Origin of the sequence: Bradyrhizobium sp. 141, assembly GCF_023074055.1 — a bacterium.
Classification (GTDB): Bacteria; Pseudomonadota; Alphaproteobacteria; order Rhizobiales; family Xanthobacteraceae; genus Bradyrhizobium.
Window position 1 is genome coordinate 168438 of the sequence record NZ_JADPKR010000002.1, and the last position, 56615, is coordinate 225052.

Here is a 56615-nt window from a genome sequence, read left to right on the forward strand (position 1 = left end):
CGGCCTCGGCCTGTCGATCTCCAAGCAGATCGTCGACGCGCATGGCGGACGCATCTGGGCCGAGAACCGCGCAGGGCCACCGGATGACGAGGGCGTTCCGACGGTATCAGGCGCGCGCTTCATAGTGAGGCTGCCGGCGCTATGAGCCAAGGCAGCTCGAACAAAGGCGGGCCCAGCGTTCACGCCTCCGCGGTCAAGGTCGGGCCGCTGGCGGTGCTGATCCGCGGGCCTTCGGGCTCCGGCAAATCGCGTCTTGCCTTTGATTTGATCATGGCGGGCCGTGCCGGGGTGGTGGAAACGGCCGTTCTGGTCGGGGATGACCGTGTCCATCTGGCGACAGTCGGCGATGAAATTGAAGTCCGCCCGGCGCCTCGCCTGGCGGGCCTGATCGAGGTCCGGGGCCTGGGGATCCGCCGCTGCGACTTCGTGGAGCATGCGACCGTCGGTCTCGTGGTCGATCTGGACGCGGCCGACGCAGAACGCCTGCCGCCAGCCGAATCCCTGAAAACAAGCATTTTCGGTGTCAAAATACCGCGAATCCCGGTGGCCCGCGACTATTCGCCACTCCCCTTGGTTGTCGCGGCCTTGACCACTACCAAGAGTTCATCTTCCGTTAAGCCTTCAGGCGATTGTTTGAAGGGAAATGGTAACCATATCACCCCCACTATCGCGACCGAATAGACCGGCGCAGCTCCCCTCATACATCCGTATAGATTCAGGGAGATACGCAACATCCCCTCTTGCGCGAGGGCTCTGGATGGTCAAAGTGGCGCGTTCGTGCGGTGCACCAAAAGCGCCCGCGAGGAGTTTTCCGATGATTGGTCTAGTACTTGTGACCCACGGGCGCCTTGCCGACGAATTCAAGGCAGCGCTTGAACATGTCATGGGGCCACAAAAGCAAATCGAAGCGATCACGATCGGTGCCGAAGACGATTCCGATCTCTGTCGAAGCGACATTATCGAGGCGGTTAACCGCGTCGATTCCGGCGACGGCGTTGCGATCCTCACCGACATGTTCGGCGGCACGCCGTCGAACCTCGCAATATCCTGCATGAGCCGGCCCAAGGTCGAGGTGCTCGCGGGCATCAACCTTCCCATGCTGGTGAAGCTCGCCAAGGTGCGCGAAGAGCGTCCGCTGCCCGACGCGATCGCGATGGCCCAGGAAGCAGGCCGCAAATACGTCACCATCGCCAGCCGCGTGCTCGCCGGCAAATGAGCGAGGAGGCGCCACAAGCGGGGACAGGCGTGCCCGCAGGCGCGATCTCCAAGGACCTCCTGATCATCAACAAGCGCGGCCTGCATGCGCGCGCCTCGGCAAAATTCGTCCAGGCGGTGGAGCGCTTCGACGCGCAGGTCTGGGTGACGCGCGGCGGCGAGACCGTCGGCGGCACCTCGATCATGGGCCTGATGATGCTCGCCGCGGGGCCGGGCACGACGATCACGGTAGCCGCCGCCGGCACCGACGCCGAAGCCGCGCTCGCGGCGATCACCGAGCTCGTTGAAAGCAAGTTCAACGAGGAAGGGGTTTAGGCGGCTTCGTCAATGAAGCTGCCGTAGGGTGAGCAAAGGCGCAACGCGCCGTGCCCACCATCTCTCTCATCGTGTGGCGAAAATTGGTGGGCACGCTTCGCTTTGCCCCCCTACGGCACTTCACTCACTTCGCCGGCGGCGCGATGTAGACGTTCCAGCTCATCGCCGGGCCGGCCTTGCCGTGGGTGAAGCGGCGCGTCGTCATCACCATGCGCTCGGCGTTCGGCGCGACGTCCGAGATCCACTTCTCGAACGCGGGCAACCGGCCGTCGGTCGGATCGAACACGCCGATGAAGCCGTATCTCTTGACGTCGTCGAGCGAGGTCAGCCCGGAGGCCCAGGCCTCGTTCGGCGTGAACGGGCTGGGATGATCGGGGCTGTAGAACACCATCGGCTGGATCGTTTCCATCGTCCCGGCGACGACGGCCCAGCGTGAGGCGAAGCGCGCGTGCCAGGCCTGGGTCAATTCGCGCGCCAGATCCGAGCGCGCGCCATAGGTCGCGGTGTTGCCGGCATTGGCCGCCATCTCGCGCGCGGCAATCCAGGGCGAAGCTATGAGCGTCGCGGCGCTGAGCACGAACCAGATCGCGACGATGTTGAACAGGCTCGCGCTCTGCACGCGCAATGCGGGGATCGCGACCAGCGCCAAGGGCACCAGGAAGAACAGCGAGATGCCCCAATCGGTCTTCATGTAGATGCTGAAGACGAGCGCGCCGAGCGGCGGGCCGAACGCGACGATGATCTGGATCGCCCACACGTTCAGCGCCTGATAAAAATTGACGCCCGCATTGGCGCCGCGCGCCCAGGCGCGCGTGACGATGCGCAATGGCGCGCGCACGAGCAGCGTCAGCCACGGCGGCACCAGCGCCATGGCCAGTCCAGCCAGCGCGACTGGCAGTGCCAGCAGCCCGAAATTGTGCACGAAGTAGCCGGCGACGAGCTGATGCACCTGGCTCGCGTCCTGGAGGCTGTAGGTGTCGCCGGCATAGGTCAGCGGCACGAAATGCGCATCCGCCAGCCAGACGATGTGCGGGATCATTGCCAGCACCATCGTCGCAATCGCGACCCATGGCGCCGGCGACGACAGGAAGCGCAAGCGCTCCGGATGGATCAGCGCGGCAAGGCCGATGGCGCCGATCATGGTCAGCACCCAATATTTGGTCATCAGCGCCAGCGCGCCGGCAAGCCCGAGCAAGACTCCGGATTGCCAGCTCCGCTTCTCGAACGCATTGAGATAAGCGAGCACGAGCAGCGGCAGCGTCACCAGCTGAAGCAGGTCCGGGTTGTACTTGAAACCTTTGAAATTGAAGATCGGGTAGAGCGCGACCATCACCACGACCAGGAACGCGCGGCGCGCATCCACCACGCGCAAGGCAACCAGCCAGCAGATCACCATGCCGACGCCGACGGTCGCCATCGCCAGCGCATAGGTGGCCCAGTCCGCCGCGGGGAACACTGTGAACCAGAGGCCGGCGACCCAGCCTGACAGCGGCGGATGCTTGCCGTAGCCCCAGAGGAATTTTTGGCCCCAGCCATAGGCTTCTGCGACGTCCATGTGAACGTCCTGCGCCGCCTTGAGATTGATCAGGATGAAGGTCCAGAGCACCGCATGCAGGATGGCGAGCTGGATCACCAGCCACAATCTCGCCTCAGGGCGGACCGCGCCGGCAACCAGCCAGGCCCGGAAGCGGTTAAAGCTCAGGCGGGACTTCGTGCGCGCTCGGGCGGAGGGGATCGAGGTGGTCGACATGGGCGCTTGCGTAGCGCGTTTCGCCCCGCCGTGGAATCAGCTTGGCGTGAACAAAGGCCCTGAAAATACAGCAATATGGTTGCCGCACGGGGATGTGAGTGGTATCCCGCGCCCATGACGACCGTCCCCATTTCGAACATCCGCAATTTCTCCATCGTCGCCCATATCGACCATGGCAAATCGACGCTGGCCGATCGTCTGATCCAGATGACGGGCGGCCTCTCCGACCGCGAAATGGCGGGCAAGGAGCAGGTGCTCGATTCCATGGACATCGAGCGCGAGCGCGGCATCACCATCAAGGCGCAGACGGTGCGCCTCGCCTACCGCGCCAAGGACGGCAAGGACTACATCTTCAACCTGATGGATACGCCCGGCCATGTCGACTTCGCCTACGAAGTCTCGCGGTCGCTGGCGGCCTGCGAGGGTTCCCTGCTGGTGGTCGACGCCAGCCAGGGCGTCGAGGCGCAGACGCTGGCCAACGTCTACCAGGCGCTCGACAACAATCACGAGATCGTCCCGGTCCTGAACAAGGTCGACCTTCCCGCCGCCGAGCCCGAGAAGATCAAGCAGCAGATCGAGGACGTCATCGGCATCGACGCCTCCGACGCGGTAATGATCTCGGCCAAGACCGGCCTCGGCGTCCCCGATGTGCTCGAAGCCATCGTCACCCGCCTGCCGCCGCCGAAGGGCGACCGCAATGCGACGCTGAAGGCGCTGCTGGTCGACAGCTGGTACGACGTCTATCTCGGCGTCGTCGTTCTCATTCGCGTCGTCGACGGCGTCATGAAGAAGGGCAGCCGCGTCCGCATGATGGGCACGGGCGCAGCCTACGACGTCGAGCGCGTCGGCTTCTTCACGCCGAAGATGACACAGGTCGACGAGCTCGGCCCCGGCGAGATCGGCTTCATCACCGCCGCGATCAAGGAAGTCGCCGACACCCGCGTCGGCGACACCATCACCGACGACAGGAAGCCGGTCACCGAAATGCTGCCGGGCTTCAAGCCCGCCATCCCCGTGGTGTTCTGCGGCCTGTTCCCGGTCGATGCCGACGATTTCGAAACGCTGCGCGGCGCCATGGGCAAGCTGCGCCTCAACGACGCCAGCTTCTCGTTCGAGATGGAAACCTCGGCCGCACTCGGCTTCGGCTTCCGCTGCGGCTTCCTCGGACTTCTGCACCTCGAGATCATCCAGGAGCGGCTGTCGCGCGAGTTCGACCTCAATCTGATCGCGACCGCCCCGAGCGTCATCTACAAGATGAAGCTCACCGACGACACCGAGATCGAGATCCACAATCCCGTCGACATGCCCGACGTGGTGAAGATCGCCGAGATCCAGGAGCCCTGGATCGAGGCGACGATCCTCACGCCCGACGAATATCTCGGCAGCGTGCTGAAGCTGTGCCAGGACCGCCGCGGCGCGCAGAAGGAGCTGACCTATGTCGGCGCCCGCGCGATGGTGAAATACGATCTGCCGCTGAACGAGGTGGTGTTCGATTTCTACGACCGCCTGAAATCGGTTTCCAAGGGCTACGCCTCGTTCGACTATCATCTGACCGATTACAAGCCGGCCGACCTCGTCAAGATGCAGATCCTCGTCAACAACGAGCCGGTCGACGCGCTCTCGATGCTGGTCCACCGCACCCGTGCCGAGGGCCGCGGCCGTGCCATGGTCGAGAAGATGAAGGAGCTGATCCCGCCGCACATGTTCCAGATCCCGATCCAGGCAGCGATCGGCGGCAAGGTGATCGCCCGCGAGACGGTCCGCGCATTGCGCAAGGACGTCACCGCAAAATGCTACGGCGGCGACATCACGCGTAAGCGCAAGCTTCTGGAGAAGCAGAAGGAAGGCAAGAAGAAGATGCGGCAGTTCGGCAAGGTCGACATCCCGCAGGAAGCTTTCATTGCCGCGCTGAAGGTGGACAGCTGAGGGATCTAAGGCCGCCTGACGAATACCTCAACCGCTGTCATGCCCGGGCTCGTCCCGGGCATCTACGTTCTTGGTATCCGGCAAAGTCGTGGATGGCCGGATCAAAGCCCGGCCATGACGACAAAAGCGTATCCTGTTTTCGAAGAGGCCGGTTTGAGCCTTTCGAGGCCGAACAGCTAAATCCCGAAAAACAACCCCACGCACAGTAGCCGACAGCTTGTTTGCATTTGCGTTTTCGATTTTTGCGAATCTGGTTTGACCCGTCGGGCAAAACAGTGGCATGACGCCATCATCGCAGCGTGTGGCACACCGTCATTCCGGGGCTCGCGAAGCGAGAACCCGGAATCCATCAAGCAGCAAGCGAAGCGGTGAAATGGATCCTCAGATGCGCAATTGCGCATCATAGCTCGCGCCAAGTGGCCCGCCCCGGAATGACGACAGTCACCTGGCCCCCTCACCTAACAAAATCATCATCGCCTCACGCAATCGCGCCCAGCCGCCAGCCTTGCCCTCAGCCGCCCGATAGGCCACGATCCCCACCGCGCCCCATCAACAAAACCAAGAGCGCCGAGGAAACGCATGAGCAAGCCATCGAGCTTCGATTATGGCTGGGTCGTTGTCGCCGCGGGTGCGCTGATGACTTGTGTCGGGTTCGGCACGATGCTGTCGCTGGCGGTGTTCCTGCAGCCGATCTCGGAAGCGATGGGCTGGTCGCGCGCCGGCGTGTCGGCGGCGGCGACGCTGGATTTTCTTTGCATGGGCGTTGCCGCGTTCTTGTGGGGCACGCTGTCGGACCGCTTCGGCACCCGCATCGTGGTGCTCTCGGGAAGCCTGCTGCTGGGGCTCGGCCTCGTCACCGCGAGCCAGGCAACGAGCCTGTGGCAATTTCAGCTCTTCTTCGGCGTGCTGATCGGCATTGCCGCCGGCAGCTTCTATGCACCGATGATGGCGCTCGCGAGCGCGTGGATCGAGAAGAACAGGAGCCTCGCGGTGGCGCTGGTCTCCGCCGGCATGGGCGTGTCGCCGGTGACGATCGCGCCGACCGCAAGCTGGCTGATCACCGCCTATGACTGGCGCACCGCGATGCTGGTGATCGGCATTGCCGCGTGGGTGCTGCTGATCCCCGCCTGCTTCCTGGTGCGTCCGGCGCCGGCGGCAGCAGGCAACACGAATGCGGACGCCGCACCGAACGTGGAGCTGACCGCGGCGCAGGCGCTGCGCACGCCGCAATTCATCGCGCTGGCGGCGGCGCATTTTGCCTGCTGCGCCGCGCATTCCGGCCCGATCTTCCACATGGTGTCCTATGCGATGGTGTGCGGCATCGCCCCGCTCACGGCGGTGACGGTCTACAGCGTCGCCGGCGTCTCAGGCCTCGGCGGGCGCCTGCTGCTGGGCACGCTCGCCGATCGCATCGGTGCAAAGCCCGTGCTGGTCGGCGGCCTGTTCGTGCAGGCGATGTGCATCGCGACTTATCTTGCGGTGGCCCGGCTCGGCGAATTCTATGCGCTCTCGGTCGTGTTCGGTCTCGCCTATGGCGGGGTGATGCCGCTCTATGCGGTGCTGGTCCGCGAATTCTTCGGCGCGCGCATCATGGGCACTGTGTTCGGCGCAGTCTCGGCCTTCGCCAGCCTCGGCATGGCGCTCGGTCCGTGGGCCGGCGGGCTCGTGTTCGACAATTTCCAGCAATACACGTGGCTGCACGCCGGCTCCTTCGCGATCGGGCTCGCCGCAGTCGCGGTGGCGCTGAGCTTTCCGACCCGACGCAGGCAACCGCTCGACCTCGGCCGCGCCGCGGCCTGACGCGGCAAGGGCGACTTCCGAGCGCGTGGAGCGACCATGGAATGTACGATCCGATCTGCGCGCGCGAACGATACCAGCGAGATAAGCGCGGTCATCCTGCGTGCGCTGCGCGAAACGAACGCGAAGGACTATACGGACGAGATCATCGAAAGGGTCGAGCGCAGTTTCAGCCCGGACGCCGTGCTGCAACTGATCGGCAAACGCACCGTTTTCGTCGCCACCATTGGCAGCCGCGTCGTTGGAACGGCAAGTCTTGACGGAAGCGTGGTCCGGACGGTTTTCGTAGCCCCCGACGTTCAGGCGCGCGGCATCGGCAAGCGGCTGATGGCCGAGATCGAGCGCACGGCGCGCGAGCGTAACATCGCTTCGCTGACCGTCCCTTCGTCGGTCACCGCGGAGGCTTTCTACGCCCGGCTTGGATTCGTTGCGGTGCGCGACAGTTACCATGGTGACGAGCGCACGATCATCATGGAGCGATTGCTCGACGAGCCCTCGCCATAGTCCGTAGCCCGGATGGAGCGAAGCGCAATCCGGGGTCATCGCCGCGGTTTCCAAAGTCCCCGGATTTTGTTTCGCTCCATCCGGGCTACGTCGGCGCGCAAGATCTGAGATCATGACGGGCGGACCAGGCGGCGCGATGTGATCTTGATCCTCCTTGCCAAATAGACCACCATCCCGTCCCTCACCGCTCACGGCAGAATGGGCGAGGAAACGCTATATGAATGCAACTTCCGGGGTTGGCTTGGTCGAACGTGCGCGCGCCATTGCGCCGCTGATCGCGCGCGAAGCCGACGAGATCGAGCGGACGCGGCGGCTCACGCCTGTCGTCGTGAACGCCCTCATCGACAACGGGCTCTATCGCGCCCTCCTCCCGCAGAGCCTCGGCGGCACTGAAGCTCCGATCGACGTCTTCATGCAGATGCTGGAGGAGATCGCGAAGGCGGACGCCTCGACCGCCTGGTGTCTCGGCCAGTGCAGCGTCTGCGCGATGATTGCGGCCTCGCTCGACCACGATACCGCCCACGAGATCTTCAACACGCCGCCCGGCATTCTCGCCTGGGGCGCGATCGCGCATGAGGCACGCAGCGCCGTGGGCGGCTATCGCGTCACCGCGCGCTGGGATTTTGCCTCGGGCTCGCGGCAGGCGAGCTGGCTGGGGGCGCATGTGCGCATCATCAATGGCGACGGCATGCCGCGGACAAACGCCGACGGCTCGCCGGAGGTGCGGACCATCCTGTTTCCGGCCGCGCGCGCGGTGCTGCACGACGTCTGGCAGGCGATCGGGCTCGCCGGCACCGGCACGGATTCGTACGAAGTGAGCGACCTCTTCATCCCCGAGCGTTTTACGGCGTTCCGCGACGTGCCATCGGCGTTGCAGGAGAAGGGCCCGCTCTACAAGATCGGCACCGGCTCGACCTTCAGCCTCGGCTTTGCCGCGGTCTCGCTCGGCGTGGCGCGCGCCACGCTGGATGCCGCCATTGCGTTGGCACGTGGAAAGCACCAATCGCTCGCCGCCAGCGCGATGCGCGACAACCAATCGGTCCAGGGCCTGATCGGCCGCACCGAGGGGGATTTGCGCGCCGCGCGCGCCTATCTCTATGCGACCGCGCATACGATGTGGCGCGAACTCTGCGCGACCGGCGAATTCAGCGCGGCGCATCGCAGCGCGGTCCGCCTGGCCGCGACCTGGACCATCCATCAATCGGCGAAGGTGGTCGACACCGCCTATCATATGGCCGGTGCGACGGCGGTGTTCCGCAGCAACCCGTTCGAGCGGCGGTTTCGCGACATGCATGCGATCGCCCAGCAGATCCAGGCGCGCGATACGCATTACGAGGATGTGGGGAAGGCGATTTTGGCGGGGGGCTGACCGCTTCCACGCTGACGGTGCGCTCCCTCCCCCGCTTGCGGGGGAGGGCTGGGGAGAGGGTGTCTCCGCAATCGAGACCCCCCAGAGGAAAGAACCCTCACCCGACGCTTCGCGTCGACCTCTCCCGCAAGCGGGAGAGGTCGACCGAGAGAGCCGCGCGTCCCTTACGTTGGGAGATACTTGCGAAACGCGAAGAAATGGCTCCGAAGGAGCGCGATGCTCACGCCACCAGCACGGCGTCCTCATCGCCGTCAATCCCGCGCTGTGCCGCGAGCAGGCTGACGATCTCCGCATTCGGCCGGGCCTTGCTGAACAGAAAGCCCTGGCCTTCGTCGCAGCCCTCGGTGCGGAGGCAGCTGAGCTCGGCTTCTGTCTCGACGCCTTCGGCGGTGATGGTGACCCCGAGGCCTTTGCCGAGGCTGACGATGGAGCGGATGATGGCCTGGGCCTCGCGGTTGGCGCCGAGATCGCGCACGAAGGACTGGTCGATCTTGATCTTGTCGAAGGGGAAGCTGCGTAAGTAGCTGAGGCTGGAATAGCCGGTGCCGAAATCGTCCATCGAGATGCGTACCCCGAGCGCGCGCAGCGCGTGCAGGGTCGCCAGCACCTGCGCGCTCTTTTCCAGCAGCAGCGTCTCGGTGATCTCGAGCTCGAGCCGCCGCGGCGGCAGGCCGGAATGCTTCAGCGCGTCGGTGACGATCGAGAGCAGATTGCCACTGCGAAACTGGAGCGGCGACAGATTGACGGCGACGCGGACGTCGTCCGGCCAGGCCGCGGCATCCAGGCACGCCCGGCGCAGCATCAAGCCGCCGAGCGGGTTGATGAGACCCGTGTCCTCGGCAACCGGAATAAACTCGGCCGGCGAGACCATGCCGCGCTCCGCATGCGGCCAGCGCACCAGCGCCTCGAAGCCGGTGATGCGGCCGCTCTGGAGGTCGATCAACGGCTGATAATAGGGACGGAGCACGTCGTTCTGGATGGCGTCGCGCAGCTCGACCTCGATCTTGCGGCGGCTCTGCGCCTTGGCATCGAGCGCCGCCTCGAAGAAGGCGAAGGTGCCGCGCGCGTCGAGCTTGGCGCGTGACAGCGCCATGTCGGCGCTCTTGAGCAGCTTCTCGGACTCATCACCGTCGCCCGGCGCCATGGCGATGCCGATGGAGGCGCCGATCACCACGGAATGGCCGTCGAGCAGATAGGGATCAGCGATGGCTTCGAGCAGCCGCTTGGCCAGCATCACCGCGTCTTCGGGCCGCGCCAGACCGCTTTGCACGATCGCGAACTCGTCGGAATTGAGCCGCGCCAGCGCGTCTTCCTCACGCAAGGTGGAACGCAGCCGCTTGGCGACGCCCCGCAGCAGCTTGTCGCCGACCGCGTGTCCCAGCGTGTCGTTGACCGACTTGAAACTGTCGAGCCCGAGGATGAGCAGCGCGGCCTTGTCGGTGCTGCGCCGCGTGTGCAGCAGCATCTCGTCCATCTGCTGGCGCAAGAGATTGCGGTTGGGCAGGCCGGTCAGCCCGTCATGCTGGGCCATGAAGGCGAGCCGCGCCTCGGCGCGCTTGCGCTCGGTGATGTCCATCAGCGCGAGCAGCACCGCCGGTCGCTCGGCATAGGTCAGTTCGCGCGAATAGATCGCAAGGTCGATCAGCGCGCCGTCGGCCTTGACGTGCTTCCAGGTGCGCCCGGCCTGCTCCTCGCCCGAGGGACCGGCGGTCCAGGGCGGCTCGCGGTCAAAGGCCTGCAAGGAGCGGATCTTCAATTGCTCGAACTCGGCGCGGCTGTAACCGTAATGCGCGACCGCGGCGTCGTTGACGCCGAGGATGCGCTCGTCATCCAGGGCGCAGACGATCATGGGCACGGGATTGCCGTCGAACAGCAGGCGGAACGAAGCCTCGCGCTGCTTCAATTCAGTGATGTCGACGCGCAGGCCGACGACGCCGCCGTCATCGGTCAAGCGCTCGTCGATCAGGATGACGCGGCCGTCCGACAGCTTCTGCTCGTGCCGCGCGGCAGGTTGATAGAGCTTTTGCAGCCGCTCGGCGATCCACTCGTCTTCGTGGCCGATGGCTTCGGGATAATCACCGCGGGTGACGCCGATGCGCAGCGTGTCTTCGAGACGCGCGCCTTCTTCGAACAGATCGGCGGTCTTGCGGTAGATCTCGGCGTATTTCTTGTTCCAAAGCACGTAACGGCCGTCGGCATCGAGAAACACGATGCCCTGCGGCAGGATGTCGATGGCCTGGCGCAGGCGCTCATGGGATTTGCGCGCTTCCGCGATCGCGGCTTCCGCCTCGGCGCGGCTGCGCATGACTTCGTCGCGGTCCGAACGGGTTCGCAACGCGCGCGCCAAGCGCGGCTTGCGTGGCAATTGGCCGGCCCAGGCAAGCACGCTTCTGTTTCGTTTTCTTGTTTTTCGAGACCCCAAACCCAACTTCACTCGTCCCAATCGCGCCCAGTGGGGCGCAAGTTTTGGGGCAAGTGTCTGAAAGAAAGGTAATCTTGGGTGACCGCGCCCGCCGGGGCAGCGCCTTGCGAACACCGAGAGCCCAGCTCTCGTGCCTGTTTGCGCGGCGCAAGCGGGCCGAGTGGCGCGCCAGACCTGTGGCCTCGTCGCAATCGGGCAGAGAGATGGCGCAAAAACGCGCCCTCTCCATGAATCAATTCCGCCCGCGCGTCCGATTGCATACGGCATCGAGATGAACCGCGTTCCGCGCACGAATTTTAGTCAATGCAGGATACGGTTATCGTACTGTTAAGAATCGGGCTGGCCCGCGACAAGACGACGACGTTCGGACGACCTCATTGGACATGGGGATCGTCATCCCGGGCGCAGCTTACGCTGAGGCAACGGCTGTCAAGACGCCGTGAGTTCTCGGCTGGGCGAAAGCCTCATTCTTAACGCCGGCGCGGTGTTGGGCTATAAGGGCTGCGCATGAGTCCCCGCCACATCGCCCCTCTCCTGCTTGTCATAACGCTCCTGGCCGCCGGCGGCGCGCTGGCGCAGGACAAGGGCAGCGTCAGCCCGAAGCCGCTGCCGCCGCTCGCCAATCCCAACGATCCGGATCTCGCCGCCAAGGAGCTGTTCGCGCGAAAGCTGCTGCCGTCGAAGGGGTCGGCCCACGTCATCGGCTCCTACGCCAAGGGCTGCATCGGCGGCGCGGATCAGATGCCGGTCAACGGCGACCATTGGCAGGTGATGCGGCTGTCGCGCAATCGCAGCTACGGTCACCCCGAGATGATCGCGCTGATCAAGCGGCTCGCGGCCAGGGCGCACAAGAACGCGGGATGGCCGGGCATCCTGGTCGGCGACATCGCCCAGCCGCGCGGCGGCCCGGCGCTGTCAGGCCACGCCAGCCACCAGATCGGCCTCGATGCCGACATCTGGCTGACGCCGATGCCGGACCGCCGCCTCTCGCGCGAGGAGCGCGAAGACATGTCGGCGGTGATGATGGTGCGACCCGACCGGCTCGACATCGATCCAAAAGTGTTCACACCTGGCCATGTGCTGGTGCTGCGCGATGCGGCGCGGGAGCCGGCGGTGCAGCGCATCTTCGTCAACGCCGCGATCAAGAAGGCGCTGTGCCGCGAGGCCAAGGGCGACCGCGCGTGGCTGTCGAAGATCCGCCCCTGGTGGGGCCACGATTACCACTTCCACATCCGCATGCATTGCCCGGCTGGCGCCGGGGAATGCGAGGGTCAGCCGTCGCAATCCGAGGACGAAGGCTGCAAGCCCGCCGATCTCGCCTATTGGTTCTCCGACGCCGTGCTGCACCCCAAGCCGCCGCCGGAGCCGCCAAAGCCGAAGCCGCCGATGACGCTGGCGCAGATGCCGGCGGCCTGCAAGGCGGTGCTGCATGCGGCGGATGCGAAGCCGTAGTGTGTGTGTGGGCATACTGTCGCCACCCCACCGCCGTCGTCCCGGACAAGCGTCAGCGCAGATCCGGGACGACAGTGGTGATTGCGGCGCGCTTGTCCGGGATGACGAACCAGGTTTGACCTAGCGGCCCGGCCTGCTATCTTCGCCAGCAGCGATATCCCTGCCGGCCGTAAGCCGCAGCCGGGCCCCGTGGAACAGCGCTTCCGCCCGTCGCGACCTGACCCGCCAACGCCAGATCTGCGCGTGCTTCCTGCGCGCGAGCTCGCACGGAGCGCTCCTCATGATTCGTATTGCCGGACTTGTCGCCGCCTTCGTCGCCCTCGCAAACGCGAGCCTTTCGCCCGCGGCCGCCGAGGACAAGACCATCACCGTGTTCGCCGCGGCGTCGATGAAGAACGCGCTCGACGAGGTCGACGCGGCCTACACCGCCAGGACCGGCGTCAAGTTCTCGGTCAGCTATGCCGCAAGCTCGGTGCTGGCGAGGCAGATCGAGCAGGGCGCGCCGGCAGACGTGTTCGTCTCGGCCGACACCGACTGGATGGACTACGCGACAGCCAAGAAGACCATCAACGAGCCTTCCAGGGTCAATCTGCTCGGCAACAGCATCGTGCTGATCGCGCCGAAGGACTCGGAGATCAACAACGTGACCATCGCGCAAGGCTTCGACCTCGCCAAGCTCGCCGGCGACGGCAAGATCGCCACCGGCGACGTCAAGTCGGTGCCAGCGGGCAAGTATGCCAAGGCGGCCCTCGAAAAGCTCGGGGCGTGGCAGGCCGCCGAGCCGAAATTCGCCATGGCCGAGAGCGTGCGCGCGGCGCTGACGCTGGTGGCGCGCGGCGAGGCCAAGCTCGGCATCGTCTACGCCACCGACGCCAAGGTCGAGCCCGGCGTCAAGATCGTCGGCACCTTCCCGGCGGATTCGCATCCCGCGATCATCTATCCCGTCGCCGCGACCACGACCGCGAAGGGCGAGACCATGGACTATCTCGCATTCCTGCGCTCCTCGGCCGCCAAGACCATTTTGGAAAAATACGGCTTCAGGTTCCTGATCAGCCCCACGACGTGATATCTCCGGCTTGATGTCCGAGATTTCTCCCGCCGAATGGACCGCGATCCTGCTCTCGCTCAGGGTCGCGATCATCGCAACGCTGGTGGCGACGCCATTCGGCATCGCGCTGGCGTGGCTGCTGGCGCGGCGTGATTTCTGGGGCAAGTCGCTGCTCGACGCCATCGTGCATCTGCCGCTGGTGCTGCCGCCTGTCGTCACCGGCTATCTGCTGTTGTTGACGTTCGGCCGCCGCGGCCTCGTCGGCGGCTTCCTCGCCGACCATCTCGGCATCGTGTTCTCGTTCCGCTGGACCGGCGCGGCGCTCGCCTGCGGCGTGATGTCGTTTCCGCTGCTGGTGCGGCCGATGCGGCTGTCGATCGAGGCGATCGACCGCCGGCTCGAGCAGGCCGCCGAGACGCTCGGCGCCGCGCCCTGGAAAGTGTTCTTCACGGTGACGCTGCCGCTGGCGCTGCCCGGCGTGCTCGCCGGCATGGTGCTCGGCTTTGCCAAGGCGATCGGCGAGTTCGGCGCCACCATCACCTTCGTCTCCAACATTCCCGGCGAGACCCAGACGATTTCGTCCGCGATCTACTCGCTGATCCAGACGCCGGACGGCGACGCCGCCGCGGGCCGGCTGGTGATCGTCTCGATCGTGCTCGCATTGGGCGCCCTGATCGCGGCCGAATGGTTCGCCCGCCGCGCCACCGCGCGATTGCACGGGAACTGATCATGCTGCAGGTCGACATCGAAAAGCAGCTCGGCGAGTTCTCGCTGTCCGCGACCTTCACCGGCGAGGGCCGCGTCATCGGCCTGTTCGGCGCCTCCGGCGCCGGCAAGACCTCGCTGGTGAATATGATCGCAGGGCTGCTGCGGCCCGACCGCGGCACCATCGTGATCGACGGCGAAACCGTCGACGACACCGCCGCCGGCCTCCACGTCCCGACCTGGCGCCGCCGCATCGGCTATGTATTTCAGGACGCGCGGCTGTTCCCGCATCTCGACGTCGCGCAGAATCTCGACTACGGCCGGCAGATGAACCGCCTCGCGCCCGATCCTGCCCAGCACAAGCGCGTCATCGACCTGCTCGACATCGGCGCCCTGCAGGGTCGCCGGCCCGGAAAGCTCTCCGGCGGCGAGCGCCAGCGTGTCGCGCTCGGTCGCGCGCTGCTGTCGAAACCGCGCCTCTTGCTGCTTGACGAGCCGCTCGGCGCGCTCGACGAAGGCCGCAAGCTCGAGATCCTGCCCTATCTGGTGCGGCTGCGCGACGAGGCCAATGTGCCGATGGTCTATGTCAGCCACGACGCCGCCGAGCTGCGCCAGCTCGCGACGCAGATCGTGATGCTGAAGCAGGGTCGGGTGACGAGCTTTGGCGGGGTGAAGGTGCTGGCGTAGCAACTCCGTCGTCGTCCTTGCGATGGCTTTCGTAGGGTGGGCAAAGGCGCCCTTGCGCCGTGCCCACCAACTCTCTCGATCGCAAAAAATGCGTGGGCACGCTTCCGCCGTCGCTCTTCGAGCTATGGCGGACAAGTCGCTTTGCCCACCCTACGGCAGCGTCAAACCCCCGCCACCGACGTCCACACATCGGCGAGCTTGCGCCGCAGCGCCTGCGCGCGGGTCAGCGGCGCGGGCGTCTCGTCCTCTTCGGGCAGGCGCAGGCCGACGACGCTGACGCGGCCGCCGGAGATGGAGCGCGCGACCAGCACGATCTCGTCCAGCGCGAGCTCGGCGCCCTCCTTCGGCGCGCGGTCGAGATGGACGTCGAAATAATCGGCGAGCGTGAGCTTGCTCTCATCGTCGCTCACCTTCACGCCGTAGATCTCGGCGAGCTCGGCGAGCGTGTGCTCGGCGGAGACCATGAAGTCGCCGAGTAGATGCGGATCCGGCGCCGAGCTCGGCTGCATGTCGACGAAGAAGCGGTCGAGCGACTCGGCCTTTTCCGGCGGCGCCAGCAGATAGATGTAGTCGCCGGGCGCGATCGGATCGGCCTCCGTCGGCGTCAAAATGTTCTCGTTGCGGATCACCAGCGTCGGCTTGGACCAGGATGGGATCAGGCCGCGGCGGAAATACAGGCTCTTGGGCCGCACCGGATAGCCGACCAACTGCTGTTCGAGCTGGCCGGGCAGATCCAGCTCGACGCGGCGCGGGCCGCGCTCGGCGCGCGGTAGCGCCACGTGCAGCTTGCGCGCGGCCGGGGCCAGGGTCCACCCCTGCAACAGCAGCGAGATGATGACGACGACGAAGGCGACGTCGAAATAGAGATAGGCCTTGGACAGGCCGACCAGCATCGGGATCGAGGCCAGGAAGATCGCGACGGCGCCGCGCAAGCCGGTCCAGGCGATGAAGATCTTCTCGCGCCAGTTGAAGCGGAACGGCGCCAGGCACGCGAATACCGCGATCGGCCGCGCGACCAGCATCAGCACGAAGGCGACCCCGACCGCCGGCAGCACGCTGGCGCCGAGCCTACTCGGCGAGACCAGCAGGCCGAGCAGCACGAACATCACGATTTGCGCCAGCCAGGTCGCGGCATCGAGGAAGGCCACGACCGAGTTATGCGCGCGCGTCGGCCGGTTGCCGATGATGATGCCGGCGAGATAGACCGCGAGGAAGCCGGAGGCGTGCATCATCTGCGAGCCGCCGAAGATCACCAGCGCGGCCGTGGTCACGAAAGGCGCATGCAGGCCCTGCGGCAGCGCCACCTTGTTGAGCGCGATGACGACGAGGCGGCCGCCGATGACGCCGACGATGGCGCCCAGCACCGCCTCCTGGATAAACTCGACCAGCACATGGCCGGGCGAGCTCGAGCCGACCGAGATGTACTCGACCAGCATCAGGGTGAGAAAGATCGCGAACGGGTCGTTGGTGCCGGATTCCGCCTCCAGCGTCGCGCCGACGCGCGGGCGCACGCGCAGGCCCTGGGTGTGCACCAGCAGGAACACGGCCGCCGCATCGGTCGAGGCCACCACGGCGCCGACCAGCAACGACTCCGTCCAGTTGAGGTCGAGCGCATATTTGGCGAACGGCGCCGTGATCAGCGCGGTCAGGAGCACGCCGATTGTCGCCAGCACCACGGAGGGCGCCAGCACGGTGCGGATGCTGGCAAAGCGCGTCCTGAGGCCGCCGTCGAACAGGATCAGGGCCAGCGCCACCGAGCCGACCAGATAGGTGGTGCGGACGTCGTCGAACTGGAGCTGGCCGGGACCGGAATCGCCAGCGAGCATGCCCACCGCAAGGAAGACCAGCAGCAAGGGCGCGCCGAAGCGCAGCGCAAGCAGGCTCGACAGGATGCCGGCCATGACGAGCACGGCGCCGAGCAATATGGCGAGGCTGACGGAGTCGAGAGAGGCCATCCACCTTCCGGGTCAAAACAGCTGGAATGGCATCCTTATCGTCGGGGGACTCGCGCGCCAACCCATTTTCGTTCCTCGCGGCAATCTGCCCGTATTATACGGCCTTAACGTACATCACATGCCGGTGTATCGATGGTTCGGCCGCGCCCTTTGTGGGATTCTGCGGCTCCCTCGAATCAATTCCTCCCCGCTTGCCGACGAGACCGATGGACATGGACCTCAAGGACTTCATGGAGTTCGTGCAGACCACCGCGCGCAGCGTCGGGGCGGAAATCTCCTCGCCCTGGTTCTACCTGCAGTTCGGCCTCATTCTGGCCGCGGCCGGCATCGCCTATGCCGCGGAGACCGCCGTCCGCAGCCGGATCGACATGACCTCGCTGGCGATGCGCTGGCCGCTGCCGCTCCGGCACTTCGCCCGGGTGATGGTCTCCAGCGCCTCGACGGCGGTGTTCACCTTGCTCGTGATCATCTCCCGCGTGGTGATGTACCACGCGACCTGGCCGAGCCGCTCCTATCTCCTGATGGTCGCCGCCAAGCTCGGACTGGCCTGGCTCGCGATCCGGCTCGTGACCTCGGTGCTGCGCAATGCCTTCATCGTCAAGCTGGTGTCGATCACGGCGTGGTTTCTCGCAGCGCTCTCGATCCTCGGCCAGCTCGATACGACGGTCGACCTGCTCGATTCCTACGCGATCGTGCTCGGCGGCCTCAGGCTGACGCCACTGCTGGTGCTCAAGGCCGGTGCGCTCCTCCTCATCGCGCTGTGGGCGACCAACATCGCGAGCAATTTCGCCGAGAGCCGGATCAACGCGACCACCGACCTGACGCCATCGGTGCAGGTGCTGCTGGTCAAGATCATCCGCATCGGGCTGCTTGCGGTCGCGATCGTGATCGCGCTCGGCGCGGTCGGCATCGATCTTTCGGCGCTCGCGGTGTTCTCCGGCGCGGTCGGCGTCGGCATCGGTATCGGTCTGCAGAAGATCGTCGCCAACTTCATCTCGGGCATCATCCTGCTCGCCGACAAGTCGGTGAAGCCCGGCGACCTTGTCACCATCGGCGACAATACCGGCCGCATCAGCGCGATGAAGACGCGTTATATTTCCGTCGCCGCCGGCGACGGCCGCGAGTTCCTGGTGCCGAACGAGGATCTGGTGACGCAAAAGGTCGTCAACTGGACCTATACCGACAAGAACACGCTGGTGAAAATCGCCTTCGGCACCAATTACGACGCCGATCCCCGCCTGGTCTGCACGCTCGCCGCGGAGACCGCCGCCGCCCATCCGCGCGCGCAGAAGGGCAAGCCGCCGACCTGTATCCTGACCGAGTTCGCCGAAGCCGGGATGAAATTCTCGCTGACCTTCTGGATCGCCGACCCTGATGGCATGGACAAGGTCAAGAGCGACGTGATGCTGGGGCTGTGGGACGCCTTCAAGCACGAGGGCATCCGGGTTCCCTATCCCGTCCGCGAAATCCGCATCCGCGGCGGCGCGCTGCCGGTGGAAACCACCGTAGAAGTCCCGAATTAGGCCCGCTTTCGGGCGCAAAGAGCAGGCCCGGCTTGCATGAAGGCCCGCAATCATTAAATTAGGGCCTGAAATCAAGCCTTTCCGCCGATATTTGGACAGCCCCGGAAGACCGCACAAGCATGAGCTACGTCGAAGCCACCGATACCTCGCTGCGCAAGACCGGACAGATCAAGCTGCATGGACCGGCCGCCTTTGCCGGCATGCGCAAGGCCGGCGCGCTGGTGGCCAAGTGCCTCGACGAGCTCACCGACATCGTCGGGCCGGGCGTGCCGACCTCGCGTATCGACGAGTTCGTCCGCGACTTCGCCTTCAGCAACAACGCCTATCCGGCGACGCTGATGTATCGCGGCTATCGCTATTCGACCTGCACCTCGCTCAACCACGTGGTCTGCCACGGCATGCCCGGCGACCGTCCGCTGAAGGAGGGCGACATCGTCAATATCGACGTCACCTTCATCGTCGACGGCTGGTACGGCGATTCCAGCCGGATGTATGCGATCGGCCCGATCGCCCGCAAGGCCGAGCGGCTGATCGAGGTGACGTATGAAGCGATGATGCGCGGCATCGCCGCGGTGAAGCCCGGCGCCACCACCGGCGACATCGGCCACGCCATCCAGAGTTTCGTCGAGCCGCAGGCCATGAGCGTGGTGCGCGATTTCTGCGGCCACGGCCTCGGGCGCATGTTCCACGACGAGCCGAACATCATCCATATCGGCCGCCCCGGCGAAGGCGTGCAGCTCAAGCCCGGCATGTTCTTCACCATCGAGCCGATGATCAATCTCGGCAAGCCGCACGTGAAGATCCTCTCCGACGGCTGGACCGCGGTGACGCGCGACCGTTCGCTATCGGCGCAGTTCGAGCACTCCGTCGGCGTGACGGCAACGGGCGTAGAGATTTTCACGCTATCGGAGCGGCACGGCGAGAAGCAGATCGGCTAGCGGTTCGGCCCGCTCGCCCATCATCAAGCCATTTGCGGCCGCAATTGACGGTTGCAAAAGCGCAGGTCCCCGGCGATGCTGGCGGCCGATGCCCGCCAAGCCGGACCACGACAAGAGCAAGCCTGACGACGCGCCGCACTATCACGGCCATCGCGAGCGGCTGCGCGAGCGCTTCTACAATGCCGGCGCGGATGCACTCAGCGACTACGAACTCTTGGAGATGGCGCTGTTTCCGGCACTGCCGCGGCGCGACACCAAACCTCTGGCAAAGGCGCTGATCAAGACGTTCGGTTCATTCGCCGAGGTCGTGCACGCGCCGGTGGCGCGCTTGCGCGAGGTTGAGGGCATCGGCGAATCCGCGATCAACCAACTCAAACTGATCGCCGCGGCGGCGCACCGCGTCGCCAAGGGCGGGGTCAACAGCCGCAACGCGCTGTCATCCTGGAACGAGGTGATCGACTATTGCCGCACCAGCATGGCGTTCGCCGACAAGGAGCAGTTTCGCCTGCTCTTCCTGGACAAACGCAACCAGCTCATCGCCGACGAGGTGCAGCAGACCGGCACCGTCGACCACACCCCGGTCTATCCGCGCGAGGTTATCAAGCGCGCGCTGGAGCTATCGGCGACCGCCCTCATCCTGGTGCACAACCACCCCTCCGGCGATCCCTCGCCCTCGCAGGCCGACATCCAGATGACCAAGGCCATCATCGACATCGCAAAGCCGCTCGGCATCGCCGTGCACGACCACATCATCGTCGGCAAGAGCGGGCATGCGAGCCTGCGCGGGCTGCGGTTGATTTAGCCCGCTGGCGCCACCCGGAGCGCCATCGGCGTCGAGCGCGGATTGAGGGCGTGAACGATTTTCGTTCGCGCCCCCAACTGCAACAGCGATCAATCAATCCGGCGCGTCAATTCACAGGCGCCGCCAGCAGCTCGTTCAGATTGGCGTCAAGCTGCGCGAGCAACTCCGGGTCCACACCAAACAGGCCGAGATGTCCGCAGATGCTCTTCAGCGGACGGAACTCGCTTCCCGGGATCAGACGCTGCTCAATCTCGCAGTCGCTCGGCGGGAAGAACATGTCGTGACTGATCGGCATCACGTAGGTCTTCGCCTTGATACGGCCGAGCGCCAACGCGAGATCGCCGCCGGTGTTGCGGCTCACGTCGCCTCGTTGCCATTTCCACGCCATCGCCAGCAGAGCGTTTGGATCCATCGGCGCGAAATATCCTGTCATGAAGGTGTCGACGAAGGCCTGCATCGAGTCGAAGCCGAGCGCTTTGTGTCGGCCTTCGCGGAAGAAGTCGGTACTCCACCCCATCACCGTCCACAGCTTGGCGTGGCGCTTGAGGCCGGCGGAGACATCGGCCGGCGAACCGTACTTGCCGCCGCCGAACCCCGGATCGGATGTAATGGCTTCGCAGAGTGTCTCGGCGAAGACGAAATCGTGCTCAGTGTTCTTGGCGGTGCCGGCGATCGGAGCAGCTCGCTTGACGAAGTCGGGATAGCGCACGGCCCACTCATAGGCCTGCTGCGCGCCCATCGAGCCGCCGACGACCAGCGCGAGACTCTTTAGACCGTATTTCTCGGTCAGAAGCTTGTGTTGGGCGCGAACGTCGTCGCCAATGCGCACTTTCGGGAAGGTCGGTACGGCCTGCGCTCCACCGCTGTTGTTCGGTGAGGTGGAAAGGCCATTTCCGATCTGGTTGACGACGATGATAAAGTACTTCGCCGGATCGAGCGCACGCCCGTTGCCGATGTAGACCTGCTCCATGATCTTGCTCGTACCCGAGTACCAGGTTGTAACGAGGATCGCGTTGTCCTTCGCCGCGTTCAGCGTTCCGTGGGTCGCCACCGCAAGCTGACAGTCGGGAATATAGCCCCCCTCCTCAAGCTCGAGGTTGCCGATTCTAATCATCTCATAGGGACCGTGGTCTTCCTGGCCGTAGTAGGGATTTGTGCTCATTGGATGTTTCCTCCTGTTGTTGTTATCATCAGGTCATCGCAAAGCCTTGGTAGCCATTGGCTGCAAGTTCGTCGCACTGCCGGTTGTAGTTACCGACGCCGCCAATATAGGACAGCAGGCGTCGTGGCTTTCCGTCGACGTTCGAGCCCATGTACCAGGAGTCGGTTTTCACAACGAGGGTCGCGGCCGCGATCTCGTCGTGGTGCTTCACCCAGTTGTCCTCGAACTCCTTGGTTGCCTCAACGACGCCTTTGCCGTGCTCCCTCGCGTAAGCAATGCAGTCGGCGATCCAGTCCACCTGCTGCTGAAGACAGGTCGTCATGTTGCAAAGTGCGGCGGACGGAGCGAGCGGAGCGCCGGTGGTGAACAGGTTGGGATAGCCGTGCACCTGCAACCCCATCGCGGTGCGGATATCGTCGTGCCACCTGTCCTTCAGCGAACGGCCGTCGCGGCCGCGGATGTCGATCCGGCTGAGGGCGCCCGAACCGGCGTCGAATCCGACGGCTAGGATGATGATGTCGGCCTCATGGACCTTCCCGTCGGAGGTCTGGATGCCTTCGGGCACGATGCGCTCGATCGGTGTCTTGCGGCAGTTCACTCCCTCGACGTTGTCCTGCAGATAGGCCTCAAGATATTTGTTCTCGAGTGGCACACGATGCGTGCCGAATCCGTAGTCGTTCTCGGATGGAATGAGCAGATCGCACAGCTTCGGGTCGTTCCGAAGCCGCTGCCGCAACTTGCCTCGGACGAATTCAGAAACGACCGCGCTTACCGCCTCGTCGAAGAACATTTCCGGGAACGTCGCAAGCCACATCGATAGCGATCCGTCGTTCCAGTATTTTTCCAGAACCTCGGTGCGCTCATCGGCGGTCAGTTCGGCCCAAGGGCGATTCTCGAAGTCATAGTCGAAGCCCGCGAAGGTGGAGCGCACGCGGGTCTTCAGCTCATTGAATCGGCTGCTCCAGCGATCCCAATCCGCTTGCGAATATTTCGGGTTCTTCATGGGCACAACATATTGTGGCGTGCGCACGAACACCTTCATCGACCCGACTTCGGGTGCGATGGTCTGGATCACCTGGATGCCGGTGGCTCCGGTGCCCACCACGGCGACCCGCTTGCCTTTGAGATCGATACCGTCTTTCGGCCAGAGACCGGTATGGGTGATCACACCTTTGAACGTGGACTGGCCCGGGAAGCGGTCGTTCAGCGGGGCCGACAGCATGCCGCAGCAGGCCAACAGATATTGCGTATCAATGCGTTCGCCATCGGCAGTGACCACATCCCAGCGGCCGTCCTTCTCCCGATAGGTGGCGGACTCGATCCGGGTACTGAATTGGATGTCCTTCTTGAGATCGAAGCGATCAGCGACGAAGTTCAGCCACTGCTCGGTCTCTGGCTGCCCCGGAAAACGCTCGCTCGGCTTCCACGCTTTGTACAAATCCTCGGAAAACCAATACTGGTACACCTCGACCTGAGAATCGAAGCGCGCACCGGGGTAACGATTCCAGTACCAGGTTCCGCCAACGCCGGAGCCCGCCTCATAGGCGCGGACCTTCAGCCCCAGTTGCCGCATGCGGTGCAACTGGTACAGACCTGCGATGCCAGCTCCGATAACCACCGCGTCGAGCGTCGTCTTTTTTGTTCCGTTCGATCTGGACGTGATTTCAGCCTGGTCCATTTCCCTCTCCCGATATTTTTTTGGCTATGCACGGTGCCACTCGACCTAGTGGGCGGAGTGCGCGTCCTTGGCGATCCAACGGAAGTGCTGGGCAGGTCTCAGGGCCCCTGAAGGGTCTCAAGCCGCTCACGCATCGCCGGCAGAACGTGCCGGAAATTAGTTGCCCCGAACCACGGCGGGCTTGAACGAAGCCGACCATTTTTTGGACGAAATGCGCGTGCGGTGCAGCGAACGCTCCGGGCGAACCAATACATTTGGCCAAATGCAAAAAGCGCCGTATCCTGCGCTATCGATCCCATATCATCGGAAGGAAGAGCCGGCGAACGGCCACCAACCATGCGGAGGCTGCGCCATGAGCAAGTTCATTGCGGTCGAGGAGCTTCCGCGATACGCACCGGGTGAACTGAAGCTGGACAGTTCGGCGGTCGGCCGACCTGATTTCCGCATGCGGGTATTTCGCTATGCGCCGTCCGATATTTGGGTCCCCCCGACGGAAGACTTCCTGATCGTCGTCTACCGGCAAGGAGCCACCGCGATGAACCGTCGCGTGACCGGCGCATGGAAGCAGGAGCGAGTCAGCCGCGGCATTACCACGCTGCTGACCCGCGCCGAGCCTTCGCATTGGCGATGGGCAAACGATATAGAGGTCAGCCACTTCTACATTTCACCGGCTTTCATGATGAAAACCGCGAGCGAGGCTTTCGATCATGACGTCGGCGCCATTGAACTCCATGACCTGCTCGGAATCGATGACCCCGTCCTGGACTGGATCAACGAACAAATGGCTCACGAAGTCGCCGCCGGCGGTCCCGGCGGAAGACTCTGCTACGACGCGCTGGCGCTCCAGGCCAGCGTCCACATCGTGCGGAAATACGCGGCGGTGAAGTTCAAGATGCCTTCCGCGCGGGGACATTTCAGGCCGGCTCATGCCCGGCTGATCGAGGACTACATCCAGCAGAATATTTCCCGAAACATCACGCTCGACGAACTAGCAGCCATCTGCAACTGTACGCCGATTCAATTCGCGCGAAAATTCCACGCTCATTACGGGATACGGCCTCACGCTTTTGTTCAGAAACAGAAAGTCGAACAGGCATGCCGGCATCTGCGACGGGACAATCTTGCACTCAAGGAAATCGCGCTCCTCAGCGGCTTTGCCGACCAGAGTCATCTGAACAGGGTCTTTCGCCAGTACCTCAATTGTACGCCGGCTGAATATCGCAAGGGTGCCTCGGGCAGCTGAAGCCGTTCCGGTCCTGGCGGCGGCGACAACCTTCGTCAAAGTCGGAAAGCGTCGGCAAGAGCGGGCATGCGAGCCTGCGGAGGCTGCGGTTGATCTAGTAGCAATACCTGTGATCGACCCGGACATAATACCCGTCCGGCCTCTGCATGTAGCAGCCGCGCTGATAGGCATAGTAGCCGGAGCGGCGGCGCTCGCCTTCGGAAGCGATCGCGGCGCCCGTGCCGGCACCGACGACGGCACCGATTGCGGCTCCGCGGCCTCCACCGAGAGCGCCGCCGAGGATCGCCCCGCCGACACCGCCGATGATCGCGCCACCAATGGCGTCCTGGGCTGCGGCCTCATGCACGGGCATCGCCGCCGCGACCGTCAGACATGCCGCGATTCCAAAACTTCCAATGCGAAGACCCCGAAGCATGCTCGCCCTCCCTGTGGTGAGGCAAGTCATAGCGCCGGAGGCGGATTCGGGCCAGACAAATTGCCGGCTCTCAGGGCTCAACCCAGCGCAGCACGGCCTCGGCGGTATCGGCGGGCGTGGTGTTGAAGCAGATCGCGGCTCCCGGGGCGAGGCGATGGGCGAGGTTGAGCACCTTCTCGAACAGCACGAGGCGCTCCTTCGGCTCGCGCAGGCCGGCGCCGATCACGATGCAGTCGAAGCTCTCGTCGCGCAGCGCGGCCGCGACGCCGGCTTCCGCGGTCACGTCGAGATCGATCAGGCAGCTCGTGACCTCGAAGCCGAGATCGCGCAGGCGCAACAGCTGCGCCTCGATATAGTTGCGCACGAGGTCCGGCGTCAGTTGCGGGAATGCGCTATAGTCGGCGCTGCCGGGTTCGATGCCGATCGCGAGGATGCGCTTGGCCATGCAGGACTCCTTGCCGAACCGTCTCACCTCGCTAACGGACGGACGACGGCGCCGGTTCCCTGATGGGCGGCCCGCACCGCCTTCCCGGTGCCGCTGAGGATTTCCCATCCAGGTTGTAAGCCATTTCACATGCGCCGGACCGGCGACCTGCCAGATTTGCGGGAGATCATGCTGGCGTCACGCCCCGATCACGCCAGCCGGTTCACTTGGCTTGCACGAGATTCGATCATTTCATTTGCGGAGCGGAAAATGATTTCATTCGAGAGTTTGAAAGCCGAATATGAGCGGAACTGGGCCAGTCTCGAGATCCGGCCCGGGCGCCTCACTGAAGCGAATGCGGTGGCCCGCAAGGCCCTCAACGGCAAGGCGACCTATCAGCAGATCGAGCGGCTGACGGGCGTCCCCTGGCACTTCACTGCGCTCTGCCATTACCGCGAGTCCAATTTCGATTTCGACACCTATCTCGGCAACGGCGAGTCGCTGCATCGCGTGACCACCATCGTGCCGAAAGGGCGCGGCCCGTTTGCCACCTTCGTGGACGGCGCCGTGGACGCGTTCAGACTCGAGAACTTCATCGGCGCCCAGGATTGGGGCATCGCGCGGATGCTGTTCCGGCTCGAGGCGTTCAACGGCTTCGGCTATCACGCCAAGGGCGTCAACTCGCCCTATCTCTATGGCGGCTCGACATTGTACGGCCCGCCCGAGGCACGGGCCGGAAAATTCGTCCGCGACCATGTGTTCGACTCCAATCACGTCGATACCCAGCTCGGCACCGCGGCGATCCTGCATGCGATGATGTCGCTGGATTCCTCGATCGCGCTCGACGGCAGCCCGCAATTCGCCGGCCGCACCGAGCCGGAGGACGATGCGGCCTCGACGGTCATTCTCATGCAGCAGGCGCTCAACAAGCTCGGCGCCAATCCGCCGCTCGCCGAGGACGGTATCAGCGGTGCCAAGACCAGGGCCGCCGTCTCGCAATTCCAGCAACAGAACGGCTTGAGAGACACCGGGCTTCTCGACGCCGCCACGGTCGCCGCCATCACGCGCACGACGCAGCAGCCGGGCCCTGCCGGGCAGACGGCCGATCTGTCCCACGTCCTGACGCGACTGGAAGATCTGGCGCAAGTGCTGCGGCCGGCCGCCGGCGGCACGACGCTGCCGGCGACGATCCCGCCCAAACCCTTGCCTGCCACGACCAACGATCCGATCAACCTGTTCGAACGGCTGTTCTCGCTCATCAACAAGACGGCGCCGATGCCGGGACCGGTCACGCCAGCCACCCCCGCCCCCGTCGACCAGTTGAAACAGGTTGTCGATCTGCTCAGCACATTGCTCAACAAGGACAGCAAGCCGGTGCTCGGCCAGGTCAACGGCGCGCTCGGCGAGACCATCGGCAAGATGCTGAACGGCAAGAAGACCGCGCTCGGTATCGGCGGCTCGGTGCTCACTGCGCTGCTCTCCTCAGTGACGGCGAGCCCCAATGCGGGAGGACTTGCCGGACTGCTCGGAACAGTCGTGTCGGCGGTGCCGGGCCTCGGCCAGTTCGCGATGCCGATCTCGCTGGCACTCGCGGCCTGGGGCGCGCTGGGCAAGATGGAGAAATGGGCGCAAGGCACCGCGCCGCCGCCGAAGGTGACGACGTAACGCGAATGGCCGAGGCTCGGGTGCCTCTCCGGGAGCAGGTGCGCTCCCTCCCCCGCTTGCGGGGGAGGGTTGGGGGGAGGGTGTCTCGACAATGAACCATCCCCAAGAGGAAGAAAGCCCTCACCCGGCGCTTCGCGCCGACCTCTCCCGCCAGCGGGAGAGGTTGCACCGAGCCCGCATCTGCCAGCGCCTACTGACGCAGCATGATCAGGGGATCGGCGGTATCGGGGACGCGCCGCCACTGCGCGTTGTCGTCGGCCTCGAACTGCCAGGCATCGCCTGATTTCGACATCAGGATGATCTGGCCGCGCTCGAGCCGCCATTGCGTCGGGTTGAACTGCGCGATGGCCGCGTCGCATTTCGGCTTGAGAAAGACCTGGAAATTGTCGGGGCTCGCCTCGGTATTGGTCAGCGTCAGCCCGCAGATCGGCTGGCCGTTGCCGCGCACCATCGACCAGTCGCCGATCATCTGGTCCATCGACTTGGCCATCGAGCGGGCGGCGGCGAGATCCTGCAGGATGTAGACGCCCTCGCCCTGGCGCAGGCCTTCGAAGATGCCGGCCTCCACCTCGGTGAAGTCGATCACGGCTTCACCGGTTGCGTCCTGCAAGCGGACGATGTCGAGGCCCCTGACGTTCCAGGCGACGATATCCTTGGTGAAAGGCAGCGCGGTCTTGCAGGCGGGCTCAAGCTCCAGCTTAAAACCCTGGCCTGCGGCGTCGCCCTTGAGGGTGACGACGCAGGTCTTGCTGCGCTCGGTGGTCGAGAGCTCCCATTGCCCGGGCATCGATTTCTTCAGGCTCGTCGCATCCTGCGCGTGCACGATGCCGATCGCGGCCAAGTAGGCCGCGACGACGCCGATCGCGGCCAAAGAGGCCGCGACGGCGGATGCAACGCCCCGAAGAGCTCTCATCAGCGCCCCTTGAATGGCGTTTCAGCAACCGGCGTCAACGGCGCCTTGCCGGCGAACCATGACTTGAGGTTGTCGACCACGAGCTGGTCCATGGCGTTGCGCGTCACCACCGAGGCCGAGCCGATATGCGGCAGCAGCACGACGTTCTGCATGGTCTTGAGCTCGTCCGGCACGGTCGGCTCGGCCGCGAACACGTCGAGGCCGGCGGCCAGGATGGTGCCTGATTTGAGCGCCTGCACCAGCGCGGGCTCGTCGACCACCGAACCGCGCGCCACGTTGATCAGCACGCCGCGCGGGCCGAGCGCCTTCAGCACCTCGGCATTGATCATCTTGTTCGTGCTGGCGCCGCCGGGCACGATCACCATGAGCGTATCCACCGCCTTCGCCATCTCGATCAGATCAGGATAGTGCTCGTAGGAGACGTCCTTGGACGGGTTGCGCGAGTGATAGACCACCGGCACCAGCGAGGCGTCGAGCCGGCGCGCGATGGCCTGGCCGATCCGGCCCATGCCGACGATGCCGACCTTGCGGTCGCGCAGCGAGCCGACGCTGAGCGGATAATTCTGCGTCTGCCAGAGCCCGGAGCGAACGTAGCGGTCGGCCTTGACGAACTCGCGCAAGGTGGAGATCAGAAGGCCCATCGCGACGTCGGCGACCTCCTCGGTCAGCACGTCGGGCGTGTTGGTGACGATGATGTTGTGCTCGGCCGCGTATTTGGCGTCGATGTGGTCGTAGCCGACGCCGAAGCTCGCCACCATCTCGATCTTGGGCAGCTGCGACAGCGAATTCTTGTCGGCACGGACGGTGTGATAGGTCACGGCGACGCCGCGGATTTTTTCGCGGATCGCCGGCGTCAATCGCTCGAGGTCACCGCGCGTCTCGGCCTTGTGCACGACGAAATGGTCGGAAAACCCGTTCTCGAGGATCGGCCGCACCGGCCCATAGATCAGAAGGTCGATCTTTTCGGACGAAATCGAACCGGTAGACATCAGCTTTCCTTTCCAAGCGCGCTCTCATGCCAGCGCCGTAAAACGAGGTGGGAAACTAGCGCCAGCACCCCATAGATGACAATCCCGGCCAGCGACAACAGCAGCAGCGCTGCGAACATGCGGGGTATGTTCAATCGATAGCCCGACTCGGCGATCCGGTAGGCAAGCCCGGAGCCGGCGCCAGCCGTTCCCGCCGCGATCTCGGCCACGACCGCGCCGATCAGCGACAGGCCGCCGGCAATGCGCAAGCCCCCGAGGATGTAGGGCAACGCCGCCGGCAGCTTCAGGAAACGCAGCGTTTGCCGTGGCGAGGCGCCATAGAGCTGGAACAGGCCGGCGAGGTTGCGATCGACCGAATTGAGGCCCAGCGTGGTGTTGGACAGCACCGGGAAGAAGGCGACGATGAAGGCGCAGACCACGACCGCGGTCTGCTGTTCCAGGTAGATCAGGAGCAGCGGCGCGATCGCAATCACCGGCGTCACCTGCAGCACGATTGCATAGGGAAATAGCGAGTATTCCACCCATTTCGACTGGTTGAACAGCAGCGCCAGCGCGATGCCGCCGACGCTGGCCGCGGCGAAACCTTCGAGCGTGGTCAACAGCGTGGTCGCGAGCGATTGTGACAGCACCGCCCAGTCCTTGATCAGCGTCAGAATGATGACGGACGGGGCCGGCAGCACGTAGGGCGGGATCTCCTTGAAGCGGACCACCAGTTCCCAGGCGAGGAGGCCCGCCGCGAACACAATGACGGGCAGCACCAAGCGCAGCGCGCCTTGTGCGCCGGACGGTTTCGCGGTGACCATCGCTTGCGCGTTCATAGCGTCGACTGTTCCGCATAGGACGGCGCCAGCGCCGCCGACACTTTCCGGCAATAATCGGAATAGGCGGCGGAGGTACGAAACGTCTCGCCGCGCGGCTCGACCGTCTCGATGCGGATGTCGGCCTGAATGCGGCCTGGCCGCGCCGTCATCACCACCACGCGCTGCGACAGATAGACCGATTCGAACACCGAATGGGTGACGAAGATGACGGTCTTGCCAAGGCTGCGCCACAGCGCGAGCAGATCGTTGTTGAGACGGAAGCGCGTGATCTCGTCGAGCGCCGCGAACGGCTCGTCCATCAGCAGGATATCGGGATCGGTGACGAGTGCGCGCGCCAGCGACACCCGCATCTTCATGCCGCCGGAGAGCTCGCGCGGAAACGCATCGGCGAAATCGGCGAGCCCGACGCTGGCCAGCGCCGCGTCGGCACGTGCACACGCCTCTGTCTTCGGAACGCGCCCAAGCCGCAACGGCAGCCGCACGTTCTCGCGCACGCTGGCCCAGGGCATCAGGGTCGGCTCCTGAAACACGAAGCCGATGCCGTGCCCCGGCTGCGGGACGCCCTCACGGCGCGCCACGCGCACGCTGCCCGATGAGGGCGCGCTGAGCTCTGCGATGATGCGCAGCACCGTCGACTTGCCGCAACCGGAGGGGCCCAGCAGCGAGATGAACTCGCCCTTGCGGACAGTGAGGTCGAACGGACCGAGCGCCATGACGCCATTGTCATAGGTCTTCGTCACGCCGCGCAGGCTGACGGCGAGCGCGGTCAGGCTGGCCTCGACGGTGGATGAGATTTGGGCAGCGGACATTGACCGTGGGTTACGGCTTGCTCGGGCGCAGCTCGACGCCGACGCCCTTGTTGACGAAGCGCAGCGTGTAGGATTTGCGGAAGTCGAGATCCGCCTTGACGACGCCGGCCTTGACCATCTTGTTGAAGAAGGAGGCGTAGCGCTCGTCGCTCATCGCGCCGATGCCGTTCTTCAAGCTGTCGCCGGAATCGACGATGCCGTGCTCCTTCATCTTGGCGACGGAATAGGCGAGCAGATCGTCGGTCATCTCAGGATTGAGCTTCTTGATCATGGCGTTGCCGGCTGAATTGTCGCGGTAGATGTAGTTGTACCAGCCGACCATGGAGGCATCGACGAAGCGCTGGACGAGATCGGACTTCTTCTCGACGATGTCGCGGCGGGTCTCGATCAGGGTCGAATAGGTGTTGAAGCCGTAATCGGCGAGCAGCAGCACGTTCGGCTTGAAGCCGGCGGCCTTCTCGACCGCGAAGGGCTCGGAGGTGACGTAGCCCTGCATGGCGCTCTTGGGATTGGCGATGAAAGGCTGCGGATTGAAATTATAGGGGCGGACGTTCTTCTCGCTGAAACCATATTCGGACTTCAGCCATTGGAAGTAGCTGCCCATACCCTCCTTGGAGACGAACAGCGTCAGCGGCTTGAGGTCCTCGATCTTGCCGGCCTTGGCATCCGGCTGCGTCAGCATCACCTGCGGATCCTTCTGGAAGATCGCGGCGATGGTCACGACGGGGACGTTGTTGGCGACCGCATCGAACGACATCAGCGTGTTCGCGGCCATGAAGAAATCGATCTTGCCGGCGATCAGCAGCATCCGGTTGTTCTCATTGGGCCCGCCGGGGACGATGGTGACGTCGAGCCCGTATTTTTTGTAGGTGCCGTCGGCGACGGCCTGAAAGAAGCCGCCATGCTCGGCCTCGGCGACCCAGTTGGTGCCGAAGGTGACCTTGTCCAGCGTCTCGGCGCGCGCCGGGGCGCCGGAGACGAAAGCGGCCATCAGGCCCGCCGTGAGCGCTCGCCGCAGATGAAAGGGGGTCATAATGGCACTCCGTCGATCGCTTCCGGCCAATCGCGTCTGGCTCATGTGAACACAACGCGTTAAAACCGCATGACATCAGGGGACGCGAGCCGGCCGGGCCCGCATCCCCTGATAACCCAAATTACGTGACAAATTCGGGCAAAGAAACCTTGATGACGCCGTCCCGCGACTGGACCGAGATCCGCTGGGCCGATGCGCCCCCTGCGGAGATGTCCCGCTGGATCGCGGTGCTGCCGCTGGCGGCGACCGAGCAGCACGGCCCGCATCTGCCTGTGACAACCGACGTGCTGATCGCGGACGCCTATCTGGCGCGGGTGCGCGAGCTGTTACCGGAGAACGTTCCAGCGACGTTCCTTCCCGTTGAGCCGGTCGGGATTTCCACCGAGCATATCGACTATCCCGGTACGCAGACGCTGCCGACTGCCGTCGCGCTGAAGCGATGGACTGATATCGGCGAGGATGTCGCGCGACGCGGCGTGAAGAAGCTCGTCATCATCACCAGCCATGGCGGCAACAGCGCCGCCATGATGTTGATCGCGCAGGATTTGCGCGCGCATCAGAAACTGTTCGTGGTGACGACGTCCTGGTCGCGGCTGTCGGGCGCTGACAAATTGTTCCCGGCCGACGAAGTGCGACACGGCATTCATGGCGGCGCGATCGAGACCTCGATCATGCTGGCGCGCTATCCCGATCAGGTGCGTAAAGCTGCAATCGCGGATTTTCCCGCGAGCAGCATCGCGATGGAAAAGCAGTATCGCTGGCTGTCGACGCAGCGGCCCGCACCGTTTGCCTGGCAGGCGCAGGATCTGAACGCCAGCGGGGCGATCGGCAACGCGACGCTGGCCGTCGCGGAGAAGGGCGAGCGGTTGATTGATCAGGGCGCGAGCGCCTTCTGCGAGTTACTCGCCGAAGTCGATAACTTCGACGTGAACAGGCTCGCCAAGGGCCCCCTCGGCTAGCTCATATCCATTTGAAATTGTTTAGGAAAAACCCTCACTCCGGGAGCGGCCCTGCCGCATTCGAACCGGACTCGAGCAGCCTCCGTCAAACTGGGCACGCGGGCCACAACGGACCGCCTCAACCCCGGATGGAGTTTCACATGTCGATCAAGACCAAGATTGCCGCAGTCGCTCTCGCTGCCCTCGCCGTCACCGGCAGCATCGTGTCCACCACGTCCTCGGCCGAAGCCAAGCAGCCCGGTTGGGTCTGGGGTGTCGGTGCCGGTATCGCCACCGCCGCCGTCGTCGGCTCCGCGATCGCCGCCAGCAACGACCCCTATTACAACGGCTATCACCGCTGCGGCTGGGTCGCCCAGTACAACGCCTTCGGCCAGTACGTCGGCCGCGTTCGTACTTGCTACTGATTTAGGTACCTGAGGCCGATCTCACGTGGATCCTGCGTCCGACACGGGCGCCTCATCCACCCCGTGTCGTGCCCCCGACCCCGCCCGGCTGTCCCCCCGGGCGGGGTCATTCATTTTGGCCCTGGGAATTTGTTGCAGTCTCGTCACACAGGGGTGCGAACCATCTTCTGCGACACTGCGCATCAGTTGCTATTGCGAATTAATCGCAATAAGGTTTGCAACAGGTTCAGGAACCTGGGACGAAGTCGCGTCGAGCCGAGATCATCTCGGCTGATCGCGCGGGTACCGGAACCTGATGACAGGGGCGCCGCGAATCTGCAGGGATAGCGCGGCGGATGGGACGGATTCGCGTTTTGGGGGCGTACGTTTTGGCGTTGAGAGGTCACAGACACCGGTGCTTGCGAACGGCTGCGGCGATTGCCACAGGCGTGCTGGCTCTTCCCGTCACAGGCACCGCGGCCGATCTGCCGCTGAAGGCGCCGGCGCTGAGAGCGGTCTATGACTGGACCGGGCTCTATATCGGCGCGCATGCCGGCTATGGCCACGGCTCGTCGCACTTCGCGCTGAACGACGGCACCGCAATTGGCGACAGCGGCGTCTTCAGCGGCATGATCGGCGGCGTGCAGGCCGGCTACAATTACCGGCTCAACTCCGGCTGGCTGATCGGCGTCGAAGGCGATTTCTCGTTTCCCAACTACATCACCTCCAATTCGATCGTCTCCTTCCTGGCAACGCCCGCCAACACCGTCACGCAGCAATGGGACTACACCGCGAGCGTGCGCGGCCGCGTCGGCTACACCAGCGGTCCGTGGCTGGTCTACGCCACCGGCGGCTTTGCCTGGATGGGCGAGCGCTATTTCGACACGCCGGCCTCCGGCGCCGAAATCCCGAAGATCCTGAACACGCGGCCCGGCTGGATCGCGGGCGCCGGCGTCGAATATGGCTTCGCGCCGCATTGGAGCGCACGGCTCGAATATCTCTACAGCCGCTTCGACGGCGCCAATGTCGCCTTCTCCACGGGCGCCCAATACACCTCCTCGTCGCTCGACTTCCAGCAGGTCAGGCTCGGCCTCAACCGCAAGGTCGATTGGCCGGGCATGCCGAGTTACAATCCGAAGAGCTCTTTGATCGACACGGAATCCGATCGCTGGGAGATCCACGGCCAGAGCACCTATCTGCCACAAGGCTATCCGTCGTTCCCCGCGCTCTATACCGGACCGAACTCGCTCTCGCCGTCGCGGCAGGCCAAGGCGACCTGGAGCAACAGCCTGTTCCTGAACGCACGGCTCTGGGACGGCGGCGAGGTCTATTACAATCCCGAGCTGCTGCAGGGATTTGGATTGAACGACACGGTCGGCGCGGCCGGCTTCCCGAACGGCGAAGCGCAGAAGTCGAACTTCCCCTATCCGCATTACAACACCTCGCGCCTGTTCGTGCGCCAGACGTTTGGATTTGGCGGCGAGCAGGAGGAGCTCGCGAGCGGCCAGCTGCAGCTGGGACAGAAGGTCGACGTGTCCCGCCTCACCGTGCAGGCCGGCAAGTTCGCGGTGGTCGACGTGTTCGACGGCAACGCCTACGCCAAGGACACCCGCAGGGATTTCATGAACTGGTCGATCTGGGCGCCGGGGGCCTTCGACTATTCCGCCGACAAGGTCGGCCTCACCTACGGCGTCACCGCCGAGCTCAATCAGAAGCAATGGGCGCTGCGCGGCGGCTATTTCCTGATGGTCTCCGAGTCCAACTCGAATCATTTCGACACCAGGGTCGGGGAGCGCGGCCAGTACGTGCTCGAGCTCGAGACGCGCTTCTCGCTGTTCGGCCAGCCCGGCAAGCTCAGGACCATGGGCTGGCTCGACAGCGCCAATATGGGCAGCTTCCGCGAGACGCTGAACAATCCCGCGCTCAATCTCGACATCGCGCAGACCCGGCGCGGCCGCGTGAAGTATGGCTATGTGCTCAACCTCGAGCAGGCGATCACGGACGATGTCGGCCTGTTCGGCCGCTGGAGCTGGAACGACGGCCATTTCGAAACGCTGGCCTTCACCGACATTCATCGGAGTCTGTCCGCGGGATTGTCGATCAAGGGCACGAAATGGGGCCGGCCCGACGACGTGATCGGCATCGGCGGCGCGATCAACGCGATTTCACAGGACTACCGGGACTTCCTCGCCGCCGGCGGCCTCGGCGTGCTGGTCGGCGACGGTGCGCTCAACTACCGCAAGGAACGCATCCTCGAAACCTATTACGCCTATGCGCTGAACAAGAACCTCACGCTCACCGCCGACTACCAGCTGATCGTCAACCCCGCCTACAACGCCGACCGCGGACCGGTGTCGGTGTTCTCAGGACGGCTACACGGCGAGTTCTGAGCGCGGGGCTCAGAACAAGAGCGCGCCCCCCGAGACGAACAGCAGCGCCAGCACGATCTTGCGGAACGCGGCCTCGTCGATCCGGCCGAACAGTTTCAGTCCCAGCCACGTTCCGGCAAACAGGAACGGCAGGCCGAGCGCGAACAGTTTCGCCGTGTCGAGTGTAAGCGATCCATTGGCACCGAGCCAGAGCGCCGCCATAGCGAATACCACGACCGCGACCGGCTGGAACGTGGCACGCTGCGCGTCCTTGGGCAGGCCCCGTAGATTGCACCAGATGGTGACGACGATGCCGGCAAGGCCGGTCAGCCCGCCGAGCAGGCCGTTGACGAAACCGACCGTCATGTCAGCGGCCGCCGGCACGACGGCCGCGAGCTTGGGCTGCGGCCGGAAGAATGCGTACAGGCTATAGGCGATCAGAATAGCTCCAACCACGATGCGGACACTCTTCGGATCAGCCCAGGTTAGAAGCGATACCCCACTCGGCACGCCGATGACTGCACCGATGATGAAAGGCCACAGCCGGCGCCAGTCGAGCACAGCGCGCAGCTTCCAGACCGAGTAACCCTGCACGAGAAGGCCGAAGCCGACGATCAGACTGGCGCTCTGAACAGGCGTCAGCACGTAAAGCCAAAGCGATGCCGCGACGAGGCCGAAGGCGAAGCCGGAGAGGCCGGCGATGAACGCGCCGGCGAAGGTGGCCAGCAGGAAAAGCGGAAGCTCGATTGCGATCCCGTCCATTGCTCGCTCCATAGATCAGCGAGCAGCGCTTGCGTGGGATCACCACTTCACGGGGAGGCTGCGACACCCCCGAGCTGAAAACCTAGGTGAAGCTGCCTCCCTGTACAATGAGCTTGTTACGCCGCCCGGATCGCGTCGAGGAATTTTCCGACTTCGACCTTGAGACGGCTGCTCTCGCCGGACAGTGACCTGGCGGACGCGAGCACGTTGGAAGATGCCGATCCGGTCTGGCTGGCGCCGCGCTGCACGTCGACGATGCTGGCGGAGACCTGCTGGGTGCCGCGTGCCGCCTGCTGCACATTGCGGGAGATCTCCCGCGTCGCGGCGCCCTGCTCCTCGACCGCCGCCGCGATTGCGGAAGCGATCTCGGACATGCGGCTGATGGTGTCGCCGATCGCCTTGATGGCGCCGACGGATTCTTCCGTCGCGGTCTGGATCCCCGAGATCTGCTGGCTGATCTCGCCGGTGGCCTTGGCGGTCTGCTCGGCCAGCGCCTTGACCTCGGAGGCGACGACGGCGAAGCCCCGTCCGGCTTCGCCGGCGCGCGCCGCCTCGATGGTGGCGTTGAGCGCCAGAAGATTGGTCTGGCCCGCGATCTGGCTGATGAGCTCGACCACGTCCCCGATACGGCCGGCGGCCTTGGCGAGCTCGCCGACATGGTCGTTGGTCCGCCCTGCCTGCTGCACCGCTTCGCCGGCAATGCGCGCGGAGTCCTGCACCTGCCGGCTGATCTCGTCGACCGACGAGGCCATCTCCTCGGCCGCCGCGGCGACGGTCTGCACGTTGGTGGAAGCCTGTTCGGAGGCGGCCGCGACGGTCGCGGTGACCTTTTCCGATTGATCGGCCGTACTCGTCAGCGTTCCCGCGGACACTTCGAGCTCGGACGACGCCGATGACACCGTGTTGATCACGTCGCCGATCATGGCTTCGAACTCGCGCGCGATCTGGTCCATGCGCTGGCTGCGCCGGAGCTTCGCGTCGGCCTCGATTGCCGCCGCCTCGTCGGCTTCCTTCTTGGCGAGCAGTGAATCCTTGAAGTGCTGCAGCGAGCCCGCCACCTGGCCGATCTCGTCATTGCGCCCCGTCGCGGGGATGTCGACCTCGTGCTGTCCGGCGGCGAGCGTTGCGATCACGTCCGCGATCCGGCCGAGCGGTGCCACCACGCGGCTGCGCAGCATCATGGTCACGCCAGCGAGCGTGCCGAGCAGCGCCAACACGACGGCGCCGGCGAGCGCGAGCATTGCCAGCGCGCCATCGCGCGCAGCCGAGGCGCGCTCGGCCGCTTCGGCCAGCGCGGCATCGCGCACGCCGTAGAACATCTGGATCGCGGGAACGATGACCTTCGCGAGGTTGTCGGCATCGGAGCTATACTTACCGTCACTCCGGGCTGCGGGGATTTCCTTGTCCACGGCAACCGCGGCATTTCCAAAATAGGATTCCGTTGCCGCCTTCAGCGCGGTCGCTATGCGGGCCGGATTTCCGAGTTGGTCGATGCCGGCCTCGATACGCTCGCGGTCGGCTTCCACGCGACCTTGCATGCGATCCATCAACGACAATTCGGCTGCCGTGAGCGGGCGGCGTGCGGACAGCGCCGGGGACAGCGTGGCAGCACGGCTGCCGGCGGCAACCCGCAGATCCTGCGCGGTCCGCGCCAGGCTCAACAGTGCCGCAAGCGAGGAATCCGCATTGATGACCTTCGCTTCGAGCCGGTTCATGACAGGTTCTATATTGGCGAGGACCTCGGCAACACCGGGCAGGAAGCCCTTGATCGCGGCGCTGTCGCGTGCCGCCAGAGCAAGGCCCATTGCACGATCGGCCGCCGCGGTGATCTCCTTCAGCCGCCGTGCGGCGCGATCGAGATTTTCACTGATTGCTGCGCCGTCATCCAGCACCACGATGGCGTGCTTTGCGGCCTCAAAGCCGGCTTCGGCAGCTTTCGCGGCCTTTGCGGCAGCTTCGAGCTGAGCCTGGGTCGCAGCGGCTTCCTGGAAGATCGGGCCGATGTAGGGAGCGCGAAGACTTGCGACGTGCTGGCTGGCCATCAGCGTCGCACCGAAAGCGTCGACGGTCTTGATCGCGTCGGAGCGGTTCGTGAAGATGCGCGTCTGGGGTACCAGCACCTCGGCGCCGAGGATGACCGCAAAGACCGTCACCGTCAGCATCGACAGCGCGAAAAGCTTCCCGATCCGCATCTTGGATCCCCCGAATTCATTTCTGCAATGTCGAAAACCTAACCGCCGGCCACTAAGAGCCCGTTAAACATGGAGTCCCGTAGTTCCACGGACGCACGCGCGAGCTCGTCGGACTACCCCATTCGACCCGCGCAGTTCCCGCGGGCGCCAATTGCGGCAGAATTGACGGCATTTCCTCGCCGAATACCTATATCAAGGCAGGTGCCGTCCATCCGGCCACACTCCCTTACCTCGGAACGTCAATGCTCTCGGTCGAACTCGCCATCGTCGTCGTCCTGATCGTCATCAATGGCCTCTTGTCCATGTCCGAGCTGGCCGTGGTCTCGTCCCGTCCGGCCCGGCTGTCGCTGCTCGCCGCCAAGGGCGTGCGCGGAGCCGAGCGGGCGCTGATTCTCGCGGCCGATCCCGGCAAATTCCTCTCGACGGTGCAGATCGGCATCACGCTGGTCGGGGTGCTCTCCGGCGCATTCTCGGGCGCGACGCTCGGACAGCGGCTGACGCAGTGGCTGCTTGAGCTCGGGCTGTCCCCCGGCATTGCCGACATCGTCGGCGTCGGCCTTGTCGTCACGCTCATCACCTACGCCACCCTGATCGTCGGCGAGCTGGTGCCTAAACAAGTGGCGTTGCGCGATCCCGAGAGCATTGCGGTGAGAGTTGCGCCGGCCATGCACGTGCTTGCGAAGGTCTCGCTGCCACTGGTCTTCCTGCTCGATCTCTCCGGCAGACTGATCCTCACGCTGCTCGGCCGCGGCGGCAAGTCCGAGGAGAAGGTCTCGGAGGACGAGATCCATCACCTCGTCAGCGAGGCCGAGAGCGCAGGCGTGCTCGAGCCCGGCGAAAAGGAGATGATCGCCGGCGTGATGCGGCTCGGCGACCGGCCGGTGGGCGCGGTCATGACGCCGCGCACGGAGGTCGACGAGATCGACCTGAACGACGATTTGGCCGTCATCCAGGAGATCATCGCCAAGAGCCCGCACTCGCGGTTTCCCGTCTCCGATGGCGACCGCGACAAGCCAATCGGCGTGGTCCAGGCCAAGGACCTGCTGGTCGCCTATATGAACGAACGCACGCCGGACCTGCGCGCGCTGGTGCGCGAGGCGCCCGGCATCCCGGCGTCGGCAGACGCGCGCGACGTGCTGACCATCCTGAAAACTGCTCCGGTTCACATCGGCTTCGTCTACGACGAATACGGTGGCTTCGAAGGTATGGTGACGGCCGCCGACATCCTCGAGTCGATCGTCGGCGCCTTCCATTCGGAAGCGGGACCGCCGGAGCCGGCCTATGTCAGGCGCGCAGACGATTCGCTGCTGATCTCCGGCTGGATGCCGGTCGACGAATTCGGCGAGTTGCTCGGCGTCGAATTGCCGCCGCACCGCTACAACACGGTGGCGGGCCTGGTGCTGCAACAGTTCAGCGCGCTGCCTGACACTGGCGACGCCTTCGACTTCGGCGGCTGGCATATCGAGGTGATCGATCTCGATGGCCGAAGGATCGACAAGATCTTGGCGAGCCGGTTGAACGAGGTCGAGACGGGGTAAATCGAGCGGCGGGGCGAACCCCAATCTGAGCTGTCCGTCCCGGACAAGCGCACCCTAAGCGCGCGCCGATCCGGGACGACGGCGGAGAATGCAGCGTCAGGCCGAAACCCACCCCTCACCCGAACTTCACCCCGATCCGCTTCTCCTTGCGCCAGACCACTGTGCAGGACAGATGCGTTCCGTCGGCCTGGAGCAGCAAGGTGAAATGGTCGGGGATGCCGACCGGGCTGGTGACGTCGAGCGCGGCACCGGTGTCGGACAGGTTGCGGACGGTGCAGTCGATCGCGCCGCCGCCGAACTCAATCGTTCCGGCTTTCAGCACGCGATGCCTTGCCTTGTCGCGCCGGTCGTCCATGGGCACAATCTACACCCAAAGTTGAAGCAAGCGTTAAAAGCAGCCCCGCTCGCGGTGAATTTTACCCGTCGGGGCCAGCCGTCGCGAAGCTCACAGCGCCGGTTGGAACGTGTCGGCCTGCGCCATCCGCCAGGCGTCGCGAAAGCGCGGGTCTTCCGTGCCTTCAAGCAGCTCGCCCGGACGCAGCACCGGATAGAGCTGCGCGAAGGATTGCACCTGGGTCGTCGAGGTCCGTTGGCTGAAATGGATCGGGCGCAGCTGCTGCGGATGTTCGAGGCCGGCGGCGGCAATCAGCTCGGTCAGCGAATGCAGCGTCGCGTGGTGATAATTGTGCACGCGGTCGATCTTGAGCGGAACGTAGAGCGCACGCGCACGCGTCGGGTCCTGGGTCGCGACGCCGGTCGGGCAACGATCGGTGTGGCAGCTCAGCGACTGGATGCAGCCGAGCGAGAACATGAAGCCGCGCGCCGAGTTGCAATAGTCAGCGCCGATCGCCATCGCCCGGGCCATGTCGAAGGCGGTGGCGATCTTGCCGGAGGCACCGATCTTGATGCGGTCGCGCGCATTGATGCCGATCAGCGCGTTGTGGACGAAATTGACGCCCTCGCGCATCGGCATGCCCAGATGGTCCATGAACTCCAGCGGCGCCGCGCCGGTGCCGCCCTCATTGCCGTCGACGACGATGAAATCAGGATAGATGCCGGTCTGAAGCATCGCCTTGCAGATCGCCAGGAATTCCCAGGGATGGCCGATGCACAGCTTGAAGCCGGTCGGCTTGCCGCCGGAGAGGCGGCGCATCTCGGCGATGAACTGCATCATGCCAACAGGCGTGGAGAAGACGCGATGCGAGGCCGGCGAGATGCAGTCCTCGCCCATCGCGACGCCGCGGATCTTGGAGATCTCCTCCGAGACTTTCGCGGCCGGCAACACGCCGCCATGGCCGGGCTTGGCACCCTGGCTGACCTTGAGCTCGACCATCTTGATCTGGTCGTCGCCGGCAACGCGCGCGAACGCTTCGGGATCGAAGGTGCCGTCGAGATGGCGGCAGCCGAAATAGCCGGAGCCGATCTCCCAGATGATGTCGCCGCCCATCTCGCGATGATAGGGGCTGACGCCGCCCTCGCCGGTGTCATGCGCGAAGCCGCCCTTCTTTGCGCCGGCATTGAGTGCCCGCACGGCGTTGGGGCTGAGCGCGCCAAAGCTCATCGCGGAGATGTTGAACACCGAGGCCGAATAAGGCTTCTTGCAGTCGGGGCCGCCGATGCCGATGCGGAACTTCTCCGCCGCATGCGTCTTCGGCGAGACCGAGTGATGCATCCACTCATAGCCCTCGCGGTAGACGTCTTCCTGGGTGCCGAACGGACGCTTGTCGAGCTCCATCTTGGCGCGCTGATAGACCACCGCGCGGGTGTCGCGCGAGAACGGCATGCCGTCCTTCTCGCTCTCGAAGAAATATTGCCGCATCTCGGGGCGGATCTCTTCGAGCAGGAAGCGGATATGCGCGGAAATCGGATAGTTGCGCAGCACCGCGTGGCTCTTCTGCAGGAGATCGCGGACGCCGAGCAGCGTCAGCGCGCCGAAAATCAGGATCGGGACCAGCAGGATGTCGAAGATCTTGCGGTCGGCGATGCCGATGCCGATCAACAGCGCGGTGACGACCGCGCAGATCGTCAACACGATGAAGCGCGGCGAGAATGGCAGCAGCAGGGTTTCCATGATCCCCTCTTCCGCCAGCGGCAGGCGCTTGGGGGATGAGTGTTGGGAGGATTCCTGCGTCTTGTTGTCGTCGGCCACGATTCCCGATCCTCTCGCCAGCATGAGGCCGTACGATACGCCTTCGCCTGTCATACGGATATGACGCGGCCCTTGTTTCAGGCTAGCGAATTTGGCCGAGGCAAATCAATCAGCCCGATGGGCGGGGTGCGGTGCAGCAAAGGGGCGGGGCGGGAGCCTGCAGTTGCCGCAAAACGAGCTGTCGTCCCGGGCAAGCGTCAACGCAGACCCGGGACCCACAAACAAAGGATTTTGGGGCTGGGAGGCTGTCACTCCAAGTCATCGCATAACCACGGCCTGTGGCTATGGGCCCGGATCGGCGCTCCGCTTCGCTGCGCTTGTCCGGGACGACGAGTTGAGTGTGGCGCGCGATCACGCCATTCTTCAACCGAGCCTACCGCTCGACGAAGGCCTTCTCGATCACGAAATGACCGGGCTTGTTGCCGCTTCCCTCGATGAAGTCGCGGCCTTCGAACATCACCTTCAGCTCTTCCAGCATCGCCGGGCTGCCGCACATCATGACGCGATCGGTCGCGATGTCGAGCGGGCCTTGGCCGATGTCGTTGAAGATCTGCTCGGAGTTGATGAGGTCGGTGATGCGGCCGCGATTCTTGAACGGCTCGCGGGTCACGGTCGGGTAGTAAATCAGCTTGTCCGCGAGCAGCTCGCCGAACAGCTCGTCCTCGTGCAAGGAAGCCACGAGCTTCTCGCCATAGGCGAGCTCGGAGACCTGGCGGCAGCCGTGCACCAGCACGATGGATTCGAACTGGTCGTAGACTTCGGGATCCTTGATCAGGCTCGCGAAGGGCGCGAGGCCCGTCCCGGTCGAGAGCAGCATCAGCCGCTTGCCGGGCAGGAGATTGTCGGTGATCAGCGTGCCGGTCGCCTTGCGGCCGACCAGGATGGTGTCGCCTTCCTTGATCTTCTGCAGGCGCGAGGTCAGCGGGCCGTCCTGCACCTTGATCGAGAAGAACTCGAGCTCTTCCTCGTGGTTGGCGCTTGCCATGCTGTAGGCGCGCAGCAGCGGACGGCCGTCGATCTCGAGGCCGATCATGGCGAACTGGCCGTTCTGGAAGCGGAAGCCGGTATCGCGCGTGGCGCGGAAGCTGAACAGCGTGTCGGTCCAGTGCTGAACGGAAAGAACCTTCTCTCGGTAAAACGCGCTCATGATTTTCGATATTCCGAATAATTGCGGTTTTAGGGCAAAAGCGTTGCCCGGCCCTGAAACGGGGCGGACACCATTGCCATGGCGGAGGATTTCGCGTGTGTGATCTACGCCATTGAGGCCAATAATCAACCTCGTTTCGGATGCAATTGACGCTGATCAAACGGCATTTGCGGCGGAATTGGCCGCATTATTAATGAATCTGCTGCCTGGCATGCGGAGAGGGCAATTTCTTTTCCCGCCAAGGCTCGATTGCAGCACTTAATTTCCGTCGCGCTCGCGAGAATTTCATTAAGAATAGCTCTGATTTTCCGCGCGATTGGCGCCGTTGCCCGCGTTTTTGCGGCTTTCGGCGACAGGAACAGACATGGCAGGCGACTTGGCAAGCGGCGAGCGAATCTTCGTTCAGGCAATCAGGCGCTATTGCGCGGACCACGGCATCGCCGTCGATGTCCGCGCCGGCGGCTGGCTGATCGCGATGCGCCGGGGCCCAACGCGCCATTTCGCCTTCGGCTACGACATCGGCCTCAACAGCGCCATCGCGCACCGCCTCGCCAACGACAAATCCGCTACGGCCGAAGCGCTGACGCTTGAGGGCGTGCCGTGCGTTCCCCATCACCTCTTCCTCAACCCGAAGCTCGGCAAGAATGTTGTTGGCCCCACCTGGCGCGACGCAATGCTCGAGCTGCTCCACGACCATCCGCAAGGCGTGGTGGTGAAGCCGAACGAGGGCACATCGGGGCGCTCGGTGTTCAAGGCGACGACCGAGGCGGAACTCGACCACGCCGCCCGCGAGGTGTTCTCGATGAGCACGGGGCTCGTGATCTCGCCCTATCTGGCGATCGAGGACGAGGTCCGTGTCGTGCTGCTCGATGATGTGCCTCTCGTCGTCTACAGCAAGCATCGCGGCACGGATTGGCGGCATAATCTCGATGCCGGCGCAAAGCCGGTGCTGCTGGAGGACGGCCAGGCTCGCGCGGCCTGCGTCCAGCTCGCCATCGATGCGGCGAGCGCCATCGGCATCGCCTTTGCGTCAATTGATTTGGTGCGCGCCGACGGCAAGTGGCGCGTGCTGGAAATCAATTCCGGCGTGATGATGGAGGCGCTGGGCAAGCTGCATCCGGAGCTGGTGCAAGCGGCGTATGACGCGGCGCTGGACCGGGTGTTTGGGGGTACGTATCCCGAGCGCTGATCTATCCCCGTCACCCTGAGGCGCTCGCCTCTTTGGCGAGCCTCGAAGGGCGACGGCCCGGCTGCTGCAGCACGGCCGTTCATCCTTCGAGGCTCGACCCGCGATGCGTTCGCATCGCGGGCCTCGCACCTCAGGATGACGGAATTTACACTGGTACTCCTTCGACAAAGAGCGTCTTCTAATTATTCGCGCTGGCGGAATCGTCCATCGCCTTGAACGCCTCTTCCAGCTGCAGCGAGATCGGCACGTTCAGGCGTTCGCCGGTCGGAAGCCTCGCGGTGAACCATTTATTGTAGAGTGGGACGAGGTCGCGGTTGGAGCCGAGCTTGCGGAAGGCACGCTCGACCACGGCGGACAATTGCGGCTCGCCTTTCCTGAACATGATGCCATAGGGATCGTAGGACAAATAATCGCCGGTGACGCGGAACTTGTCCTGCGCCTTGTGGCGCGCGATCAGGCCGGAGAGCAGGATGTCATCGGTCGCGAACGCGTCGGCCTTGCCCTCGGCGACCATCTGGTACGACTGCTCGTGATCGCTCGCGGTGACGATGTTGAGGCCGAGCGAGAACTTCTTGTCGGCCGTATGCATCGCCTGCTCGTTGGTGGTGCCCTTGGTCACCACCACGGTCTTGCCCTTGAGATCGGTGACCCCTGCGACGTTCGACGCCTTCGGCACCATCAGCTTGGTGCCGGCGACGAACATCAAGGGCGAGAAGGCGACGCGCTTGCCGCGCTCGGCATTGGCCGTGGTCGAGCCGCATTCCAGGTCGATCTTGTTCTGGAGGACGGCGTCGATGCGGTCGTCCGAGGTGACCTTGACGTAGTCGATCTTGAGATTGGGATCGTCGACCTCGACGCCGATCTCCTCGACGATCGCCTCGCAGAGCTCGAGGCTGTAGCCGATCGGGCGGCCCGACTGATCGAGGAAGGAGAACGGCGGCGAGCTCTCGCGGTAGCCGAGCCGCACGGTGTGCGCCGTCTTGACGGCCGACAGCGTCGGGCTGAGCCCTTCGCCGCCAGTCTGGGCGAACGCCGCCGTCGCGAACAACGACGTCGCCAACAAAGAGGTCGCGAGCAACGAGACCGCCAGCCACAGGCGGCTTGAGGTCAGCGACCTCGCCAATATCTGGCCCATGGTTCACTCCTACCCATGGCCGGCCATCGCGGGCACTTCGCCCGGCACCATGCCATCAGGCACGACGTCACTGGGGCCGAGCGCGTGCTCGGGCCCGAGCTCGCCTTCCCATTTGGCCACGACCGATGTCGCAAGCGTGTTGCCGATCACGTTGGTGGCGCTGCGGCCCATGTCGAGGAAGGTGTCGATGCCCATGATCATCAAGAGGCCCGCCTCGGGGATGTTGAACTGCGCCAAGGTCGAGGCGATCACGACGAGGGAGGCACGCGGCACGCCGGCGACGCCCTTGGAGGTGATCATCAGCGTCGCCAGCATCGCGAGCTGGGTGCCGAGCGGCATGTCGATGTGATAGCTCTGCGCGATGAAGACGGCCGCAAAGGTGCAGTACATCATCGTGCCGTCGAGGTTGAAGGAATAGCCGAGCGGCAGCACGAAGCTCGAGATCCGCGACGAGGCGCCGAAGCGGTTGAGCGCCTCCAGCGTCTTCGGATAGGCCGCCTCCGAGCTCGCGGTCGAGAACGCTATCATCAGCGGTTCGCGGACCAGCTTCAGGAGATGGCTGTAGCGTGGCCCGATCACGATGAAGCCGACGATGACCAGGATCGTCCACAGGATCGCCAGCGAGAGATAGAAGCCGCCCATGAAGACGACGAGCTTCCAGAGCACCAGCAGGCCGTTCTTGGCGACCGTCGCGGTGATGGCGGCCCACACGGCGAGCGGCGCGAACAGCATTACATAGCTCGTCACCTTGAGCATGATGTGGCCGATATCGTCGATCAGCGCCAGGATCGGCTTGGACCGCTCGGGCATTGCACCCATCGCCACCGAGAAGAACACGGCGAAGATCACGATCTGGAGGATTTCGTTCTGCGCCATCGCATCCGCGATCGAGGTCGGGATCAAATGGGTCAGGAATTTCTCGATCGAGAAGGCCGAGACCGGCAGGCCGGTCGATTGGCCCGCCTGGGGCAGCGTGCCCGGGAAGTTCGCGCCGGGCTGCAGCAGGTTGACCATCACGAGGCCGAGCAGCAGCGAGACGAAGGAGGCGCTGACGAACCAGCCCATGGTCTTGGCGAAGATGCGGCCGAGCTTGGAGCCCGAACCCATATGGGCGATGCCACCGACCAGGGTCGCGAACACCAGCGGCGCAATGATCATCTTGATCAGGCGCAGGAACATCATGGCGATCAGGTTGATGGAGGAGGCCCAGTCGGCGCGCGTGTCGGGCAGGAAGTTGTAGATCGCCGACCCCATGACGATGCCGAGCACCATCGCCGCCAGAATGTATTGCGTAAACCTGTTGGACATCATTGACCCCCACGTACACCGGCGCTTCATGATGTCGCAGATATTACAGCGACGCAACACGCTTTGCGTGTGACCGCGTTTTCAGGATGTTCCCGTTGTGAAATGGAACGCCGCGATCTAGCCTTCATGCAGCGCACAACGCATGCGGCCTGCACGTTTTGCTTGCGGCGGCTGCATCAATAATCGTCAAGACAATCAAAGAGGGAAACGCCATGAGCGGCAACATCAATCGCCAAATTCTGCTGGTCGAAAAGCCCAGCGGCAAGCTCGGCCCCGAGCATTTCAAGATGGTGGAGAGCGCAACCCCGGAGCCAAAAGACGGCGAGGCCCTGCTGCGCGTGCGATACATCTCACTCGACGCCGCCAATCGCGCCTGGATGCACGGCGCGACCTACCGCTCGGCGGTCGAGGCGAACAGCGTGATGGCCGGCGGCGCCATTGCCGAGGTCGTCAGCTCTAGGGACGAGGGGCTTGCGGCAGGCGACATCGTGTTCGGCGACACCGGCTGGCAGGAATTTGCCGCGGTGGCCGCCAAGCATCTCACCAAGATGCCGAAGCTCGAGCCGATGACGCATCTGCTCAGCGTGTTCGGCATCGCCGGCCTCACCGCCTATTTCGGCCTGCTGGAGATCGGCAAGCCGAAAGAAGGCGAGACGGTCGTGGTCTCCGCGGCCGCGGGCTCGGTCGGCTCGATCGTCGGACAGATCGCCAAGATCAAGGGATGCCGCGTGATCGGCATCGCCGGCGGCGCGGACAAGTGCAACTGGCTGACCTCCGAGCTCGGCTTCGATGCCGCCGTGGACTACAAGGACGGCGCGGTCTTCAAGGCGCTGCGCGCCGCTGCCCCGGGGGGCATCGACGTCTATTTCGACAATGTCGGCGGCGACATTCTCGAAGCCTGCCTGCCGCAGATGAACAATTACGGCCGCATCGCCTGCTGCGGCGCGATCTCGCAATATGACGGCGCGCCCGCGGCGCACGGACCGCGCGGCGTGCCGGGACTGATCGTGGTGAAGCGGCTCGTCGTGCAGGGCTTCATCGTGATGGATTATATGAAGGAGAGCCCGCGCGCGCTCGCCGATCTCCAGGCCTGGGTCAAATCCGGCAAGCTGAAGGTGCAGGAAGACATCATCGACGGATTGCAGAACACGCCACAGGCGCTGATCGGATTGCTCGCGGGCGAGAACCGCGGCAAGCGCATGATCAGGCTCTGACGACGTCGGCACGTCGTATCCGCGCCGGCATAATTGACTTGCGGCAGCAGCCGAAGCGGCCAATGATATCGCTCGCGAGGCATCACTCGCGACGACTGCGATTGCGCGACTTTGATTGATCGTCAAAAGATATCGACAGGGCAGGAATTCATCCAGATGTTCAACACGTTGAAACAAGTCTCAGCGCGCACGGCGTTGCTGGCGGCAGCGCTGTTCGCAACTGCAGCACCCGCATTTGCGCAAGCGCCGACCGAGGCGCAGAAGGGCGCGATCCGGTCAGCATGCCGGTCGGACTTCATGGCGCACTGCGCGAGCGTCACGCCCGGCGGCGTGGAGGCGTATCAATGCCTGAAGACGAACATGTCGAGCCTGTCAGCGGGATGCCAGACCGCGGTTCGTGCCGTCGAGCCCGCTGCGGCTCCGAAGACCGAAGCCGCTCCCGCCGCGCCAAAGACTGAAGCGGCGCCCAAGGTCGAAACGACGCCCGCTGCGCCGAAGGCTGATGCCGCCCCCGCGGCAAAACCGGCCGCCGCACCAGCGCCGAAGGCTGCGGCCGCCAAGCAACCCAGCAGCGCGCAGGTTGCCGCGGTCAAAAGCGCATGCCGCGCCGACTATCCCAAGGTGTGCGCCGGCGTGCCGCCGGGCGGCGCCCCCGCGCTTGAATGCCTGGAGAAAAACAAGGCCAAGGTCTCGCCCGCCTGCGAGAAGGCCGTGAGCGCCGCAACCGGCGGCGGCGCGGCAGCAACGGCCGCGCCCGCGGGTGCGGCTCCCGCTGCAGCGGCTCCCGCGGCGGCAGCGCCGACGGCCGCACCGGCCGTGATCGTTTTGCGCCCCTTGCTGCCGCGCGAAGAGCTGTTCATCGTGAGGTCGGCCTGCGGCGCCGACATCCGCTCGCTCTGCGCCGGCGTCGCGCCCGGCGGCGGCCGCATCATTCAATGCATCTCCAACAGGGCCGCCTCGCTGTCGCCCGCGTGCAAGGACGTGCTCGCTCCGTTCGCGGCGCGATGATGCGGTTCGCTTTCGCGCGTCAATGATTGGCGGCGTGCGGTGAATGAATTTCCGCACGCCTGCAACGACAAATCTATTGCAGATAGCCGATTTCGATCACGACAAGCCGGGAGGACAACATGCGTTCATTGCTGCTCGTTGCTTCTGCACTCCTCGCCTTCGGAGCAACCATGACGTTCGAGGCCACCGATGCCAATGCGGTGGTGTGCGCCCGCGGGGTCTATCGCGCCGGTTGCGCCGGGCGGAACGCGGCCGTCGTTGTCCGCAAGCCGGTTCCGGTGGTCCGCTGCACCCGGGTGCTGGTCAACGGCGTCTACGTGAAGCGCTGCGTCTGAACGGGGCGGATGGCCAAGCCGGCGCGGTTTGGCTATGATTCGGACCTGACGGTTTCGGACATGCGTAGAACGTGTGTCCGAAGATGGGCTTCGACGCGCCCGCGCTTGGCCGATAATTCCGCTGGCGCAGGACGCCGGAGCACATTAGTCTACCCCTAGATAGTAAGTATACTGTCAATTAGGGAGGCAGACGTTGCGGATCGCCGTGATTGGCGGGGGGCCCGGTGGGCTCTACTTCGCCTATCTCTGGAAGAAGCGTCACCCCGAGGATCAGGTCGACCTGTTCGAACAGAACCCGGCCGACGCGACCTGGGGCTTTGGCGTCGTGTTCTCCGACCAGGCCCTGGAATTCCTGCGCGCCGACGACCCCGAAACCGTCGATGCGATCGCGCCGCACATGGAGAGCTGGGAGAACATCACGCTGAACCTCGCCGGCGACAGCGTCGCCATCGACGGGGTCGGCTTCTCCTCGATCGGGCGGCTCGAGCTGCTGAGATTCCTGCAGCAGCGCGCGCTCGACGTCGGCGTCACCCCGCGCTTCGATACGCCGATCCACGCCATCGACCAGCTCAATGGGCACGATCTGATCGTCGCCGCGGACGGGCTGAATTCGCTGGTGCGCCGCGCCTATGAGGGCGATTTCGGCACCTCGCTGTCCTACTCCTCCAACAAGTTCGTCTGGTACGGCACCTCGAAAAGGTTCGATACGCTGTCGCAGACCTTCGTGAAGACCGACCGCGGCGCCTTCAACGCCCATCATTACCGTTACTCGCCGGCCATGAGCACCTTCCTGGTCGAATGCGACCACGCAACCTGGCAGGCCTACGGCTTCGCCTACAAGGACGTCGAACAGTCCAAGGGCGTCTGCGAGGAGGTGTTTGCGGACACGCTCGGCGGCCATTGCCTCGTCTCCAATAAATCGGTCTGGCGCAACTTTCCCTGGGTCTGGAACGAGCATTGGTCGTTCAAGAACATGGTGCTGCTCGGCGATGCCCTGCATTCCGCGCATTTCTCGATCGGTTCGGGCACGCGGCTTGCGATCGAGGACGCCATTGCGCTGGTCAAGGCGCTGGAATCGGATGCGCATCTTGCGACCGCGCTGCATCGCTACCAGGCCGCGCGCAAACCGGTGGTGCAGAAGCTCGTCAATGCCGCGCGCACCTCGGCGTTCTGGTACGAGCACTTTGCCGAGCACATGAAACTCGACCTGATGGATTTCGCCTACAGCTACATCACCCGCTCCGGCCGTATCGACGATTCCCGGCTGCGCGCGATGTCGCCGGCCTTCGCGGCCCGGTACGAGGCGGCCAAAAACGGCGGAGACGAGGCATGAGCAACGAAATTCGCGACCAGGTGCCCGCCGACAGCGAAGGGACACGCGAGATCGGCTTTGCCGTTCCTGACATCTACAACGCCAGCCGCGTGCTGTTCGACAATCTCGGCAAGGGCCGTGGCGACAAGCTGGCGCTGTTGGGGCCCGCGGGGACGCGGACCTATGGCGAGCTCTGCGCAGAGGCGTGCCGCTGGGGCAACGGTTTTGCCTCGCTTGGCCTCACGCGCGGCGACCGTGTGCTCTTGTTCCTCGACGACACCCCCGCATACCCGGCTGCCTTCTTCGGCGCGGTGCGCGCCGGCTTCGTGCCGCTCCTGATCAACACGCTGACGCCGCCGGATCTCTTGCAATTCTATCTCGCCGATTCCGGCGCGGCGGTTGCGGTGGCGGATGCCGAGTTCGCGTCGCGCTTCGATGTGGAGGCGTGCAAGGACACCAACCTGCGCACGCTGATCGTCGTCAACGGAGCGGTGGGCGATCATGCCGCGCCTGCGGCGATCTCTGCCGCAGGGTGGCTCGCGCAATTCCCGGCCGAGCTGGCGGAAGCGGATACCCATCGCAACGAGATGGCGTTCTGGATGTATTCCTCGGGGTCAACCGGACGGCCCAAGGGCATCGTGCACCTCCAGCACGACATGGCCTATAGCGAGGCGGCCTTTGCGCAGAGCGTGCTGAAGCTGACGCCTACCGACATCTGCTTCTCGGTGCCCAAGATCTTTTTCGCCTACGGTTTCGGCAACTCCGTCACCTTCCCGTTCTCAGCAGGTGCGGCGACGCTGCTGTTGCCGGGCCAGCCGAAACCCGCATCGATCTTTTCGGCGATCGAGCAATACAAGCCGACGGTGTTCTTCGGCCTGCCGACGCTCTACACCTCGCTGACCAAGGCCGAGGGCGCGGAGAAGACGAAGTTCTCGTCACTGCGCATGTCGCTCTCCGCGGCCGAGGTGCTCTCGGCCGACGTCTTCAACGGCTGGAAGACGCTCACGGGCCTCGAGATCGTCGAAGGCCTCGGCTCGACCGAGGTGCTGCACATCTATCTCTCAAACCGGCCCGAGCAGAAGAAACTCGGCGCCGCGGGCTTACGCGTCCCCGGTTACGAGGTCGCGCTGCGCGACAAGGACGGACGCGACGTCGGCGACGGCGAGGAGGGCATTTTGTGGGTGCGCGGCGATTCAAACACGCCGCTGTACTGGAACCGGCCGGACAAATCCGCCGAGACGATTCGCGAGGAGGGGTGGATCTACACTGGCGATCGTTTCGTCCGCGATGCCGACGGCTTCCACTTCTTCCGCGGCCGCGCCGATGATCTCATCAAGATCTCAGGCCAGTGGGTCTACCCGCTCGAGGTCGAGCTCTGCCTCGCCGACCATCCCGATATCCGCGAATGCGCCGTGTTCGCCGCCGAGCTGCCGGACCGCCGCATGACGCTGAAAGCCGTGGTGGTGATGAACAATCGCACAGTCAACCAGGGTGACGCGACGCGGCGATTGCAGGATTACGTCAAGGGCAAGCTGCTGCCGTACAAATATCCGCGCGAGGTGATCTTCATCGACGAGTTGCCAAAGACGGGCACGGGAAAGATCGACCGGCAGGCGTTGTTGAGGATGTGAGGCGCGGGGCGGAAATCCACACACCGCAATCGTAGGGTGGGCAAAGCGGAGCGTGCCCACCACTTCTGGTCGGTTGGAGAGAGATCGTGGGCACGGCGCAAAAGCGCCTTTGCCCACCCTACGAGATATGAGCGTGAGGCGCCAACGTCGCCCCACACACTCCCCTCACCCCGCCTTCCCCAGATGCTCCAGCGCATCCTCGGCCCGCAGCGGCACGCGTGACGCTTCGTTGTTGAGGTCGACGAGCTGCACCAGCAGCCCCATCAGCGTCTTGCGCTCCGTGGGCTTCAGCGGCTCCAGTATGCGCGCCTGGGCGCGTTCGACGGCGGGGATGATCTCCCGCAGGATCGCGGCGCCGGATTTCGTCAGGTAGAGCAGCTTGATCCGCTTGTCCTCGGGCGCCGGCTTGCGCTCGATATAGTCCTTGGCCTGCAGCCGTTCGATCACGCTGCCGAGCGTGGAGCGGTCGAACGCGATCACCGCGGACAGCCGCGTGGCGTCGATGCCGGGATGGGTGTGGATCGCGATCAGCGCCGCATATTGCACGGGGGTGAGATCGAACGCCTTGCACTCCTCCATGAAGATCGAGACCGCGATCTGCTGCATGCGCCGGAACAGATAGCCCGGCGCGGCATAGACGGCGTCGATCGTGATCGGAGCGGCAGGCTTACTCGGCATCGGGCTGCTTCTCCGGTGCGGCATCGGCGAAGGCTGGCAGCGCCTTGGCGGCGGCTTCCGCCCTCAGCAGACGCGGATAGGCCGAGACATCGACACCAAAGCGGCGCGCATTGGCGAGCTGTGGCACCAGGCAGAGATCGGCCAGCGTCGGCGCATCGCCAAAGCAGAACGGGCCCGCCTCGTCCCTGCTCAGCGTCTCACAAGCCGACAGCCCCTCGCGGTTGACCCACGCGGCCCAGTCCTGGACCTTCTCCTCGGCAAGGCCGAGCTCGCGCAGCCGCGCCAGCACTTTCAGGTTCTGCACCGGATGGGTGTCGCAGGCGATCGCCAGCGCGAACGCCCTCACCTTGGCGCGCCGCAGCGGATCCTTCGGCAGCAGCGGCGGACTGGGGTGCGTCTCGTCGAGCCATTCGATGATCGCCACCGATTGGGTCAGCACTGTACCCGCATCGTCCTCCAGCGCCGGCACTAAGCCCTGCGGATTGATGGCGAGATAATTAGGGGCGCATTGCTCACCCTTGCGCAAATGATGCGGCAGATGCTCGGCACCGAGCCCCTTGAGGTTCAGCGCGATCCGCACCCGATAGGCGGCGCTGGAGCGGAAATAGCCGTGCAGCTTCATCGGAACCCTCTCTTTCATTCGTCACGTTGACGCTACCTAGATCGTCAGTATACTGTCAATCAACAAAACGATCGGGAGCAGCACCATGGAAGCCGTGACCAAGACGCCGGAACGCGAGGCGTTCTACAGGAAGATCGACGGCGAAAACCTCACCGCGCTGTGGACGGTGATGAGCGATCTGATCACGCCGGAGCCGAGGAGCGGCTGCCGGCCTCACTTGTGGAAATTCGACGTCATCCGCGACTACATGACGGAAGCCGGCAAGCTCATCACCGCCAAGGAGGCCGAGCGGCGCGTGCTGGTGCTGGAGAACCCCGGCCTGCGCGGCCAGTCCAAGATCACGACCTCGCTCTATGCCGGCGTGCAGATGGTGGTGCCCGGCGACGTCGCGCCGGCGCATCGCCACAGCCAGTCGGCGCTGCGCTTCGTGCTCGAAGGCAAGGGCGCCCACACCGCGGTGGACGGCGAGCGCACCGCGATGGAGCCGGGCGACTTCATCATCACGCCGTCGATGACCTGGCACGATCATTCCAACGAGACCAGCGAGCCGATGTTCTGGCTCGACGGCCTCGATATTCCCTTGGTGCAGTTCTTCGACTGCTCCTTCGCGGAAGGCTCGAAAGAAGACCAGCAGAAGATCACGAGGCCTGCCGGCGACAGCTTTGCGCGCTACGGTCACAATCTCTTGCCCGTCGACGTGAAGCGTTCGTCGAAAACCTCGCCAATCTTCAGCTATCCCTATGCCTACACCCGTGAAGCGCTGGAGAAGGCGCGGACGAGCCAGGAATGGGACGCCTGCCACGGGCTGAAGCTGAAGTTCAGCAATCCCGAGACCGGCGATTTCGCGATGCCGACGATCGGCACCTTCATCCAGCTGCTGCCGAAGGGTTTCAAGACCGCGCGCTATCGCGCGACTGACGCAACGGTGTTCTGCCCGATCGAAGGCCGCGGCCGCAGCCGCATTGGCGATGCCGTTTTCGAGTGGGGCCCGCGCGATCTCTTCGTGGTGCCGAGCTGGCACTGGGTGACGCACGAGGCGGATGAGGACGCCGTGCTGTTCAGCTTCTCGGATCGGCCGGTGCAGCAGAAGCTGGATTTGTTTCGCGAGGACAGGGGCAACGCGTGAAGGTCTCGTAGGGTGGGCAAAGGTGCGGCGCGCCGTGCCCACGTCTTCGCGACTCATGAGGAGGTGGTGGGCACGCTTGCGCTTTGCCCACCCTACGGCAGCTGTCAATTTGGCTACCGCCAGTGCAAGAGCCTTGTCTCCAGCCAGCCGATCACCTTCCCCACCACGAGCCCGAACACCGATAGGATCACCACGCCCGCGAGCAGCTGATCGGTCTGCATCAGATTGCCGGCCTGGAGCACGAAGGCGCCGATGCCGTATTGGGCGCCGATCATCTCGGCGCTGACAACGAGGAGGAGCGCGACGGAGGCGGTGATGCGGAAGCCGGCGAGGATCGCGGGCAGTGCGCCCGGCCAGATCACCTTGCGCACGATGGTCGTAAACGGCACGTTGAAGCTCTGCGCCATGCGGATCAAATTGCGCGGCACCGCGTCGACGCCGCTATAGACCGAGATCGCGGTCGAGAAGAACACCCCGAGCGCGATGGTCGCGATCTTCGGCTCTTCGCCGATGCCGAGCCAGAGGATCAGAAGCGGCAGCAGCGCGATTTTCGGGATCGGGAACAGCGCGGAGATGAACGTGATGCCGACGCTGCGCGCGAGCCGCGACAGGCCGATGGCGAAGCCGACCGCGATCCCGGCCGCGGTGCCCAGCAGCCAGCCGACGCCGATACGCAGCAGCGAGGCCGACAAATGTTGCCACAGCGCGCCCGAGATCGCGAGCTGGTAGATCGCGCGCGCAATTGCGAGGGGCGTCGGCAGGAACAGCGCGTTGACGAGGCCCACGCTGCCAGCGGCCTGCCAGATCGCGATGACAAGGGCGAGCGCGATCCAGCCGCCGAACCGGCTCGACGCGGGCACGAAGCCGGCGCCGCGAAAGCGGACGCGCCTTGTCGCGGTATCCTTCGCGCTTTCACCCGCCGCACGATCAAGCATGCTGGACCTCGCGCTCGGCATCGATCGCCTCGTTGCGGATCAGCGACCAGATCTGGTTCTGCAGCGCCAGCAGCTTCTCGCGCGCTTCAGCTTCGCCGCGCGCGGCGCGCGTCATCGGCACGGTCACGACCTCACGAATGCGGCCCGGCCGCCGCGACAACACCACGATGCGGTCGGCGAGCCGCGCCGCCTCTTCTAGATTATGGGTGACGTAGACTGCGCCCATGCCGCCATCGGCGAGCAGGCGGACGAAATCCTCCATGAGCAATTCACGGGTCTGCGAATCCAGCGCCGAGAGCGGCTCGTCCATCAAGAGAATGGCGGGCTTGACTGCAAGCGCGCGCGAAATGCCGACGCGCTGGCGCATGCCGCCGGAGAGCTGCTTTGGATAGGTTTTGCGGAAATCGGTCAGGCTCGTGCGGCGCAAGGCGTCGTCGACCAGCGCGCGGCGCTGCGTGGCCGAAAGCTGGGTGTGCAGCAGGGGGAATTCGACATTCTCCTCGACCGTGGCCCAGGGCAGCAGCGCGAAATCCTGAAACACGAAGGTCAGCGGATTGAGACTGTCCGCCGGCGGCGAGCCGCGCAGCTCGGGCGCGCCCGAGGTCGGCTGCAACAGCCCGCCGAGGATCGACAGCAGCGTGCTCTTCCCACAGCCCGAGGGCCCGACGATCGCCACCACCTCGCCGGCGCTGACGGTGAAGGAGACATCGTCGAGCACGGCGAGATCGCCGAAGCGGTGGGTGATGTGGTTGGCGATCAGGTCCATGCGCTACGCGCCTCCAACCCTTGACCCGTCATCCTGAGGTGCGAGCGAAGCGAGCCTCGAAGGATGCACGGCCCGGATGCAGCTCGGCCGTGCATCCTTCGAGGCTCGCAGCGCAGTGCAGACGCACTGCGCTACTCGCACCTCAGGATGATGGGGAGAGAGGCGCGCGCACATCGATCAATCCGCCTTCACATAGTCCTTGGCGATGATCGCATCCGCGTCAAAGCCCTTGTCGGCAAAGCCCTGCTCCTGCAGCCATTTGATCTGGTTGTCGACGTTCTTCACGTCCAGCTTGCC

52 protein-coding genes (2 of these 52 cut by a window edge) are annotated in these 56615 nt (G+C 64.6%); 28 read left to right on the top strand and 24 right to left on the bottom strand.

Annotated features, from left to right (window positions below; genetic code table 11):
• From IVA81_RS00790 to IVA81_RS00805, 4 genes are all read left to right on the top strand, one after another.
• A protein-coding gene (locus tag IVA81_RS00790; RefSeq protein WP_247310804.1) for a sensor histidine kinase crosses the window boundary here: on the top strand, positions 1 to 145 show its end. Its footprint begins 1652 nt before the window's first position; the window shows 145 of its 1797 coding nt (coding positions 1653–1797); its start codon lies off the left edge, out of view; the stop codon is at positions 143 to 145.
• Complete coding sequence (locus IVA81_RS00795; protein WP_247310807.1) at positions 142 to 681, top strand: HPr kinase/phosphatase C-terminal domain-containing protein; 540 nt, start codon at positions 142 to 144, stop codon at positions 679 to 681. The genes IVA81_RS00790 and IVA81_RS00795 overlap by 4 nt, the downstream gene beginning before the upstream one ends.
• Before the next feature lie 133 nt (positions 682 to 814).
• Entirely contained in the window at positions 815 to 1216 is a 402-nt protein-coding gene (locus IVA81_RS00800; RefSeq protein ID WP_007597752.1) for a PTS sugar transporter subunit IIA, read from the top strand.
• Positions 1213 to 1530, top strand: a complete 318-nt coding sequence (locus tag IVA81_RS00805) for an HPr family phosphocarrier protein (RefSeq protein WP_025032552.1) — start codon at positions 1213 to 1215, stop codon at positions 1528 to 1530. The genes IVA81_RS00800 and IVA81_RS00805 overlap by 4 nt, the downstream gene beginning before the upstream one ends.
• A gap of 124 nt (positions 1531 to 1654) precedes the next feature.
• On the opposite strand, the gene IVA81_RS00810 is transcribed toward IVA81_RS00805, so the two are convergent.
• Positions 1655 to 3280, bottom strand: a complete 1626-nt coding sequence (locus IVA81_RS00810; RefSeq protein WP_247310809.1) for a glycosyltransferase family 39 protein — start codon at positions 3278 to 3280, stop codon at positions 1655 to 1657.
• A gap of 114 nt (positions 3281 to 3394) precedes the next feature.
• On the opposite strand from IVA81_RS00810, the gene lepA reads away from it, so the two are divergent.
• The 4 genes from lepA (at position 3395) to IVA81_RS00830 (ending at position 8876) form a co-directional block, all read left to right on the top strand.
• On the top strand, positions 3395 to 5206 hold the full coding sequence (gene lepA / locus IVA81_RS00815; RefSeq protein WP_247310812.1) for a translation elongation factor 4: 1812 nt from the start codon (positions 3395 to 3397) through the stop codon (positions 5204 to 5206).
• 579 nt (positions 5207 to 5785) lie between these two features.
• On the top strand, positions 5786 to 7006 hold the full coding sequence (locus IVA81_RS00820; protein ID WP_247310815.1) for an MFS transporter: 1221 nt from the start codon (positions 5786 to 5788) through the stop codon (positions 7004 to 7006).
• A gap of 36 nt (positions 7007 to 7042) precedes the next feature.
• The gene (locus tag IVA81_RS00825; RefSeq protein WP_247310818.1) at positions 7043 to 7507 is read left to right on the top strand and encodes a GNAT family N-acetyltransferase; all 465 of its coding nucleotides are present in this window, start codon (positions 7043 to 7045) and stop codon (positions 7505 to 7507) included.
• 217 nt (positions 7508 to 7724) lie between these two features.
• A complete protein-coding gene (locus IVA81_RS00830) occupies positions 7725 to 8876 on the top strand; it encodes an acyl-CoA dehydrogenase family protein (RefSeq protein ID WP_247310820.1) in 1152 nt (383 codons plus the stop codon).
• A 220-nt stretch (positions 8877 to 9096) separates the two neighbouring features.
• On the opposite strand, the gene IVA81_RS00835 is transcribed toward IVA81_RS00830, so the two are convergent.
• The gene (locus IVA81_RS00835) at positions 9097 to 11262 is read right to left on the bottom strand and encodes an EAL domain-containing protein (RefSeq protein ID WP_247310823.1); all 2166 of its coding nucleotides are present in this window, start codon (positions 11260 to 11262) and stop codon (positions 9097 to 9099) included.
• A 543-nt stretch (positions 11263 to 11805) separates the two neighbouring features.
• Here IVA81_RS00835 and mepA point away from each other — a divergent pair.
• From mepA to modC, 4 genes are all read left to right on the top strand, one after another.
• Positions 11806 to 12750, top strand: coding sequence for a penicillin-insensitive murein endopeptidase (gene mepA / locus IVA81_RS00840; RefSeq protein ID WP_247310826.1), 945 nt, complete (start codon positions 11806 to 11808; stop codon positions 12748 to 12750).
• Between the two features lie 280 nt (positions 12751 to 13030).
• Positions 13031 to 13816, top strand: a complete 786-nt coding sequence (modA, locus tag IVA81_RS00845; protein WP_247310830.1) for a molybdate ABC transporter substrate-binding protein — start codon at positions 13031 to 13033, stop codon at positions 13814 to 13816.
• Positions 13817 to 13829: 13 nt separating this feature from the next.
• A complete protein-coding gene (gene modB / locus IVA81_RS00850; protein WP_124161231.1) occupies positions 13830 to 14525 on the top strand; it encodes a molybdate ABC transporter permease subunit in 696 nt (231 codons plus the stop codon).
• Between the two features lie 2 nt (positions 14526 to 14527).
• Positions 14528 to 15190: a molybdenum ABC transporter ATP-binding protein gene (gene modC, locus IVA81_RS00855; RefSeq protein ID WP_247310832.1), complete on the top strand. Its 663-nt coding sequence runs from the start codon at positions 14528 to 14530 to the stop codon at positions 15188 to 15190.
• Between the two features lie 161 nt (positions 15191 to 15351).
• Here modC and IVA81_RS00860 read toward each other — a convergent pair whose 3' ends face one another.
• Positions 15352 to 17145, bottom strand: coding sequence for a potassium/proton antiporter (locus tag IVA81_RS00860; protein ID WP_247310835.1), 1794 nt, complete (start codon positions 17143 to 17145; stop codon positions 15352 to 15354).
• Between the two features lie 206 nt (positions 17146 to 17351).
• Between IVA81_RS00860 and IVA81_RS00865 the strand changes: the two genes are divergently transcribed.
• The 3 genes from IVA81_RS00865 to radC all read left to right on the top strand — a co-directional run bounded on the left by IVA81_RS00865 (position 17352) and on the right by radC (position 20408).
• On the top strand, positions 17352 to 18668 hold the full coding sequence (locus IVA81_RS00865; RefSeq protein ID WP_247310837.1) for a mechanosensitive ion channel domain-containing protein: 1317 nt from the start codon (positions 17352 to 17354) through the stop codon (positions 18666 to 18668).
• Between the two features lie 119 nt (positions 18669 to 18787).
• Entirely contained in the window at positions 18788 to 19606 is an 819-nt protein-coding gene (gene map, locus IVA81_RS00870; RefSeq protein WP_246930899.1) for a type I methionyl aminopeptidase, read from the top strand.
• A gap of 88 nt (positions 19607 to 19694) precedes the next feature.
• Positions 19695 to 20408, top strand: coding sequence for a DNA repair protein RadC (gene radC / locus IVA81_RS00875; RefSeq protein ID WP_247310840.1), 714 nt, complete (start codon positions 19695 to 19697; stop codon positions 20406 to 20408).
• Positions 20409 to 20514: 106 nt separating this feature from the next.
• Here radC and IVA81_RS00880 read toward each other — a convergent pair whose 3' ends face one another.
• Both IVA81_RS00880 and IVA81_RS00885 read right to left on the bottom strand, forming a co-directional pair.
• On the bottom strand, positions 20515 to 21570 hold the full coding sequence (locus tag IVA81_RS00880) for an alpha/beta fold hydrolase (RefSeq protein ID WP_247310843.1): 1056 nt from the start codon (positions 21568 to 21570) through the stop codon (positions 20515 to 20517).
• Between the two features lie 28 nt (positions 21571 to 21598).
• Entirely contained in the window at positions 21599 to 23248 is a 1650-nt protein-coding gene (locus IVA81_RS00885; RefSeq protein ID WP_247310846.1) for an NAD(P)/FAD-dependent oxidoreductase, read from the bottom strand.
• A gap of 352 nt (positions 23249 to 23600) precedes the next feature.
• Here IVA81_RS00885 and IVA81_RS00890 point away from each other — a divergent pair, with 352 nt between their 5' ends.
• On the top strand, positions 23601 to 24491 hold the full coding sequence (locus tag IVA81_RS00890; RefSeq protein ID WP_247310849.1) for an AraC family transcriptional regulator: 891 nt from the start codon (positions 23601 to 23603) through the stop codon (positions 24489 to 24491).
• A 94-nt stretch (positions 24492 to 24585) separates the two neighbouring features.
• On the opposite strand, the gene IVA81_RS00895 is transcribed toward IVA81_RS00890, so the two are convergent.
• Both IVA81_RS00895 and IVA81_RS00900 read right to left on the bottom strand, forming a co-directional pair.
• On the bottom strand, positions 24586 to 24906 hold the full coding sequence (locus tag IVA81_RS00895; protein WP_247310852.1) for a hypothetical protein: 321 nt from the start codon (positions 24904 to 24906) through the stop codon (positions 24586 to 24588).
• 70 nt (positions 24907 to 24976) lie between these two features.
• Entirely contained in the window at positions 24977 to 25351 is a 375-nt protein-coding gene (locus IVA81_RS00900; protein WP_247310855.1) for a hypothetical protein, read from the bottom strand.
• Positions 25352 to 25600: 249 nt separating this feature from the next.
• On the opposite strand from IVA81_RS00900, the gene IVA81_RS00905 reads away from it, so the two are divergent.
• Entirely contained in the window at positions 25601 to 26995 is a 1395-nt protein-coding gene (locus IVA81_RS00905; protein ID WP_247310857.1) for a peptidoglycan-binding protein, read from the top strand.
• A 190-nt stretch (positions 26996 to 27185) separates the two neighbouring features.
• On the opposite strand, the gene IVA81_RS00910 is transcribed toward IVA81_RS00905, so the two are convergent.
• The 5 genes from IVA81_RS00910 to IVA81_RS00930 are packed head-to-tail and all read right to left on the bottom strand — an operon-like array spanning position 27186 to position 31560.
• On the bottom strand, positions 27186 to 27908 hold the full coding sequence (locus IVA81_RS00910; RefSeq protein ID WP_247310861.1) for an AprI/Inh family metalloprotease inhibitor: 723 nt from the start codon (positions 27906 to 27908) through the stop codon (positions 27186 to 27188).
• Positions 27908 to 28897: a 2-hydroxyacid dehydrogenase gene (locus tag IVA81_RS00915; RefSeq protein WP_247310864.1), complete on the bottom strand. Its 990-nt coding sequence runs from the start codon at positions 28895 to 28897 to the stop codon at positions 27908 to 27910. The genes IVA81_RS00910 and IVA81_RS00915 overlap by 1 nt, the downstream gene beginning before the upstream one ends.
• A complete protein-coding gene (locus IVA81_RS00920) occupies positions 28897 to 29715 on the bottom strand; it encodes an ABC transporter permease (protein WP_247310867.1) in 819 nt (272 codons plus the stop codon). Before IVA81_RS00920 ends, IVA81_RS00915 begins: the two co-directional genes overlap by 1 nt.
• Positions 29712 to 30527, bottom strand: coding sequence for an ABC transporter ATP-binding protein (locus tag IVA81_RS00925; protein WP_247310869.1), 816 nt, complete (start codon positions 30525 to 30527; stop codon positions 29712 to 29714). Before IVA81_RS00925 ends, IVA81_RS00920 begins: the two co-directional genes overlap by 4 nt.
• Before the next feature lie 10 nt (positions 30528 to 30537).
• On the bottom strand, positions 30538 to 31560 hold the full coding sequence (locus IVA81_RS00930; protein ID WP_247310872.1) for an ABC transporter substrate-binding protein: 1023 nt from the start codon (positions 31558 to 31560) through the stop codon (positions 30538 to 30540).
• 152 nt (positions 31561 to 31712) lie between these two features.
• On the opposite strand from IVA81_RS00930, the gene IVA81_RS00935 reads away from it, so the two are divergent.
• From IVA81_RS00935 to IVA81_RS00945, 3 genes are all read left to right on the top strand, one after another.
• Complete coding sequence (locus IVA81_RS00935) at positions 31713 to 32519, top strand: creatininase family protein (RefSeq protein ID WP_247310875.1); 807 nt, start codon at positions 31713 to 31715, stop codon at positions 32517 to 32519.
• Positions 32520 to 32659: 140 nt separating this feature from the next.
• Positions 32660 to 32923, top strand: coding sequence for a hypothetical protein (locus IVA81_RS00940; RefSeq protein WP_247310877.1), 264 nt, complete (start codon positions 32660 to 32662; stop codon positions 32921 to 32923).
• 398 nt (positions 32924 to 33321) lie between these two features.
• Positions 33322 to 35292, top strand: coding sequence for a carbohydrate porin (locus tag IVA81_RS00945; RefSeq protein ID WP_247310880.1), 1971 nt, complete (start codon positions 33322 to 33324; stop codon positions 35290 to 35292).
• Between the two features lie 9 nt (positions 35293 to 35301).
• On the opposite strand, the gene IVA81_RS00950 is transcribed toward IVA81_RS00945, so the two are convergent.
• Complete coding sequence (locus tag IVA81_RS00950) at positions 35302 to 36033, bottom strand: sulfite exporter TauE/SafE family protein (protein ID WP_247310883.1); 732 nt, start codon at positions 36031 to 36033, stop codon at positions 35302 to 35304.
• A 116-nt stretch (positions 36034 to 36149) separates the two neighbouring features.
• Positions 36150 to 38225 (bottom strand): HAMP domain-containing methyl-accepting chemotaxis protein, encoded by a 2076-nt coding sequence (locus IVA81_RS00955; protein ID WP_247310885.1) that lies wholly within the window; start codon positions 38223 to 38225, stop codon positions 36150 to 36152.
• Positions 38226 to 38467: 242 nt separating this feature from the next.
• Between IVA81_RS00955 and IVA81_RS00960 the strand changes: the two genes are divergently transcribed.
• Complete coding sequence (locus IVA81_RS00960; RefSeq protein ID WP_247310888.1) at positions 38468 to 39763, top strand: hemolysin family protein; 1296 nt, start codon at positions 38468 to 38470, stop codon at positions 39761 to 39763.
• Positions 39764 to 39878: 115 nt separating this feature from the next.
• Here IVA81_RS00960 and IVA81_RS00965 read toward each other — a convergent pair whose 3' ends face one another.
• The 3 genes from IVA81_RS00965 to IVA81_RS00975 form a co-directional block, all read right to left on the bottom strand.
• Positions 39879 to 40118: a PilZ domain-containing protein gene (locus tag IVA81_RS00965; protein WP_247310892.1), complete on the bottom strand. Its 240-nt coding sequence runs from the start codon at positions 40116 to 40118 to the stop codon at positions 39879 to 39881.
• A gap of 90 nt (positions 40119 to 40208) precedes the next feature.
• Positions 40209 to 41912: an FMN-binding glutamate synthase family protein gene (locus tag IVA81_RS00970; RefSeq protein ID WP_247310895.1), complete on the bottom strand. Its 1704-nt coding sequence runs from the start codon at positions 41910 to 41912 to the stop codon at positions 40209 to 40211.
• Positions 41913 to 42285: 373 nt separating this feature from the next.
• Entirely contained in the window at positions 42286 to 43059 is a 774-nt protein-coding gene (locus IVA81_RS00975; protein WP_247310898.1) for a ferredoxin--NADP reductase, read from the bottom strand.
• A 376-nt stretch (positions 43060 to 43435) separates the two neighbouring features.
• Here IVA81_RS00975 and IVA81_RS00980 point away from each other — a divergent pair, with 376 nt between their 5' ends.
• Positions 43436 to 44248 (top strand): RimK-like protein, encoded by an 813-nt coding sequence (locus IVA81_RS00980; protein ID WP_247311169.1) that lies wholly within the window; start codon positions 43436 to 43438, stop codon positions 44246 to 44248.
• Between the two features lie 178 nt (positions 44249 to 44426).
• Here IVA81_RS00980 and IVA81_RS00985 read toward each other — a convergent pair whose 3' ends face one another.
• Both IVA81_RS00985 and IVA81_RS00990 read right to left on the bottom strand, forming a co-directional pair.
• Positions 44427 to 45383 (bottom strand): amino acid ABC transporter substrate-binding protein, encoded by a 957-nt coding sequence (locus IVA81_RS00985; RefSeq protein ID WP_247310901.1) that lies wholly within the window; start codon positions 45381 to 45383, stop codon positions 44427 to 44429.
• A 9-nt stretch (positions 45384 to 45392) separates the two neighbouring features.
• Positions 45393 to 46691, bottom strand: coding sequence for a dicarboxylate/amino acid:cation symporter (locus IVA81_RS00990; RefSeq protein ID WP_247310904.1), 1299 nt, complete (start codon positions 46689 to 46691; stop codon positions 45393 to 45395).
• Positions 46692 to 46903: 212 nt separating this feature from the next.
• Between IVA81_RS00990 and IVA81_RS00995 the strand changes: the two genes are divergently transcribed.
• The 5 genes from IVA81_RS00995 (at position 46904) to IVA81_RS01015 (ending at position 52191) form a co-directional block, all read left to right on the top strand.
• Positions 46904 to 47905: an NADP-dependent oxidoreductase gene (locus IVA81_RS00995; RefSeq protein WP_247310906.1), complete on the top strand. Its 1002-nt coding sequence runs from the start codon at positions 46904 to 46906 to the stop codon at positions 47903 to 47905.
• A 156-nt stretch (positions 47906 to 48061) separates the two neighbouring features.
• A complete protein-coding gene (locus IVA81_RS01000; protein ID WP_247310909.1) occupies positions 48062 to 48913 on the top strand; it encodes a cysteine rich repeat-containing protein in 852 nt (283 codons plus the stop codon).
• A 119-nt stretch (positions 48914 to 49032) separates the two neighbouring features.
• Positions 49033 to 49248 carry a hypothetical protein gene (locus IVA81_RS01005; RefSeq protein ID WP_247310912.1) on the top strand — a complete coding sequence of 72 codons (216 nt, stop codon included), beginning with the start codon at positions 49033 to 49035 and terminating at the stop codon, positions 49246 to 49248.
• Between the two features lie 193 nt (positions 49249 to 49441).
• Positions 49442 to 50581: an FAD-dependent monooxygenase gene (locus IVA81_RS01010; RefSeq protein WP_247310915.1), complete on the top strand. Its 1140-nt coding sequence runs from the start codon at positions 49442 to 49444 to the stop codon at positions 50579 to 50581.
• On the top strand, positions 50578 to 52191 hold the full coding sequence (locus IVA81_RS01015; protein ID WP_247310918.1) for a benzoate-CoA ligase family protein: 1614 nt from the start codon (positions 50578 to 50580) through the stop codon (positions 52189 to 52191). The genes IVA81_RS01010 and IVA81_RS01015 overlap by 4 nt, the downstream gene beginning before the upstream one ends.
• A gap of 165 nt (positions 52192 to 52356) precedes the next feature.
• Here the strand turns inward: IVA81_RS01015 and IVA81_RS01020 are convergent, their stop codons facing one another.
• Positions 52357 to 52869, bottom strand: a complete 513-nt coding sequence (locus IVA81_RS01020; RefSeq protein WP_247310921.1) for a MarR family transcriptional regulator — start codon at positions 52867 to 52869, stop codon at positions 52357 to 52359.
• Positions 52859 to 53491 carry a maleylacetoacetate isomerase gene (maiA, locus tag IVA81_RS01025; protein ID WP_247310924.1) on the bottom strand — a complete coding sequence of 211 codons (633 nt, stop codon included), beginning with the start codon at positions 53489 to 53491 and terminating at the stop codon, positions 52859 to 52861. Before maiA ends, IVA81_RS01020 begins: the two co-directional genes overlap by 11 nt.
• A gap of 85 nt (positions 53492 to 53576) precedes the next feature.
• Between maiA and gtdA the strand changes: the two genes are divergently transcribed.
• Positions 53577 to 54617 carry a gentisate 1,2-dioxygenase gene (gene gtdA / locus IVA81_RS01030; protein ID WP_247310927.1) on the top strand — a complete coding sequence of 347 codons (1041 nt, stop codon included), beginning with the start codon at positions 53577 to 53579 and terminating at the stop codon, positions 54615 to 54617.
• Between the two features lie 113 nt (positions 54618 to 54730).
• On the opposite strand, the gene IVA81_RS01035 is transcribed toward gtdA, so the two are convergent.
• From IVA81_RS01035 to IVA81_RS01045, 3 genes are all read right to left on the bottom strand, one after another.
• Positions 54731 to 55552 (bottom strand): ABC transporter permease, encoded by an 822-nt coding sequence (locus tag IVA81_RS01035; RefSeq protein WP_247310930.1) that lies wholly within the window; start codon positions 55550 to 55552, stop codon positions 54731 to 54733.
• Positions 55545 to 56318 (bottom strand): ABC transporter ATP-binding protein, encoded by a 774-nt coding sequence (locus IVA81_RS01040; RefSeq protein WP_247310932.1) that lies wholly within the window; start codon positions 56316 to 56318, stop codon positions 55545 to 55547. Before IVA81_RS01040 ends, IVA81_RS01035 begins: the two co-directional genes overlap by 8 nt.
• Positions 56319 to 56495: 177 nt before the next feature.
• Positions 56496 to 56615, bottom strand: partial view of an ABC transporter substrate-binding protein gene (locus IVA81_RS01045; RefSeq protein ID WP_247310936.1) — the end only. It continues 885 nt past the right edge of the window; the window shows 120 of its 1005 coding nt (coding positions 886–1005); the start codon falls outside the window, past its right edge — the gene reads right to left on this strand; the stop codon is at positions 56496 to 56498.

Coding starts and splice junctions, on each gene's coding strand:
- IVA81_RS00795 (WP_247310807.1), top strand. CDS start 142: ATGAGCCAAGGCAGCTCGAACAAAGGCGGGCCCAGCGTTCACGCCTCC.
- IVA81_RS00800 (WP_007597752.1), top strand. CDS start 815: ATGATTGGTCTAGTACTTGTGACCCACGGGCGCCTTGCCGACGAATTC.
- IVA81_RS00805 (WP_025032552.1), top strand. CDS start 1,213: ATGAGCGAGGAGGCGCCACAAGCGGGGACAGGCGTGCCCGCAGGCGCG.
- IVA81_RS00810 (WP_247310809.1), bottom strand. CDS start 3,280: ATGTCGACCACCTCGATCCCCTCCGCCCGAGCGCGCACGAAGTCCCGC.
- lepA (WP_247310812.1), top strand. CDS start 3,395: ATGACGACCGTCCCCATTTCGAACATCCGCAATTTCTCCATCGTCGCC.
- IVA81_RS00820 (WP_247310815.1), top strand. CDS start 5,786: ATGAGCAAGCCATCGAGCTTCGATTATGGCTGGGTCGTTGTCGCCGCG.
- IVA81_RS00825 (WP_247310818.1), top strand. CDS start 7,043: ATGGAATGTACGATCCGATCTGCGCGCGCGAACGATACCAGCGAGATA.
- IVA81_RS00830 (WP_247310820.1), top strand. CDS start 7,725: ATGAATGCAACTTCCGGGGTTGGCTTGGTCGAACGTGCGCGCGCCATT.
- mepA (WP_247310826.1), top strand. CDS start 11,806: ATGAGTCCCCGCCACATCGCCCCTCTCCTGCTTGTCATAACGCTCCTG.
- modA (WP_247310830.1), top strand. CDS start 13,031: ATGATTCGTATTGCCGGACTTGTCGCCGCCTTCGTCGCCCTCGCAAAC.
- modB (WP_124161231.1), top strand. CDS start 13,830: ATGTCCGAGATTTCTCCCGCCGAATGGACCGCGATCCTGCTCTCGCTC.
- modC (WP_247310832.1), top strand. CDS start 14,528: ATGCTGCAGGTCGACATCGAAAAGCAGCTCGGCGAGTTCTCGCTGTCC.
- IVA81_RS00860 (WP_247310835.1), bottom strand. CDS start 17,145: ATGGCCTCTCTCGACTCCGTCAGCCTCGCCATATTGCTCGGCGCCGTG.
- IVA81_RS00865 (WP_247310837.1), top strand. CDS start 17,352: ATGGACATGGACCTCAAGGACTTCATGGAGTTCGTGCAGACCACCGCG.
- map (WP_246930899.1), top strand. CDS start 18,788: ATGAGCTACGTCGAAGCCACCGATACCTCGCTGCGCAAGACCGGACAG.
- radC (WP_247310840.1), top strand. CDS start 19,695: ATGCCCGCCAAGCCGGACCACGACAAGAGCAAGCCTGACGACGCGCCG.
- IVA81_RS00880 (WP_247310843.1), bottom strand. CDS start 21,570: ATGAGCACAAATCCCTACTACGGCCAGGAAGACCACGGTCCCTATGAG.
- IVA81_RS00885 (WP_247310846.1), bottom strand. CDS start 23,248: ATGGACCAGGCTGAAATCACGTCCAGATCGAACGGAACAAAAAAGACG.
- IVA81_RS00890 (WP_247310849.1), top strand. CDS start 23,601: ATGAGCAAGTTCATTGCGGTCGAGGAGCTTCCGCGATACGCACCGGGT.
- IVA81_RS00895 (WP_247310852.1), bottom strand. CDS start 24,906: ATGCTTCGGGGTCTTCGCATTGGAAGTTTTGGAATCGCGGCATGTCTG.
- IVA81_RS00900 (WP_247310855.1), bottom strand. CDS start 25,351: ATGGCCAAGCGCATCCTCGCGATCGGCATCGAACCCGGCAGCGCCGAC.
- IVA81_RS00905 (WP_247310857.1), top strand. CDS start 25,601: ATGATTTCATTCGAGAGTTTGAAAGCCGAATATGAGCGGAACTGGGCC.
- IVA81_RS00910 (WP_247310861.1), bottom strand. CDS start 27,908: ATGAGAGCTCTTCGGGGCGTTGCATCCGCCGTCGCGGCCTCTTTGGCC.
- IVA81_RS00915 (WP_247310864.1), bottom strand. CDS start 28,897: ATGTCTACCGGTTCGATTTCGTCCGAAAAGATCGACCTTCTGATCTAT.
- IVA81_RS00920 (WP_247310867.1), bottom strand. CDS start 29,715: ATGAACGCGCAAGCGATGGTCACCGCGAAACCGTCCGGCGCACAAGGC.
- IVA81_RS00925 (WP_247310869.1), bottom strand. CDS start 30,527: ATGTCCGCTGCCCAAATCTCATCCACCGTCGAGGCCAGCCTGACCGCG.
- IVA81_RS00930 (WP_247310872.1), bottom strand. CDS start 31,560: ATGACCCCCTTTCATCTGCGGCGAGCGCTCACGGCGGGCCTGATGGCC.
- IVA81_RS00935 (WP_247310875.1), top strand. CDS start 31,713: ATGACGCCGTCCCGCGACTGGACCGAGATCCGCTGGGCCGATGCGCCC.
- IVA81_RS00940 (WP_247310877.1), top strand. CDS start 32,660: ATGTCGATCAAGACCAAGATTGCCGCAGTCGCTCTCGCTGCCCTCGCC.
- IVA81_RS00950 (WP_247310883.1), bottom strand. CDS start 36,033: ATGGACGGGATCGCAATCGAGCTTCCGCTTTTCCTGCTGGCCACCTTC.
- IVA81_RS00955 (WP_247310885.1), bottom strand. CDS start 38,225: ATGCGGATCGGGAAGCTTTTCGCGCTGTCGATGCTGACGGTGACGGTC.
- IVA81_RS00960 (WP_247310888.1), top strand. CDS start 38,468: ATGCTCTCGGTCGAACTCGCCATCGTCGTCGTCCTGATCGTCATCAAT.
- IVA81_RS00965 (WP_247310892.1), bottom strand. CDS start 40,118: ATGGACGACCGGCGCGACAAGGCAAGGCATCGCGTGCTGAAAGCCGGA.
- IVA81_RS00975 (WP_247310898.1), bottom strand. CDS start 43,059: ATGAGCGCGTTTTACCGAGAGAAGGTTCTTTCCGTTCAGCACTGGACC.
- IVA81_RS00985 (WP_247310901.1), bottom strand. CDS start 45,383: ATGGGCCAGATATTGGCGAGGTCGCTGACCTCAAGCCGCCTGTGGCTG.
- IVA81_RS00990 (WP_247310904.1), bottom strand. CDS start 46,691: ATGTCCAACAGGTTTACGCAATACATTCTGGCGGCGATGGTGCTCGGC.
- IVA81_RS00995 (WP_247310906.1), top strand. CDS start 46,904: ATGAGCGGCAACATCAATCGCCAAATTCTGCTGGTCGAAAAGCCCAGC.
- IVA81_RS01000 (WP_247310909.1), top strand. CDS start 48,062: ATGTTCAACACGTTGAAACAAGTCTCAGCGCGCACGGCGTTGCTGGCG.
- IVA81_RS01005 (WP_247310912.1), top strand. CDS start 49,033: ATGCGTTCATTGCTGCTCGTTGCTTCTGCACTCCTCGCCTTCGGAGCA.
- IVA81_RS01015 (WP_247310918.1), top strand. CDS start 50,578: ATGAGCAACGAAATTCGCGACCAGGTGCCCGCCGACAGCGAAGGGACA.
- IVA81_RS01020 (WP_247310921.1), bottom strand. CDS start 52,869: ATGCCGAGTAAGCCTGCCGCTCCGATCACGATCGACGCCGTCTATGCC.
- maiA (WP_247310924.1), bottom strand. CDS start 53,491: ATGAAGCTGCACGGCTATTTCCGCTCCAGCGCCGCCTATCGGGTGCGG.
- gtdA (WP_247310927.1), top strand. CDS start 53,577: ATGGAAGCCGTGACCAAGACGCCGGAACGCGAGGCGTTCTACAGGAAG.
- IVA81_RS01035 (WP_247310930.1), bottom strand. CDS start 55,552: ATGCTTGATCGTGCGGCGGGTGAAAGCGCGAAGGATACCGCGACAAGG.
- IVA81_RS01040 (WP_247310932.1), bottom strand. CDS start 56,318: ATGGACCTGATCGCCAACCACATCACCCACCGCTTCGGCGATCTCGCC.